This window comes from Myroides sp. TSA_177.3, from assembly GCF_052691955.1.
This window is the reverse complement of sequence record NZ_JBQZGD010000011.1, coordinates 57,672-115,342: the sequence shown is the minus strand read 5'-3', so window position 1 is coordinate 115,342 and position 57,671 is coordinate 57,672. Positions and strand designations below refer to the sequence as shown.

The window sequence follows — 57,671 nt, the reverse complement described above, 5'->3', positions numbered from 1 at the left end:
AAACAGTTTTTTACTGCTAAAATTTTAAAAAAGAATGGATTAAAATGTATTCCGTCCCATATAATCTTGTAAGATTATGGTTGCGGCAATCTCATCAATCAATGCTTTGTTTTGTCTTTGTTTTTTCTTCAACCCACTATCAATCATGGTTTGGAAGGCCATTTTAGAGGTAAAACGCTCATCTATTCGTTCCACTGGCATTGTAGGAAATGTTTTTTTAAATGTATCGATAAATGCATTTAAAATAGGCGTAACTTCCGAAGGCTCATTATTCAAGCGCTTGGGTTCACCTATAACCACTTTTTCCACCTTTTCTTTTTGAAAGTAGTCTTTTAAAAAAGACATAAGCTCTTTTGTATCGACAGTCGTTAAACCCGATGCAATAATTTGCAATTCATCGGTTACTGCGATACCCGTTCTTTTCTGACCAAAATCAATAGCTAATAAACGTCCCATTCTAGTAATTAAATGTCCCGTATGTTGATTGAATCGTTAATTTTTTATCAGCTGAAGCCTCTACTCTACCCACAATTTGTGCTCTTACGTTGAATGATTCAGCAATTGCTATAATATCTTCTGCAACAGCAGGATTTACGTATAATTCCATACGATGTCCGCAATTGAATACTTGATACATTTCTTTCCAATCTGTCTTTGATTGTTCTTGTATCAATTGAAACAAAGGTGGTACTTCAAATAAATTATCTTTGATAATATGTAACTGATCGATAAAGTGCAAGATTTTTGTTTGCGCTCCACCACTACAGTGAATCATACCGTGTACATCGTCTGCGTTATATTGATCTAAAATCGCTTTGATGATTGGCGCATAAGTTCTCGTTGGAGATAATACTAGTTTTCCAGCATCAATAGGCGAATTTGCTACTGCGTCTGTCAATTGTACTTTTCCAGAATACACTAATTCCTCTGGAACAGATGAATCATAACTTTCTGGATATTTAGCCGCTAAGGAATGATCAAATACATCATGACGAGCAGAAGTAAGTCCATTACTTCCCATTCCTCCATTGTATCCTTTCTCATACGTTGCTTGACCAAAAGACTCTAATCCAACAATAACGTCTCCTGCTTTAATATTAGCGTTGTCAATAACATCGCTGCGTTTCATTCTTGCTGTAACTGTAGAATCCACAATAATTGTGCGAACTAAATCTCCCACATCAGCTGTTTCTCCTCCAGTAGAGTGAATCGTTACACCAAATGATTTTAGCTCTTCGATTAGCTCTTCTGTTCCGTTAATGATAGCCGAAATTACTTCACCTGGAACTAAGTTTTTATTACGTCCAATTGTGCTTGACAACAAGATATTATCTGTTGCACCCACACATAATAAATCATCAATATTCATGATTAAGGCATCTTGAGCAATCCCTTTCCAAACAGAAATATCTCCTGTTTCTTTCCAGTACATATAAGCTAATGATGATTTTGTTCCTGCTCCATCGGCATGCATAATCAAACAATAATCTTCATCCCCAGTTAAGTGGTCGGGAATAATTTTACAGAATGCTTTAGGAAACAATCCTTTATCTATGTTCTTTATTGCATTGTGAACATCTTCTTTCTCAGCAGAAACTCCGCGAAGCGCGTATCTATTACTTGAACTCATAAATAGTGTGTTGTTTGTGCAAATTTAATGCGAATGTTATTGTAAAACAAAGCTTTTTACATTAACATTTTTTTACCTCTTTTTTATTTATTTTTTGAACAATTGGAAAACAAAAAAATCTACTAATTCAACTTAGTAGATTCTTTTTCTTAAATTTCTTGAAGAAGTTCAATCAATCGATCAATCTCTTCTTTTGTATTTTCATGACTAAATGACAATCTTAGGCTCGGTTTCTTCAAGTCTTCCTCGTTTAAGAACTGTGCTAAAACATGTGAAGGCTTTTGGCTTCCCGATTGACAAGCACTTCCTCTTGATACTGCAATTCCTTTCATATCCAATTGGAATAACATCATCGCAGCTTTTTCTTGTGTCATCGGCAACAACACATTGAGGATATTGTAAAACCCTGTGCTATTTCCGTTGAATTTCACTTGAGGATATACTTCTACTAGACGCTGTTGGCAGTATGATTTAATATCCGCAATGTAAGCACTTTCCTCTTCTAGTAAATCATAAGCCATTTCTAGTGCCTTTGCCATTCCTACCACTTGGTGTACACCTTCAGTTCCCGCACGTAATCCCTTTTCTTGTTCTCCACCGTGGATGGCAGGTTTCAATACGTTTTTCTTGCGGATAAAAGCAAACCCAATTCCTTTAGGTCCGTGAAATTTATGCGCGCTTGCTACGATAAAATCGATCGGCAACACACTTAAATCTAATCTTTTCTTTCCAACAGATTGTACCGTATCACAGTGAAAAAGAGCCCCATGTTCTACACATAAATGCGCTACTTTTTCCAAGTCTAATTCTGTCCCCACCTCATTGTTTACATGCATCAAACTCACTAATGTCTTGGTGTCTTCTTTCAGAAGATTCTCCAATTGAGTATAGTCAATTTCACTGTTGGGATTAATAGTTAGAAATACAACCTCAATTCCATACACCTGTGCTAAGTGCTTTACTGTATTTAAAACAGCATGGTGTTCCAATTGTGTCGTAATAATTCGTTTCACTCCTAAATCGCGTACAGCAGAAAGCAAAATCCAGTTATTTGCCTCTGTTCCACAAGAAGTAAAAATGATCTCTGAAGAACTTACATTAAATTGTTTGGCAATTGTTTTTCTTGCCCCTTCAATTAATGCTTTCGCATGCCGTCCGATTGAGTATGTCGATGAAGGGTTACCAAAATCATTTCTCAATACTTTCACCATCTCTTCAATTACTTCTGGGCGGACAGAAGTAGTTGCGGCATTATCCAGATATATTTGTTTCATTATTTAATTAGTTGAATGAGATACGTCACTTCATTTACACGAAATAACGTCTTTCTAAGTCATTTATTTTATTCGAATACAAATGTAATAAAAACAAAAAAGATAATGGTCAAAATCACTTCCATATTATTGTTCCCTTCAACATATCTTTTTACATTTAGTTCTTTTAACTGTATCTTTTCCTGCCGTAAACCCTTTTCTCTATGGACCTCATTTCTACTTTATACAACAGTTTAGAACAAGCGAATCGCTGGGACAAAACCATCACCTTAAAACGAATGGAGTACCTGACGCTTGCGCATACTATTGACACCAATATTTACTATATCGAAACAGGAAGTGTGAAAATTTCTATCCTCCTGCAGGATCAAGAACACATTATTCGATTTGGTTATCGTCATAATTTTATTGCCGCATTGGATAGTTTTATCACCAATAAACCGACCGAATTTCATATCCAAGCCTTAAAAAAACGACAATAAAAGTCATTAAAAAAGAACAGTACCTTCAATTTATTCGCAGTAATACAGCGCATCAAATTCTTTGGGATATGCTTTTAGAAGGTTTAATTTTACAACAATTGGAACGTGAAAAAGACTTACTTATTAAATCACCATTGGAGCGCTATACACGTGTTTTACAACGAAGTCCGCGTTTGTTTCAAGAAATTCCAAACAAGTATATTGCGTCTTACTTAGGCATGTCACCAGAAACCTTATCTCGATTAAAGAAATCTTGACTTGAATCAATTTTTATCTTGAAAATTAAGGTCAATTTTGTCAAAAAATAAAATGGAAACGACTAAGCTACTCTCAAACTTACTGGAACTAACGCAACAAATCAAACAAGAAGCTATTGCTTTTCAAGAGCTTCCTGACTTTCTACTTTATACTAGACCTCAACCTGCGAGTTGGAGTGTTTTGGAATGTATGGAACACCTCAATCGATATGGTTATTTTTATATCCCTGAAATCACAATCAGAATAAGCACCACCAAATACACCACTCCCTCTCCTGTATTCAAGAGCGGATATTTAGGTAATTATTTCGCTAAAAGCATGTTACCTAAAGAAAAACTCAACAAAATGAAGACATTTAAATCCATGAACCCCAGTACAAGTCATGTAGATCGTGAGGTTTTAACCGTTTTCATTCAACAACAAGACAGTCTGATTGCTCTTTTAGAACAAGCCAAAAACATCAATTTAAACCAAACTAAAACATCCATTTCCATAAGTAAATGGATCAAATTAAAACTGGGAGATACCTTGAAAGTTGTTGTTTTCCACAACCTTAGACACTTGGTGCAAATGCAAAATATTCTCAATAATCTAAAAGAATATGGGGGATGAGGTATGGGTTATGAGGTATGGGTGTATACAAGATTTGGTTCTTTTGACCCACTCTTAATCAAACAAATTATCCAGTTACTTGGCAAATTGCCATTTGCCACTACGAGATTTTACATCTCATCGCCTCACCCTCTGACTATCTTATCGTCTTTTTTTCATAATTTATCTTGCTACTTGGCAAATTGCCATTTGCCACTACGAGATTTTCATCCTCTCATCACCGATTCTCTTGTTAACTGGCAAATTGCCATTTGCCACTACGAGATTTTACATCTCATCGCCTCACCCTTTATCTCACCTCCTCACCCTCTTAACCCATAACTCTTAACCCATAACTCTTAATCAATCTCATCAATCGCAATCCCTTGTTTATGCAGTACTTTTTTCGCCAAGATACCAAAGAGTAACAAATAACCAAAACACACTGCATTTACGATATAAGATTCATGAATACCAATGATATCGGCTAATTTCCCTTGAATTGGGGGCAATATTCCACCACCTAGAATCATCATAATCAAAAACGACGAACCTTGTGCTGTATATTTTCCTAATCCCATAATAGCGATATTAAAAATAGCAGGCCAAAGTACACTGCAAGCCAATCCACCAGCTAAGAAGGCATAAATTGCTAGCATTCCACTAGAAAAGAGTCCTACAATCATAGCCAATAAACCAAACAAGCTAAATAAAATCATCGTACGCGCTGATTTATTTTTACTCCAAAAAGAAAAGACAATTTGAATCGCTACACATAAACTATAGTAATACAAATGTTCAATTTCATTCCCTGCGAAATAATTAGCGAATAAAATAACGAAATACGCTAAAAAAGGCACCGCTATCAAAGCGATTAACTCATTTCTTTTACTCAATTGAAAAACACTTACTGCACCTGCCCAGCGTCCAATCATCAAGCTTCCCCAATACATCGAGACATAAGGCGCAATTTCAACCGCCTGTAGCGATCCGAACTCTTCTAATTTGAGCAATTCGCCTAAATTACTTCCAATTCCAACCTCAACTCCTACATAAGCAAAGATTGCTAACATCCCCAAAAGCAATTGAGGGTATTGCATCGCTCCCCATCCTTCTTTATTTCTTTGGCTTGTAAAATAAGCAAAGGCTATACTTCCAACAATAATCAGCAAGGCTCCTCCTAAAAGGTAGATACGCTTGTTTTCGATTGGCGTTAAGGTTTCTTTGATTTCTTGCTTTAGATTCGTCAATTTTACTTCATTCGCAATCCTTACTTCTTCGTTTTGCTCTACTTTTAATGAACTAATTACTGTCTCTTGTTGCTTTTGCAACGCCGATACGCGTAAATACGCTTCACTTTTATATGTATTAAACACTGGGATAAAAACAGCGACTAATAAAACAGTCATACTCACCAACAACACCATCGCTTTTTTAGCGGGTTTTATCTCAGCACTACTCTTGCTATCTGGTATTTTTTTTGAAAAGAAGAACAATAAAGCAGCCAAGAGAAATAATCCTCCAACGGCCCCGTATAGCAAGGTCATACTATCCAAGCTCAAATGTTGAATTTGGTCATCTGTTAGCGTTTTAGTACTCCCATATAAAGCATAAGCCATTAACAAAGGGCCTATCGTGGTTCCAAGTGAATTAATTCCGCCACCAAGGCTCACTCGACTTGTTCCTGTTTTGGGATCACCAAGTGAAATCGCAAACGGATTGGCTGCAATCTGCTGCAGGGAGAAACCCAAGGCCACAATAAACAACCCCACCAACAACGCTGCGTATACGCTGATTTGAACAGCCCAAATCATAGCTATTGCGCCTCCTGTTGAAAACAACAACCCATACACAATTGAGCGCTTATACCCCCAATTATTCACCACATCTTTCTTCTTCCACGCACTGACTAAAAAGAGCAATAGTGCTCCAAAATAGTATGCGGTATAAAAAGAGAAATCAATCAATTGAGACTGAAACTGATCTAAATCAAAAAAAGCCTTACAAAACGGAATGAAAATACTATTCCCTGCGGCGAAAAATCCCCAGAAGAAAAAAACAGTTACTAAGGTGTATAAAGCAGGGTAATTGGTTTTGGTAGTCAATGAATTCATAGCGAATAGCTTACATTTTAAGTTATCTTTAACGTTATCAAAGATAATTAAATAACCTATATCTGCTCTTCATAGTACCTACTTAAGATAAAAAAAGTATTTTTGTATTCTCGATAACGATATATTTATTTTATGAAGAAGGTGTATACCCTGGTAGCTGCTCTAGGCTTATTTGGATTAAGTTCTTGCAACGATGGCAAGCTTACCTATAATGATATTGACTTTTCTACTGTAACCACTGTGAATCGCTGTTCTAGCATCGGTGATGGAGCGAAAGTGTTTTACAAACTAAAAAATACAGAAGCTTTTATCTTAGTTGCGGATATGGACAACATCATGCGTGATGAAAGTATTCAAACTGTAGATGTTGAAATAGACGGAACCAATAATAGTTTAGCGTATAGAAAATACAACAGCAAAGTTGAAACGGCCTCCATTTGTTCTTTTCCAGCGCCTAGTACGCCCTCTGTATTAGAAGAAATTCTAGCTTCACCAGGAGCAACATTGCGTACACAGCGCATGGTTTCAATCAAGAATAATGATAGCAATGTACTCACTGACGATCACAGTGTGAACTTAACGTATCAGTATAATTTCACCATTTTAAATGTCAATTTCATCGATGGAGATACGAATATCAAATATGATCGTATGCCATTTGGAACCAACAATTACAATTCTAATACCTTAGGATTTAAATTTTTGAACAACGACAATACATTGAAAACAATTAATCCTTGTCAAACACAATGGATTACCCTTGCTGATAAAGAAGCAATGTTAGTTGAATTGAATGCGGAAGACTTCCCTCAAGATACAAGTGAAAAAGTAATTCCTTTATCTGCTGAGCGTCCTCTAGCTTATAGACAATATGCTCGTGCTGGGATTAACTTGACAGAAGTTTGTGAAAACGACGGAGATATTCCAGGTAATACACCAGCAAATAACAATCGCTTGGTTGAAAACTGGACCGCTACAACAGGAGAAATTGTGATTAACACAAGATGGACCAATCCTGCAGAAGGAGCACCCGCTAAATTATTACATGAAATTACGTTGCGCAATGTGGTATTTGCTAAAGCACAGTACAACAACTTAACTTTTGGAAAAGCAATCCTTCCTTTTGGAAGTTTCACCCAAGAATAACCACGGCAACAACCGCTATAAAGTCCCCAATATTGGGGATTTTTTTTTGCTTTCTGCTGAAAGTGTTTCCTTTTAGCTATCTTTAAAAGACTAAACGTTTACTATGCCTATTCTCATACAACAAGATGTTGCAATTCCCTATCCCAAAAAAATGGCTCTTGCTATACAGTTTCCTTATGCAATCGTAGACATTCACAATAGTTTTGATTACTTGGAGGAAGTATGGGAAATGCTTGTACATAGACTTTCAACGGCACTAGAGGAAGCAGGAATGACCATCCTAGAAGGAAAAACGCACATTAACGACGACTATACATGTATTGCGTACCAACTTGTTCTTTTAGTCACCCCTCCGAAGGTAAACTTTGCTTTTCTCTATGCAATATTGAAACAAGAGGAATTGCCGCATCAGTTTACCATAACAACAGCCAATCCTTATAACAACCAAGAAGTCTATATTTTAATACAAACCAACTAATTCCGTTTTACCTATGATACTCAGTACAACCCATAGCAAGAATCTCCCTACACCCGAAGAACTACAAAAACGCTGTAAATCACTCGCTATTTTAGATGCTATTTTTAGTCCAACCTGGGAATACCGTTATTATTCCTATAACGCCCACTGGGATACTGAAGAAGAATTTTTCCAGATGCGAGATGGTGAAGGAGATGAAATGCTTATTCTTTTTAAGGCGTCTGGAGCAGTTATCAATGGGTTTGCACATGAATTATACGACTATGAAAGTCAATTACCCAACAAAGGTGCGTTAACCCATCAATTACCTGAGGTATATACTGGTTTTATCTATGGGGAGCCTGTAGCGTCTATTGGGACAACCTACTGCCTTTGGACAAATGATGAGCATATTTGGCAAACAGGAGAAATTGAATATGAAGAAGATGGTTCTGAGGACCAGTTATACATTTTAGATGGAAATCCCCAAACCTATATTCAATGGGCTATTGACTACCATTTTGATGGTGAGGAAGAAGCGATGACACCACTCATGCGAGAAACTATTGTAGCCCTTTATCAAGGTGTACCATTAACGAGAGCTATAGTACTTGCCCTTCAAAGTGATTTTGATGATTGGCAACAGCTCCAAGAAGATTTACACGATATCAATTACCCTCATACCTTATAAAAGAAAAAGTCCATGCTAACATGGACTTTTTCTTTTTATCTATTTATCGATTTGGATTTTGTTTGATATAAATTTGAGTAGCACCTACACCGTATTTCTGGTAATTTGCGTCTTCTGCAACAACCTCAGCATATCGGCTAAACAAAAATTCTAATTCTGCTTTCAGTACTCCCTCTCCTACTCCATGTATGAATACAATACGCGGAATTCGATTGCGGATAGCAAACTCAAGTTGTCCTCTAGCAGCATCCAATTGCAACGTAAGCATATCGTGTTTTTCCATGCGTCTATAGTCCTTGGTCAATTTTTCAATATGCAAATCAACCTCTAAGACGAACTCATCCTTACGCGATTTCTTTTCTTTGACAAACGATCGTTTTTTAGGTTCAACTTTACTTTGTAAAGCTTCTTGAATTGAACCTTTAGAACTGGCAGATTTAAAATCTACTTCTTGATCTTTTCCTATCTTCAACAACTCTGAGGGTTTGTAATTCAATACAAATCCATCCTTTGTTTCTATAGTTACTTGATCTCCTTGAATTTGGGTTATAATCCCCTCTTCATTTTCGTCTAATACTTGTACGTAATCTCCTTTACTTAACATCGTGCTTCCTATTACTTTTTTTATCTACTACAGTTATCGAATAGTCTTCCATTGCTTCCTCTGCTTCAGTAGGAGCATCAGAACGAACGATTAATGATTTTTTCGGTGCATTACTCGGTGTCTTTTGCATGAGACGAGCCATGGCTAAAAAGAATAAAGCGACTCCAATGACTTGTACCCATAATCGAGGCTGATTCGATGCTTGTTCCATTAAAGCCCAAATCATAAAACCAACCACAACAAGAGGAAGTATTATTTGCTGTATTTTCATTTCTATTCTATTTTTAAGGCGCTAAACGTTCAATTTTCCAATCCAATTGATCCGCTGTTAAGGTATAGCGAATACGATCATGTAGGCGATTCGGTCTTCCTTGCCAGAATTCAATACTCACAGGCTCTACACAAAAACCGCCCCAATGTTTTGGGCGATGAACGGTATCTTCTGTTGATGTTTGTTCTAATTCTTTTAATGTTTGCACCAAACCTTCGTAAGATTCAATAACCTCACTTTGGTTGGAAACAATAGCGCCCAAACGACTTCCCAAAGGACGACTATCGAAATAATTATCCGATTGATTGTCGCTAACTTTTTTTGCGATTCCTTTGATAATCACTTGACGCTCCATCGAAGGCCAAAAAAAAGATAGACATATATGGGGGTTCGCTGTAATTGCTTTTCCTTTTTCTGACTGATAATTGGTAAAAAATACAAAGCCATTTTCATCATATGATTTCAACAGTACCACTCTTGCTTTAGGAAACCCATCCAAGCCAATAGATGAAACAGTCATGGCATTCACTTCTTCCACCCCTCCAAAATCTTCTACTTCGCAAAACCATTGGCGAAATTGCATCATGGGATTAGGATTGACTTCCGCTTCAATCAGTACTTGTTTTTCGTATGATTTTCTATAGTTACTTAAATCGCTCATTGTGTTGGTTTATTTAGTGAAATCAAAGATAACACCATCATCGGCATTTTCTATCGTTCCCTCAAAAACTTCTGCTGCTTCTTTCTTAAAAAGGCTGATATCATCGTATCGGGTTGAATAATGCCCTAATACCAATGTTTTAGCACCTGCTAATTTCGCAATCATCGCTGCTTGTTTCGCTGTACAGTGTTTGGTACGTTCCGTATAATGGATCTCTGATTCTAAAAAAGTACTTTCATGGTATAAAACATCCACATCTTTGATAATCGGTACAATCGCTTCCGAATAGTACGTATCGGAGCAAAAAGCATAGCTTTCCGTAGGTTCCGGATCATAGGTAATATCCTCATTACGCACTAGTGTTCCATCCTCTAACATTATATCTCCTCCTTGTTTTATCTTTCGATAATAACAGTGATCAATTCCTAAATCTTCAATCGCACCAATTCTCAACTTTCGATCACCTGGTTTAGATTCAAACAAATAACCATTGGTATACACGCGGTGGTCTAAAGGAATGGTACGTACAATCACGCGATCATCCTCAAAGACTACCTCACTTTCTTTGCTTTCTAATTCATGGAAGTACAAATTATAGCCAGTAAAAGAATTACTCAATCGCAATTGCAATAAAATAATTTCTTTAATTCCTTTCGGTCCATAGACATGTAAATCACTCTGTCTATTTAAAAGAGAATAGGTTGAAATCAAACCAATTAAACCATACAGATGATCTCCGTGTAAATGTGAAATAAAAATATGGTTAATTCGTTGAAACTTAAGTTTTTTCTTTCTTAATTGGATTTGAGTACCTTCTCCAGCATCAATCAAAAACATATGTCCATTTAGCTCCAAAACTTGAGAAGTTGGATTTGTCATTGTTCTTGGTGTAGCTGCATAACAACCTAATATAGTAAGTTTCAATGGGTCAAGATTTTATAATTCGTGCTTGTAAGTTACAAAAAAGCCCAGAGCATACAAAAGAAAAAGGCTTAATTACCTTAAGCCTTTTCTATTTCTATAATTCTAAATCACGTTGAATTTCGTCCATTTCAATCAAATCGAAAGCTTCCTGTTTGGTTGGCACGACAATTAGATCTCCATCAAAGTCATTAAAATTAACTTCTGAGAGCACAATGACGAACGATTTATTTGCGTTTTCCATGTGTTCAATTGCTAATTCTTCCATGGCCTCTAGCGTTTCTTCCGTGATTGTTTCTTGTGAACCTGACAAATCAAGCACGAGATTAAACGTGTGAAACAAAGCCTTGTATTGGTCTGTTATCTTCTGCACTAATCCCGTTATCGTATCGCTTCCAATCTGGATTACTTTGGTGTGTCCTTTCTCCGTAACTTTCATTTTTCTTTTTGTTTTATAGTACTAAAGTAGCTATTTAATTTTGGATGCCAAAAGATAAATCACCGCCATGCGGATGGCTACTCCATTTTCTACTTGATCCAAAATAACAGATTGTTGAGAATCAGCAACATCAGATGTAATCTCAACCCCTCTATTGATTGGCCCTGGGTGCATTACTACAATTTCTTTATCTAAAGAATCTAAAATTTCCTTCGTCAAACCGTATTGTTGAGCATATTCTCTTGTATTAGGGAAATAGCTAAAATCCAAACGCTCATTTTGCACGCGTAGCATATTCGCTACATCACACCACTCTAGCGCTTTTCTCAAATTAGGTTCTACTTTTACCCCTAGACTCTCAATATATTTTGGAATTAATGTTTTAGGTCCACAAACGCGTACTTCTGCTCCTTGCATTTGCAAAGCAAAAATATTGGATAAAGCCACACGTGAATGCAATATATCCCCTACAATCACCACTTTTTTACCCGCTACATCGCCTAATCTTTCGCGAATAGAATAGCTATCCAAAAGTGCTTGCGTTGGGTGTTCGTGTGCTCCATCACCAGCATTTACAATACTCGCTTTCACATTTTTAGACAAAAAATAAGCGGCTCCTGGATTGCTATGACGCATAACTACCATGTCCACTTTCATTGCTAAAATATTATTTACGGTATCAATCAATGTTTCTCCTTTTTTAACGGAAGATTGGGCAGAGGAAAAACTGATAACATCAGCTGATAATCGCTTTTGAGCCAATTCAAAAGACAATTTTGTTCGCGTACTGTTTTCAAAAAAGATATTGGCAATAGTAATATCTCGTAGTGAAGGTACTTTTTTGATGGGTCTATTGATTACTTCTTTAAAATGATCTGCTGTTTCAAAAATCAAATCAATATCCGCTTTATTAATATATTTTATTCCTAATAGGTGATTTACACTTAATTCTTTCATTACTTCAACTAGATTTTCCGTTTAATTATTGTCAAATTCTTCCAAATAGATGCAGTCGCTTGTACCATCTTCAGACCAATGCACGCGTACCGCTTCTTGGTCAAAAGCATCTACCTGTCTTCCTCTATAATCTGGTTGAATAGGCAAATGACGACTAAATCTTCTGTCTATTAGCACCAATAATTCAATTTCTGCAGGTCGTCCAAACGATTGAATAGCAGTCAAAGCTGCGCGAATGCTACGTCCTGTATATAAAACATCATCAATAAAAACTACTTTCTTATCTTCAACAAGAAAGTCAATTTCAGTTCGATTTGCTTCAAGTGGCTTTTGATTTCTCCTAAAATCATCGCGGAAAAACGTAATATCCAAATATCCTAAAGGAACATCTGTAATATTGTATTCTGTTTCCAAAATGGCTTTGATTCGCTTCGCTAAATATTTACCACGGGGTTGAATACCAATCAGTAATGTATTGGAAAAATCCAAGTGATTTTCCACCAACTGACAGGCCAAACGATGAAGAATAATATCAATCTCTTTTGAAGTAAGTAATACTTTTGGATTCATATAAAAAAGAGTTGTGTTTGGGGAGTAAAATTACAATTAATTATGCTTCTCACCCAATTTATCATCAATAAATTAAAAGATAAAATCCAAGGGTTCTTCAAGTCTTCGTTCTGGCTTTCCTTTCGTCTAAAATGTTAGATTGCTGTTAAGTATTATTTTATCTTCTATCGAAACAGTTAATTCACTATCTTTAAGAACCTAAAAACACACCGCTGCTATGAATAAAATCTACCTAACCTTATTGGTCTTGCTCGCCTTTGTCCCTCAGGCACAAGCTCAAATTCCACAGGATTCTATCCTCAATACGACTTGGATTTTAACGCAAGCAACCAATATATTACCCATTCAGCGACAAACCACTTTGCAAATCAATACCATTAAATACGAGATTAAGGGATTTGCAGGATGTAATAATTATACCTTACCGATCAAACAGATCAAGGAAAGAAGAAACTATACCCAAATTACAACAGATGCAATCATAACCAATGATAATAGTTGTACCAAAAATGTCAATGAATTTGAAAAGGCCTTTTTACAAGCCTTAAGTAATCAACGACTTCGAGTAGAAACGGATCAAGCGGTATTAACGATTGTAAATGAGAACAAACAAACGTTTACCTTTTCAGTACAACCTCAAAACCCTTTGCTCAATTACATTGAAAAGCATGCGTGGAAATTAATTCAACTCAAGGGAAACAGCGATCGCGTGTATCATCCTTATTTGACTTTTGACTTTCACAGCAATACCGTTTCTGGTTTTACAGGTTGTAGCTATTTTACAGGTAAAATTGCCATCAGCAATGCCTTAAATAAAATCCAGTTTTTCGATTTAGAGGTCAAAAAGAGAACGTGTATGTCTACCAATCGCAAGACGGTCGAAAAAGATTTTATTCAGCTGCTAGAAGGGGAAACCTTCTCTTTTGATGTAGCCGAACAAACCCTTAATTTATATCAAGATAATGCCCTACTCTTGATGTTTGGTTTTATTCCCAAGCACTTGATTTCGGAATAAGCAGACGCATTTTCGCATTTTAAAAAGACAAGGTGACAAATATTTATCGTAAATTGTAAGCCGTAAAAAAACACAAAATAGTTTTATGAAAGCTTTAATTTTTAATGGTTCTTTGGATGAAGAATCTTTTAGAACGTCACGACGTATTGCCCAATTCTATGCTGACGAATTCATAAAGGCTAACCTAGAGGTAGAACAAGTACACTTATCTGATTATCAGATCCCTATATTCCAAGCAAAACACATGGAAACCCCTCCTCAAGATGTTACCCGATTTATTGATGCCTTTCGCGCTGCGGATGTCATGATTTGGTTAACTCCTTTATATCACGGAGGTATGACGGGAGTAATGAAAAACGCGCTAGATTGGTTGGAACTCACTTCTCGCGATACACCGGCGTATTTGACCAATAAGATTATTGGTTTTACGTGTTGGTCCGCAGGGAATCAAGCCATGCAGGGAATTCAGGCCTTAGATAATGTTGCCAAAGCATTAAGAGCCTGGTCTTTACCTTATAGTATTCCAATTAGCAATATGGATTTATACATTAATAATGAAATTGCTGATGTATATCAGAAAAAAATGAGTATGTTAGCGCAACTTTTAATCGAGAGTAAAACTCGATAAAAAGCACAAGGTTGGGGATGTAGCTCAGTTGGCTAGAGTGCTTGACTGGCAGTCAAGAGGTCGTGGGTTCGAGCCCCATCTTCTCCACTTTTAAATAAAAAGCTACCTTTAGGGTGGCTTTTTTTGTTTTTATACCTCAGTTATTCAATACATTACCTTTATTAGCGTAATTTACTCCCCTTATTCTTTATGGTTTAAAAGGTTGCAAAATAGGTTGCATATTTTGTGTGGAGGTTGCATGTTTTCAAAAACATAGTTTACACCATACTAATTAACAAATATTTTATTCTCCCTAACATTTGATTATTTTTGATATTTCTTAATCAAAAGAAGAATCTTTTTAATTACTCTATTAATCATATAATTATGAACTTCGAAAATGAATTTTCTACAGTAAACTTAATACTTAACTCTCAGCACAACACTAGAGGTATTGATGCTTTTATTCTCTCTCATATAAAAATTGAAAAACAGATAAGAAGAATATTTACTTTTTTGATTTATCAGCATCCTGTTTTCACAAACAAAGATATCCCTCAACTAAGAGAAACACTCGCGAGCAATACAAAAATGTATTTTGAAAATTTTATCATAGGCATTAATCAGATATATCAAAAGTCTATTGAAGAAATGTATGGAGACCATTATACTGAAGATCTGATTGAAATTAGAAAAATAATAAGAATAAGAAATAAAATTTATCATGGTCAAATTACATCAAGTGGATTATCAAGGTCAAGTTTAATTGAAAAAATAAACTTTTTAAAAAAATGGGGAATTAAATTTGAAGAAATTTTCGACAATGAAATAGGTTATTCTGGTTTCAGTAACTCTTTCAAAAAATCAGATAAACAATTAAATTTAATTAATTTAGATAAGTTTTCTAATATAGAAAACTACAAAATTTTTCTATCTGAAATTAACAGATAAAATATTAATACGCAATTTTATATCCTAAGCTTTTAGACTCAAAAAAATGCAAGAATTAAAATATAGTGCACTCTTACTATTAAAAATAATAGCAGTACTTCTAATTACAACTATTATCCCATTAATATTTTTATTTTATCCCATATTGGCATTAATAGTACCAGTATATTTTTTGATAGTACTAATAACACTTAAAATATGTAAAAATAAAATTATTCAATTTGTCTTTCAAATATTATATTTTCCTTTTAGTTTAGTTTCGAAAATTTTAAACAATACATTTCCTTTAATTTTAATAATGATGAATGTGATTTTGTACATTGGTTTACCTCTTATAATAGTTGCGAATTCATCACTCTTTTTAAAACTTTTAAAAACTCCTATTAATTTTGAATTAAAACTATACCTATCATTTTTAACATCCTATGTATTCTACATCACCTTTAATAAAGTAATATTAAAATTTATAGAAAAAAACAGTCCCGCTAGATACAAAACATCACAAAAACTAAAACCATACAATATTAAAGAGATTTCTGAGTACCTTTTATCGAAAGAGAATATGAGATTTTTAATCTATACATTTAATTTCTTTGCTATTATTTTCATTAATATATATAAATTTCAAGAGTTATCTTTTTATGACACAATATTACTTTTAGAAAGACCTATTATACAATCTCTTGTAACATTTATAGCCTTTGATAGAGCTATTATTTTACTTAAAGATTTAAAGTTTAAGCCTTCAGAATTTTATAAAAAAATTGAAATAGGAATTCAAAATAAAAAAGATAGTTTAAAATAAATTATCTATATAAAAATAAAAACTACCTCATCAGGTAGTTTTTTTATACCCTAAACCCAACAAACTATGAAACTACATAAATTAAATCTACTGTTTATTATTTCTAGGAGTAGAATAAATAAACAAGGCTTAGCTCCTATTACCTGTAGGTTAACCTATAAAGAACAAAGAAAGCAATTTGCTACAGGTTTATTCCTTAAACCAGAACATTGGCAAAATACCCAGCAAAAAGCACATCCTCCCAATGAAGAAAACAATTTTATCAATACACAGCTAAGCCTGATTCAGAACAAAATGAATCAGGCTTTTTTATTTCTACAATTGCAACAAAGCAAATTTAATGTTGAAGCTATCTACAAACAATATTTAGGAGAAACACAGAATAAAGACAAATCTCTATTAGAAGCTTTTCATTACCACAACAGTAAAATGGAGAAATTAGTAGGGATTGAAATAGTAGAAAATACTTTAAATTAATACAATAAACCCTCTTTTTTTTGACAACTTCACTTATTAATCTAAAACATCAATTTGAATATGTTAATAAAATGTTTATGTTTGCCCAAATTTTTTAACAATGAAGAATTTCTTACTCACCTTCCTATTTCTATTTCCTTTATTGATTTCAGCAAAACCATACAAAGGCACTGTTTATTATAAAAACGACAATAGAGCTGTTCATCTCGAAATTGAGATGCCCTTAAAAGTAAATGCGAAAAAACTAAAAGTTAGAATTGATGGTCAAAAACAGAGCCTCGATGCTAGTACCTTAGCCTACATGGATATTTACATCAATGACGGTCAAAAAAAAATTTCCTTTAAGCGCGGAAAAGTCTCTCATTTTAAAAAAAATGGTGAAATCCGCAAAAGACAAAATGTAGATGTTTGGTCTATGATAACAGATGTTAACGAAAACATTATTGTTTCTGCTGCAGGGCTAATGTATGATGTCAAAAAGAAAAAAGGGGAAGAGTACATATTGATTATTTTCGACCCTTTATCACAAGGTTTTTACTTAAGCAAGCACAATTCTGATATACTCGTGAATACAGATCCTTATTTGGATGAATCTTTTGAATCTAAAATAGGTGGAGCTAAAGAACTATTATTTCCTGAATGTGAAAACATCATGGAACTTTTTGCAGAAGCTCAAAAATCAGAAAAAAAATCCAATCGACTCCATGTGTTACTTGAGACGTATAAAACTTGCTTAACAAACCAATAAACCAATATGAAATTAAAATTACACCTTACCTTTCTTTTCTTATTCCTTTCTTGCTATACAGCAAATGCGCAATTTTATGGCAATGATTTGTATTGCTACGATTGTGATTTCGGAATTGAAGTTGGAGGTACACTTTCCAATATTAATGGATTAGATGCTAGTGAAAAAGCAGGACTCTTCATTGGGTTGTACAATTCGTATGATTTTAATGATCACTGGGCTATTCGATTTGGGTTGGGCTATGCCAATCTTGGTGCTAGAATAAAAGAATACAATACCAATGTCGTTTTGCACACAGCACTTATCGAACCAATTAGTGTGCATTATATGTTTAAACAAAAGTTTAAAACTTTTCTTGGAGCAAATCTAGGGATGACATTTTTTGGAAAAAACCCATATAATGAAGAGGAGCCAGGTATGATGCTTATGCCTGAGGGCATCAAGTTTTTCGACGTCAGTCTTTTTGCTGGTGGTGGATACAAATTAACTGACAATCTCGATCTTAACCTCAGATACAATCTGGGTATGACGAATATCAACAACATGGAAGATTCTGATGCGAAATGGAAAAACAATTGGATGTCACTGAGCGTTGCTTATACATTTAGATAAATTACGCATTACTTTGTACTTTTTAAGCAGCCTCAATACTTGGGCTGCTTTTTTTATTTACCTCCCCCTATTCTTAGGTTCTGTCATGCGGTGGTCTACAATTAATTCAATATATTTGAAATCATCCGCAAGTATCTGATTCCATGAAAAACAAGTTGTCGCTGACCTTTATCCTTTTACTTGTCGCTCCTTTTATATGGGCGCAAAAATTCAATACCACCAAAGCAGATGAATACATCCAGCGTATTACTGCTCATCAAAGAGGCATTGGTTCAGTAGCGATCTATAAGAACAATAAGGTTATTTACACCCGAGATTTTGGCCATGAGTTAGTTGGAGAGGATAAACAAACCCCACATCTATACCGCATTGGCTCCATTACGAAGATGTTTACTGCGGTTTTAATCTATCAGTTGGTTGATGAAGGAAAGCTTAACTTAGATGATCGGGTTGCTTCCTACTTTCCAGCACTCAATATCCCTAATTTGTTTACAATTAAAATCAGCGATTTACTCAGCCACACGAGTGGATTAGACGATTATACCTGTAAAGATGACGATTTCTATTGGTTGAAAGAAGTACAAACCCAAGAGGATATCACGGACAACATTATTCAGCAAGGAACACCTCATTATGGGGCAAAAAAGAAGAATTTTTTCTTTTCCAATACAGGATACTATTTACTTGCGCGTATTGTAGAACAGAAACGCAACCTCAGCTATGATGAAGCAGTAAAAAAACACATCATTCAAAAGATTCATTTAAAAAACACCTATACGTCCAGCGATATTGTACCTTACGAAGTGCAATCCTACCAACTCTTTGATCAGTGGGAAACCATGAAAGAAATGAGTTTTGAAAACACCAATGGGGTCAATGATTTAATTGCTTCTATTGACGATTTAGCGCGATTTAATCAAGCCTTGTTTAGCCATAAATTAATTTCTAAAAATAGTTTAGCGAACATGAAACCGGTTCCTTATAAGGAAAAATACGGAAGAGGCATGATGTATTACCTCTATAAGAAGAAGAATTTTATTGGGCACACTGGCGGTACTTTCGGGTCTTTTTCTTTGCTTTACTACAATGAAGCAGAAAAGTTAACCTTTGTCTATGCTATTAATGGAGCTGCTTTTTCTCATTATCAATTATTTGATGCCTTGCTGGCCATTCTCTATAATAAAAAATACACGTTACCACAGTTTGAAACGATTCCTGTTACGGATGAACAATTACAACCTTATGTAGGAACATACCGTCAACCTCAATTGGATTTGACGATTGAATTTGTCATCGAAAAAAATAAATTATTCTTAAAGCCATCGGGTTGTAATCGCTATGCGCTACTAGATGCGGTGGGAGAAAATACTTTTCGATCACCAGAGGGAACCGTTACGTACAGTTTCAATCCAACCAATAAGCAAGTGGTTGTGCAACAGTTAAAAGCAAACTTTGTATTGAATAAAATAGAAACGGAATAGCGCAAGCTATTCCGTTTCTATTTTTTATCGCTGGAGAATAATAAACTCCGAACGTCTATTTTGTTGATTTTCTTCGTCTGTACAAGTTTTACATGGCACTTTTGGCTCGCTACTCCCCATGCCCTTTGTTTCTACTCGTTGAGCATCAATGCCTTTGTCATATAAATACTGGGCTGTTGCATCAGCTCTAGCCTGTGATAGCTTTTTGTTGTACTTTTCTTTCCCCACTTGGTCGGTATGCGCAACAATGAGAATACGCATCGTTTGATGCTCTTGCATGAAGGCTACTAAACGATCCAATTCGTGCGCCCCTACTGCTGTAATTGTCGCCTGATCAAACCCAAAAGGAATGTCATTCAACACGATTTTATTGTCTTGAATTTGAGGTTGTACTTGTTTTCTCAAGAAAATCGGTTTCAAATCTGTCTCTTCTTTTTTACTCTTTCCTTCCTCTTCTTTATAAAAGTATTCCTCTTTTTCTACTTTTATCACATACGCTTTATCACAAGGTACCTCAATGGTAAATCGCCCTTGAGCATCCGTTTGTACTTCCGCCAGAACTTGACGAGAAATATCGACAAAAGTCAGCTGAACCCCTGCTAAAACGTCTTTTGTTTCTCCATCTTGAACGACACCACTTACTTGAGTGCCACAAATAGGCTTTACGCGATAAATATCTTGCCTACCAATGCGATTCGTTGAAAGGAAACCATATTCGCGCTGACTATTGTATACCCAATTAAAATCATCCTTCGGGGTATTGATTCCCTCACCTAAATTTTGAGGTTTCGCTTGTGGGTCATTTAAATCTAAGGCGTAAATATCCAATCCTCCATAGCCTCCCCAACGGTCTGATGTAAAATAAAGGGTATTATCTCCGCTAATAAAAGGATAGTCCTCGTTATATCCGGTATTGATGCGATCACCAAGGTGTTCTGGTTCTCCAAAAGTCTTTCCACCTTCTTCAATGGGCACTCTCCAAAGATCTAATCCACCAATACTACCCGGTTGATTAGAAGCAAAATAAAGGTAATCTCCTTTGGGGGTAATAAATGGATTAACATAGGTAAAACCTTCTTGTACAAAAGGCAACACCTTAATTTTCCTCCATTTCTTCCCTTTTCGCTCTGCCCAAAATAGGCTCATCATCCCCTGGCGTTGTTTCACTGCTTTGTTTTTTCTAAACTTGCGGTGACGATAACTTTCCGAAGTAAAATAAATCAACTTATTTGATGGGTGCATAACTGCTTGTCCGTCCATAAAACGACGATTGATACGCCCGCGTACTAAACTATGTTCATAGACCGGTTCATCTTTGGATTTAATCATCGCTTGATAAATACCCGTATTGGGAAAAGAAGTTCCCTTTTCTCGTACCTCAAATAATCGACGAACCCACTTTTGTTTGTATTTCGTTCGATTTGACACAAATAAAAGGGTATCTGTTGTAGACCAAGAGACACTGTGATCGGCATAAAACGAATCATTAATGCCTGATTCTTCAACAAAGTAAGTAGAAGGATTCGCCCCAGCCGTGGGGTATTCCTTAGCATGTTGTAAAAAATAATGGGCGCGGGCATCCTCAGGAGCTCCTTTTGCAAACTTTCGCATCGCTGCTTCTGCTACTTCATATCGTCCATTTTGCGTCAAATTATAGGCCAAACGATAATAAAACTCTACATTCAAAGCTGGGTCTTGTTCCAATGCTTTCGCATAGTATTGTGCGGCTTGAACAGAAAGTCCTAACTCGTCATAACACAACGCCAACTGTTGATAGATGTAGTTTGGCGTATGGCGTCCTCTCAATAAACGCGTATACTCATCCTTCGCTTGAACATAAGTTGTTCGAGCAAAATACTTATCTGCTTTTTTTAAACTGGGTTTTCGTTTTCCTTGTGCTGTTACTGCTAAAATCAAAAACAAAAACACGATTGCTTTTCTCATCTTAAAATCCTTTCACCTTGATTCAATACTACTAACGTCAAAGGATCCCTTGAGATTGCGAGGTTTTCTGCAGTTTAATAGCGAATTAACACGATAGACTTCCCTCATTTTGAATAAAGCAACAATTGTCCCGTTTTCTTATAATTCCTTTAATTTTTTGAACAAACTCAATTCAATTCTTTTCCTTCGTTGGTCTCTCTTTTTATTTCAGCAAAGAAAAAAGCGTTTTACGTTTAAAATAAAAATTTCCTACGTTCATCAAGCAAATAAAAATACCAAATGCAGAAGAGCATCAAACGCTTCCTATTTTAAAACGTTAAAAACTTAGTATTTACAAAATCTATTTGTAATTTTAATACATCGTAAATCAGATTTACCATCAAGTGAATCTCTCAGCAACTGAATAGAATGAAAAAATATGTTTTGGCTTTTGCATTCCTTGCACTTAGCCCATCAATTGTAAAAGCTAACGAATACCTAAAACAAACATCAACCATGAAAGAAACTGCAAAAAACCAGCAAACGATTTACCAATTCAAGGTAAAAGATTTGTATGGAAATGATTTTGACTTTGCCTCATTAAAAGGAAAAAAAATAATGATTGTCAACACGGCTTCTGAATGTGGCTTAACCCCTCAGTATGAGCAATTGCAAAGCTTATATGAAGAATTTGGAGGAGACAATTTTGTCATTATTGGGTTTCCAGCGAATAACTTTGGCAACCAAGAGCCTGGATCTAATGCGGAAATTGCAACCTTTTGTAAAGCGAATTTTGGTGTGACTTTTCCTATGATGGAAAAAATATCAGTAAAAGGAGAAGATATGGCACCCATCTATCAATTCTTAACAGAGAAAAAACAAAATGGATTTGCTGACAGTACAGTGGAATGGAATTTTCAAAAGTACTTACTAGATGAAAAAGGTCATGTAGTACAAGTAATCAATCCAAGAATCCTGCCTAATGATGCTGAAATCAAGGAATGGATTAAAAAGAAATAAGCTAGAATAAGGAAGCCATAGTAATTTTATTCGTAATTTTATCTTTTTGAAATTACTATGGTTTACCCTACTATACCGCTTGCGCAAAGCATTATTGAACTTTGTAAAGCAAAAAAACTAACAAACGTTGTTATATCGCCAGGATCTCGTAATGCACCCTTGACTATTGGGTTTACCAATGATCCTTTTTTCACTTGTTATAGTATTGCAGATGAACGCTGTGCAGCCTTTTTCGGTATGGGACTTGCACAACAAACGCATATACCTACAATTCTAGTGTGTACTTCCGGTTCTGCTTTATTAAACTATTATCCCGCAGTGGCTGAAGCCTTTTACAGTCAAATTCCCTTGATTGTTTTATCTGCAGATAGACCCCTACATAAAATTGATATTGGAGATGGACAGACAATACGTCAACAAAACGTGTATCAAAACCATATATTATATAGCGCTAATTTAACAGAGGACGCTAATTCAACTAATGATCAGCTGATTAATACAGCGATTAATACAGCGATTAGTAAACAAGGGCCTGTGCATATCAATGCTCCCTTTGAGGAACCTCTGTATCAAACAACGGAGCAACGAAGCGTGAATCCTATCGTTGAAGAGCCTATTCTTTCTACTTTACCAACTGTTGATTACGATTACTATGCAAACCAATGGAACAAAGCAACTAAAAAGCTGATTCTAGTGGGTAGTCTTGCTCCTCATACGCTAACGGACGATGTCATTGCAAAACTAACTGCAGATGGATCTACCCTATTTTTAGCAGAGACCATTAGCAATATTCAAGCACCTGGTGTAATTAATGCCATTGATCGTTTGGTTATTCCGATGGATGATGAAGCCTTGCAAAACTTACAACCTGATATTCTATTGACGTTTGGTGGCATGGTGGTCAGCAAAAAAATCAAGCAATTCTTACGTCAATATGCTCCTAAGCAACATTGGCATGTGGATACGCTACGTCATTACGATACCTATGACTGCCTGACAGATCGCATCTATACAGATGCCCAATCTTTTCTGACTCAGTTGACAGCAAATACGCAGCCTATTTCCTCTACTTATAGTAGCTGGGCCAATGCTATTATGGTAACGCGTAACACTCAACATAAGCAACACCTACACGATGCTATTTTCTCTGATTTTACCGCTCTTGATTACATCGTGAGTCAATTGCCTAAAAACAGTCAAATACAAGTGAGTAACAGTGCGGTTATACGCTATGTACAACTATTGCCAGTCGATTCGAGTATAGAGGTATTTTGCAATAGAGGAACGAGTGGTATAGATGGTTGTACTTCAACTGCCCTTGGAGCTGCTATCGGATCTGGAAAATCAACAGTACTCTTAACAGGAGATATTAGCTTCTTTTATGACAGCAATGCCTTGTGGAATGCTTACGTGCCCAAAGACTTTAAAATCGTCCTAATCAACAACGGAGGAGGTGGAATTTTTAGAACGCTTCCAGGACATCAAGAAAATGAAGTATTCAATACGTATTTTGAAACTACGCATCAACATACCGCTCAACATCTAGCAGCCATGTATGATTGGGCTTATTTTCAAGCGGATACAACTGAAGCTTTGTTAACACAAACCCAAGCCTTTTTCAATACGTCAGATCAACCTGCTATTCTCGAGGTAAACACCCCTACCTTCCTCAATGATGAAGTATTTAAAAAATATTATCGCAATATGTAATTTTTTTTACACTATCTCTTTTATTTTTAGTAACTTGTAGGGAACAAAAAAAAATAAAATTATGAGTAAAAGAGCTGAACTAATTGAAAAATACGCGGCAGACTTAAAAGACAAATGCGGTGTAAAACCTAACATGGAATTATTAGAAAAAGTGACGATCGGTTGTGGACCTTCGATTTACAATCAAGATTCCTCTACTGTGGCAAGTTCATCAGAGAAAGAAATGGCTACTGTTCGCACTAATTTTCTAATCAAAAAATTAGGATTAAAAGACGATGCTAAATTAGATGAAGGATTGAAAAAAGTAGTTGATCAATACGGTGCATCTAATAAACACAAATATAGAGCAGTATTATATTATCTATTAACGGTTCACTTTAAAAAAGAATCAGTGTATTTAAAATAAGAAAAAAATAAAAAAAGAGCAATGGTATCCATCGCTCTTTTTTGTTGTTTGTTGTTCCTATCGAGCTAAAACGCTTGTTTTAGATTTGATACACTAGTTTTCCTTTCGTAAAAACAGCTGTTCTTTGAGGAGTACGCGCTACTGCCTCTGCCGAACAAGATGCTTCAACCAAAATAAAGCTTGCTTCATCACCTACTAAAGGCCATACTTGCTTCCCTTCTTCATTCAAAGGCAAAAGCTGGTCTTTGGTTGCAATACGCAACGCTCTTGACAGCGACAATTCATCTCGCCATCCATATAATTCTGCCGTTAACTTGGCTTTTTCTAACATATCACAAGATCCAAAAGGAGACCAATGATCAATAATACTATCTGTTCCTGTCATTAGGGGAACATGATGCTTGTAAAAAGTAGGAATAGGCATATTCAATTTACCAATGGGAACCGTTGAAATAACTCCGATTCCAGCTTCTGCCAACTGAATACTTATCGCTTCTGTTTCCTTTGCATCTAGTTGTCCTAAAGCAAATCCATGGCTAATAAATGTCTTTCCTTGGAGTGCCTTATTCTCCTTTACTGTAGCAATCATATATTCAATAGCGGGTAACCCCGTAGCACGTCCTTCATGCAAATGAATATCGACTCCTATATTGTGATCCAAAGCAATTTGAAACATAATATCAAGTGATTTCTTCATATCTCCATCTACGGAAGTCGGGTCCAATCCACCAATATAATCTACTCCCATTTGCGCTGCTTCACGAAGCAACCCTTCTGAATCTGAATATAGAATTCCATGTTGTGGAAAAGCGACAATTTCAGCTTGAATATCCTCTTTTTTATTCGCTAAAGCTTTTTGTAGATTTTCTAAACTCTTCAATCCGCTAGTTGGTTCAATATTCGTCTGGCAACGGGCAAAGTACGTCCCTTTACTGTTCATCAACTCAATTGCTTTTTCTGCTTTTTCCGTTGAGTGAATCAATAATTCTGGTAAAATACGACGCTCTAAATCAATCATATCTTTTACCGTTTTACCGCGCAATGGCTCTGCATGCCAAGGTTCGCCATAAAACGTCTTGTCAATGTGAATGTGCATGTCTCTCAAACCAGGCAGTACCAATTTTCCAGCGGCATCAAAAACAGGAAGCGTATACGCTTTTCCTTGTGCGGCTTCAATCGATGCAATTTTACCTTCTTGAATATGTAAGTCGTATAATCCTGTTTGTGTTGCTTTTACTTGTCCGTGGTCATTGTAAATAAAACCTTCCTCTAAGCGTGCATTAATCAACACAAAGGTTGGATTTGCTGCTATCAGAGGCTTTACCTTCTTATCTTTCTCTTCTGCCCAAGCTGTTCCGGCTAGAAATAATCCTCCAGCTCCAGCTGTCGTTAAGTGAAGAAATTCTTTTCTATTCATCTTTTATCTATTAATGAGCTCCTGCTGCTTCTAATAATTGAACCATTGCCGTAAATTTTCTTGCTTTTGCATGATGCAACGGTGTTTTCCCATCGTGATCCGGAATATTTACATCCACTCCACCCTCAATCAACGCCTTGACAATATCCACATGTACTGTTCCGCCATTACTCAATACAATGGCTTCCATTAGTGCAGTCCAGCCTAAGCGATTCACGTGATCAATAGGGAAATTTGGCGTATTCACTAATAACTTCACCACTTCCAGATGTCCTTTCTCTGCAGCAGGAATTAAAGCTGTTCCGTTGTAGCGATTAAATATTGTGAAATCAGCGCCATGAGCTAACGATTTTTGAACTAATTCTAAGTTTCCTTCTGCTCCTGCATAGAGAAAAGGGCTATTTAAATTAGTGTCTTGGGTATTGACATTTGCTCCTTGATCAATAAGATACAAGGCTATAGGATTGTATTTTTTATAGGTAGCTACCATCAACGGTGTTTCTCCTTTGCTATTTTTAGCTTCAAGGTTTACACTATTTGCTGCTAAAATTTCTTTTACTTTCGTTAGGTTATTGGCAGCAACGGCTTGAAACAATTCTTTTTCTATTGTAGTATTCATGGTATACGTTATTTCATTTGTGTTTGAATCGGAACAGCTAGCCATCAAATTCGTTGATAATCCAGCGGTACAAATTAGCAACAAAGAACGCATTATATGCCTCGTCATAAGCTATATAGATTTAAATTAGTAACACTACAAAGATAGAGTTACCCTATAAAATAGCTGTTGTGTTTTTACAATGCTTTATTGTAAATATTATAACTCTCCCGAAATTGACCTGGGGTTTTATGTTTCCATTTTTTGAAGTAATGATTGAAATACCCTGTATCGTGAAACCCCAAATCATAGGCAATTTCCTTAATCGATAAATCCGTCGTAATCAGTAAACGCTCAGCTTCTAGAATCACGCGTTGTTGAATACTATGACTAGCAGAAATCCCTAATATCTTCTTTACCCGTATATTTAGATAGTTGGGCGTGATATGTAGTTTTTCTGCATAAAAAGCCACCTGATTCTGTGTCTTAAAATGCGTTTCTAATAAAACCTTAAACTCTTGTACCTTATTGTCTTTTACTTGTGCTTCTAAGGCTGTATAAGTATGAAGATACTGACGTTGAATCGTTTTTAACAACAAAAAAAACTGTAGAATACTTATTTCCTGTCCAATAGCATCTTCCTCCGTCAATACTTGATGTAGTTTTTTTAATTCTTGTTGTATCGCTTCATAAGCATCAGCAGTCAAGTTTAATACTGGAGGAACATCGAGTTGAAAAAAAGGCAAGGCACTAAGGCGATCTAACAGATGAAGCGTATTTGTTGAGAACATCAACTGATACCCAACCGTATCTTCCGACAATTTCCAATAATGTACTTGCTGTGGGCGAAGAAAGTGAATCTGAAAAGGTTGTACTTCTAAACGCGTAAAATCAATTTCGTGAATTCCAGTTCCCTGTTCCACAAAAAAGACAAGATAAAAATCGTGCTTATGTGGTAATACTAAATCATTACGCCCTCTTTCTGTATGTTCAAACAAGGTAATGTCCCAAGTCTCTTCTCCGATTATTTTAGATCGACTCCAAGTCTCTATGGTCTTTGTTTCTTTCATCAGATTACACCTTTACTTTTAGTCTCCTTTTAGTTAAGTAATAACAAGATAAGAAAAAAAAACTCGCTTCTTTGCAGAAGCGAGTTTTATCTAGCTATTTGAATTATATTTTTTCTTTTAGCGCTACTGCTTGATCATACAGTTCTTCGTACATCGGAAGAATTTCACTGATTTGGAAGCGTTTTGCTGTTTGACGAGCACCTTCTTTGAAACGACATAAAGTATCTTCATCTTTTAAGATGGCTAAAGCATTTTTAACCATATCATCGACATCCTTTACATTACTTAAATAACCAGATACTCCGTGTTCATTTACTTCTGGTAAACCTCCTGTATTACTAGAAATTACAGGAACTCCAACAGCCATAGCCTCTAAAGCAGCTAATCCAAAACTTTCCGTTTCTGATGGCAGTAAAAACAAATCAGAATACCCTAGAATTTGATTTACTTCATTACTATTTCCAAAGAAAATAATCTTGTCGTAAATACCCAATTCCATCGCTAAGCGTTCTGCTTTTTCCTTTTCAGGCCCATCCCCTACCAACATCAATTTTGCAGGGACTACTTGTTGAATACCATAAAAGATTTTCACCACATCACCGATGCGTTTTACCTTTCTAAAATTACTGATATGCGTGATGATGAACTCCCCTTTTTCTGCCATAGCACTACGCTTACAAGGCGTTTCTGAGCAATCAACCTCTTTTACTTCTATGAAGTTAGGGATAACACAAATCTCTTTTTTACTTTGAAACAGTTCATATGTTGATTGTTTCAAAGATTCTGAAACCGAAGTAACAAAGTCAGATTTATTGATACTAAACGTTACTGCGCTTTTGTAATTGGGATGATTTCCAACTAAGGTAATATCAGTTCCGTGTAACGTAGTAATCATCGGTAAGTCGATTCCCTCCTCTTTGAGCATTTGCTTTGCCATATACCCTGCATAAGCATGTGGGATAGCGTAATGTACGTGTAAAACATCAATATTGAATAGTTTCACGATATCCACTAATTTACTAGACAAAGCCAATTCGTATGGCTGATAGTGAAATAGAGGATATTCAGGTACATTCACTTCGTGATAGTAAATCTTAGGATTTAATAAAGCTAAACGAACGGGTTGACTATAGGTAATAAAATGTACTTCGTGATCTCTTTTTGCTAGTTCCAAACCTAGCTCTGTAGCTACAACCCCACTTCCACCGAAAGTTGGGTAGCATACGATTGCGATTTTCATATATGAATTATTTGGTGCTTAAAGATACTTCGAATTATTTATACTCAATATAAACTTTGTCCTCAGATTTAAGCAACTCCGTTAATTTAACACAAACTTTGTATTCAATTAATGCATAATAGACTCATAAATAACTTGTTGTATATTTTCTCGAACGTTCTCTTTTGACAAGCGATTGACGTTAGAATCAGGATAAGTACGATTAGAAAGGAAAACATAAACTAAGTCATTTTCAGGATCTGCCCAAGTCATTGTTCCTGTAAATCCAGTGTGTCCAAAGCTTGTTAAGGATGCACAACCACAAGTAGGTCCTGGTTTTCCTTGTTGTTGGGGTTTATCAAATCCAATACCTCTTCTATTTCCTTTTGCACAATATACACAAGCATTAAATGCTTCAAATGTCGCTTTAGAGAAAAAGCGTTCTTCTCCATATTCTCCTTCATTCAAATACAGCTGCATCATTTTTGCTACATCTAACGCTGTACCGAAAAGTCCTGCATGACCTGCTACTCCTCCTTGCATTGCAGCCCCCATATCGTGTACATAACCTTGTACCGTAGTATAGCGATAATAATTATCCTCTTCTGTTGGAGGAATCTCATTGATATCAAATTTTCTCAATGGTAAATAAGTAAGACGATTCGCTCCGATACGCGTATAAAACTTAGCTTGAACCAATTGATCTAAAGGTTGGTGATACGCTGATTCAATGTATTCTTTTAATGAAATAAACCCTAAATCACTGTATTTATACTCTATTTTCTTTGCTAGCTTCGTTTGCGCAATTTCTTCTAACATCACCTGGGTATATCCTTTTCTCAAGAATAGATTCTCGCTCACTTGTGTCGGAAATTCAGGAGAATACTGTAAACGATACAAGGTCATATCTGGGTGTTTGGTACTGTCTAATGTACTTTTATAAAAAGGCAACCAAGCAGGCAACCCCGATTGATGGGTCAATAAATCCTTTAACGTGATATCCTTTTTATCCGTCTTCTTAAATACAGGCACCAAGTCCCCTAATTTCGATTGCATATTGATTTTTTGATCATTGTACGCCTTTACTACCATCGGTAAAGTAGCTAAAATCTTAGTCAATGAAGCTAAATCATATAAATCTGTGTTTTTAACGGGAAAATCCGTTTTATACGTATGGTACCCAAAAGACTTGTTGTACACCACTTTTCCATGACGAGCCACAAGTATTTGTGCACCAGGCATCCATTGATTAGCAATAGCATGATTAGCAATACTATCTATCTTCGTCAATACGTTTGGGTCTAGTCCTTCATTATGAGGAGTAGAAAAACCCAAGCGGTGTATCGGTTTTGTTTTAATTCCTGTACCTACATCGTATTTACTTGTAATTGTGACAGGTAATTCCCCCTTAGCACCAATAGATCCAAAGAGTACCTGGGCAGCTGCTTCTTCAGCAAACGTATTATTTTGATACCCTACAACAAGAGCTTCTAAATCTTTGATTTCTGCTTCAATTCCCGATAAAGCATATGGTTTTGCAAAAGAAACTAAGATTGTTCGATTGTTCTTTGCAATAGTACCAATAAGTGCTTTTTCTTCCTCAGAGAAGTTGTGATTTCTCCATGGGTTATCTACTTTGTGATACCCTACAACAACCAATGAATATGCACTAAGACGAGCGATGTCTGAGCTTTCTACCACATCCACAGTAGCAAAGTTGCGCATCATATCTAAGAAAGGCGCACTGTCATCATCCCCTAATCGAACATAAGCGATTTTCTCTTGCTCTAATTTGCGAACCGGTAATACTTTATTATTGTTTTTTACTAGCGTAATTGCCTCTTGATATAATTTTGTGTTTAAATCGTCATATTCAGCCGCATTCAAATCTTCAACTAACTGATTTGTATTGATAAGTAAAGGTTTATTCAATCCTACGCGATATTTATATTCCAATATCTTTTTTACAGAATAAGCCAAACGGCTTTCTGTAATGGTACCAATCGCATAAGCTTCTTTCAATTTCACCACTGCTTTTGCTACATCTTCTGAAAACAACAACAAGTCATTTCCAGCCATAAAAGCAGCTAAATCAACTTCACCCGGAGTCAAATAAGAAGAAACGCCTTTCATATTTAAGGCATCTGTAAAAATAAGTCCTTCAAACCCTAATTCCTCACGCAATAATCGAGTTACAACATTATAAGAAAGAGAACTAGGAATTGCATTATCAGGTTCATAAGCAGGCAAATTCAAATGCGCGACCATCACACTAGATAAATCGTTTTTAATTAATTTTTTATACGGATATAGCTCTACACGGTGCAAGCGCTCTTTATCCAAATCAATCAAAGGTAATTTATAATGCGAGTCACTTGAGGTATCCCCATGACCAGGAAAATGTTTTGCTGTAGCGAATAGTCCTTCATTTTGGTATCCACGCATAAAAGCAAGCGCTCTATCCGTTACAATCTCTCTTGTTTCGCCGTACGCTCTTACCCCAATAATAGGGTTAAGCGGATCAATATTCACGTCGACAACAGGACCAAAATTAAAGTGTATCCCTAAGCGTTTTGATTGCTTTGCCATAGCCTGACCTACTTGCTCAATCAAATCCAAATCTTGTACAGCCCCTAAAGTCATATTATAAGGAAATCGATAGGTAGAATCTAGGCGCATACGCAGTCCCCACTCCCCATCTATCCCCACTAACATAGGTAATTTGCTTTGTTTTTGTAAACGATTAGCAATAGCAGCTTGTCGTTGTGGCCCTCCTTGAAAAAAGATTAAACCACCGACATAATTCGTATTAACTAATGCTTCTAATTCTTGTACGTGCTTTTCATTTTTATTGGAATACGCGGCAACCATAAACAGTTGGCCAATTCTTTGTTCTAATGACATCGAATTGTAAACACTATCTACCCATTGGCGTTGTTGAAGTTCATTAGGTTGTGAATTAGTTTTAGATTGCCCATAAGACAAAAAGGGCAATAATAGCAGTGTTAACAATACTTTTCTCATATATTTTCTTAGCTTTTTTTAAAACAGAGATGTTGAAGTCAAACAGTATAAATCTCTATACTTGCAAACTTAGCAAATCTACTTTACTTAAAAAAGAATATTTACGAACTTTATTTTAAGATAACCTTGCAATTTTATCAATTTTATAAAAAATCATCAATTAAAAAGCGTAAAAAAAGAGAAATAGTAAAGATATCTAATAAATAATCTAATTACTTAAAAAATTCAATGCAATTTATCTGCCCATAGGCACTACCAATCTTTTTTATTCAAAATCGTAAACAGTGTTAATTTTTATACTTTGAGGAATATCCATAAAAAAAATCGCCAAAAATTGACGATTTCTTTTTCTTATTTTATACTATATCGGGTGCCTTTTATCTGAAAAAGCGGCTATGCCAACTTTCTTCTGCGGGTACTTCCCAATATTCGCGATATTCTCCTAAATCATTCACTAGATTATTGAATACAATCGTATTGGCAGAAACAGCTTTTGTTTTTACCATTTGCTTAAATTCCATCACGGTTTTAAACGCAATGAATTCCCCTGTTTTATAGGTAACATTCATTTTATCCAACAAATCTACGTTGTATTTTTGTTCGATATCTTGAATTACGCGTACAGATGCATCAATAGAGCAACCTGATGCAGGGTGAATATCTTGGTCTACAGCTAAGATAATAAAGCGATTGTATTTAATCTCGTATGAAGCAGTAAGTGGTGTAGCGTGCGCTACCCATTCTTCCGTAAATTGACTAAGTACAGCATCTATATCTTGTACTTCTTCATCGGTAAACTTTCTATTTGACTGATAAATCCAAACTCTTGAATGATCAGGCATTTCTTCAAATGGTTTAAACATAATTATAAATCTTCCGCATTTGCAATTAATTCGGCAACGTCAAGTACTTTAACTTCACCTTCTTTTTCCTTGAACTTCACACCATCCGTAAGCATGGTATTACAGAATGGACATCCTGCAGCAATAATTTCTGCATTAGTATTCAATGCTTCTTCTGTTCTTTCTACGTGTACTTCCTTGTTTCCGTGTTCTGGCTCTTTGAACAATTGCGCTCCACCAGCACCACAACAAAAACCATTCAATCTTGAACGTTTCATTTCAACAAGTTCTGCATCTAGCTTTTCGATCAACTGACGAGGTGCTTCAAAAACGCTATTTGCACGCCCTAAATAACAAGGATCGTGAAACGTAATGCGTTTTCCTTTGAAACTTCCGCCTTCAATTGTCAATTTTCCGTCATCTAAAAGAGATTTTAAGAATTGTGTATGGTGTACCACTTCGTATTTCCCTCCTAAATCAGGATATTCATTTTTCAATGTATTAAAACAGTGAGGACAAGCTGTTACAATTTTCTTTACCTCATAGCCGTCTAATACTTGAATATTCATCATGGCTTGCATCTGAAAGGCGAATTCATTTCCTGCGCGTTTTGCAGGATCACCTGTACATCCTTCTTCTGTACCTAATACAGCGAATGATACATTGGCTTTATTCAACAGTTTTACAAATGCTTTTGTTATCTTTTTTGCTCTATCGTCAAAACTACCTGAACAACCTACCCAAAATAAAACATCCGGTTGTTCTCCTTTTGCCATCATTTCGGCCATTGTAGGCACTACTAAATTTTCTGACATAATTTATTGGTGTCTATTTAAAATCAACAGCTGTTGTCAATTTATCTTGTTAGTTAATTAGTTTTCGTCCCTCCAGTTTAAGCGATCCATTTGGTTATACTGCCATGGCGCTCCGTTATTTTCAATATTCTGCATCATATTGTTTAATTCAATTGGTGCAGCACTTTGTTCCATTACTAAGAATCTTCTCATATCCATAATAATTGACAAAGGACTAATATCGATTGGACATTCTTCCACACATGCATTACACGTATTACATGCCCATAATTCTTCTGGCGTAATATAATCGTTTAATAGTGTTTTACCGTCATCTACAAACTTTCCGTTGTTTGCATCTAATATTTTGCTTACGTCTTCGATACGATCACGTGTTGACATCATGATCTTACGAGGAGAAAGTTTCTTTCCTGTTGTATTTTGTGGACATAAAGAAGTACATCTACCACACTCAGTACAAGAATAAGCATTCATCAATTGTACCCAGTTCAAATCCATCACATCTTGAGCACCAAATTTTTCTGGTTCCCCTACTGGTTCAGCAGGTGCTGCAAAAGGATCTGCATTGGGATCCATCATTAGAGCTACTTCTTTCTTTACAGATTCTAAGTTGTCAAACTCTCCTTGTGGTTCTAAGTTTGCATAGTACGTATTAGGGAAAGCTAAGAAAATGTGTAAGTGTTTAGAGTAATACAAGTAGTTCATAAAGAACATCACCCCAATAATATGTGCCCACCAGCAAAAACGCTCAATAAAAGCTACTGTTGCAAAATCCATTCCGTTAAATACAGGTGAAATTAAACTTGAAATAGGGAAAGATCCTACAGCGGTATAATGCGAGTAATTATTTAATTGTAAGTAATGATCTGCTGCATTCATTACCAAGAAGAACACCATTAAGATGGTTTCAATGTAGATAATGTTATTTGCATCGCGTTTTGCCCATCCTTCCAATTCAGGTTGATTTAAACGCTTTAATTTTAGAATATTTCTTCTAATCCAGAAAACAGCAACTCCAAAAATAACAAGGAATGCCAGTACTTCAAAGCAAGCGATTAATACATCATAGACAACGCCTAAAAAGCTGAATGCGCGGTGTGTACCAAATAATCCATCAACAATAATTTCTAACATTTCAATGTTGATGATTACGAATCCTACATACACAAAGATGTGTAAAATAGCAGGAATAGGGCGTTTAACCATTTTCGATTGCCCTAAAGCAACGCGAATCATGTTGCGCCATCTGTCTTTAGGTCTATCGGTACGGTCAATCTTTCGACCTAACTTAATGTTGCGAATTAATTTCTTTACATTTCGAATAAAGAAGCCAAATCCCGCGATAAGTAATACTAAAAATAATGCTTGGCCTAAATACTGCATAGTTGTAATAAATTGTTTCTGTAAAGTTGTTAGTTTTTTTGGTTAGATTGGTTCTAAATTTCTGTTATTCCTTTTTTTCTTCCTTTTCTTGGTAAGGTGTCGCCTTTTTACCAAATAAAGAGAAGTGAACATAACGTTTTGGATTTTCTTTTAAATCGCGCATTAATTGCTCTAATTCTTTCGAAGCTCCTGTTAGATTTTTATATAGTTCTTCGTCCTTTAATAGCTTACCTACCGAACCATTTCCATTTTCAATATCCGCTAAAATTTTATCAATATTAGCAGAAGCACTCTGTAAGTTAGCAAAAGTTCCATTAATATCCAATTCACTTAACTCTTGAGAAAGCCCGACAAAGTTTTTACTCATGACATTTAAGTTTGTCATGGTTCCTTTTAATTGAGGCTCGATTCCGTTCATTAGTTTATTAGCTCCAGCTAACGTTCCTTTTAACTCTGTAACGCTTGTTTTTAAATCCGCTTGCATTTGCTCATCCAATACACCATTAATGGCTACTAACATGGAATTTGCATTTGCTAATACTTCATCAAGTTTTACTTTTAAAGGTTCTAATTCGCCAACTAATTTCTCTGTAATATCAAATTGAACATCTCCTTTTAAGTATTGTCCAGATTCAGCATAATCTGTATCTCCAAATTTTGGATCGATGGAAATTCCTTTTCCTCCTAATAATCCAGGAGAATAAATTGTTGCCACACTTGATTTTGCAATATCAATAGGATGCGTCATCATTAACTCAACAACCAGCTTACCTGTTTGTGCGTTGATATTAATGCGAGATACCTTTCCTACGACTAAACCGTTAATTGTTACACTAGAAGACGTTGTAAGTCCTTCAACATTATCGTATTCAACATAATATTTAGTACTATTATCAAAAAGGTTTCTTCCATCTAAAAAAGAATATCCCCAAATAAATAAAGCAATTGCTCCTAATACTAAAACAGCTGTTTTAATTTCTCTAGATATTTTCAAAACTCTATATTTTTATATATAACACGCAAAATTAAACTTTTATTTTTTAAAAAGTAGTGTTTATTTCAATGCCTCTTCCACAGAAATACTCTTACCGTCTTTATAAGCAACAATAAAAGAAGAGCTATGTCCTTTTGCCTTAGCTTCTTCTAATCGCTTTTTAGCTTCGTTATAATCGGATGTTTGACCGTAAAAATACTTATTCACCTTTCCTCCTTTTTCCATCGTTACATTGCTAAGACCATTGAAATTCTTTGCTTTCAATTCTAAAACACGTGAACTAGCTGCAATCTGTACTTTAAAAATCACTCCTTTTACTGTTGCTTTTTCTGCTGTACTTTCTTTGCTTTTTTCTGTCTTCGTCGTTGTTGCCTTTGCTGTTGTTGTAGTCGTAGTTTCTGATGATGGACTGATACTTACTGTAGCATCTCCTCCATAGTATGCATTTTTATACTCAATAATCCCTTTAGCAATAGATTCTGCTAATTCTTTCTGTCCTTTTTTAGACGTTAAGTAAGCCCCTTCATCTTTATTCGACACAAAACCTAACTCAATTAAGATACTAGGCATGAATGCTCCATGTAAAACCCAGAAAGGCCCTTGTTTAACCCCTCTATTTTTTCGTTTTAAATCATACGTAAACCCATCCTGCACTCTACTTGCTAAATCAATACTTTGATGCACATAATCTTCCTGAATCAACGTCAATCCAATAATAGACTCTGGAGCTTTAGGATCAAAACCTGCATATTTCGTTTTATAGTCGTCCTCCATCATAATTACGGAGTTCTCTTTTTTAGCTACATCTAAGTTGGATTTATTCTTACTTAAACCCATTACATAGGTTTCTGTTCCGTAGGCTGCATTTCCATCTACTCCATTACAGTGAATCGATACAAAAACATTTCCTCCTTTATCATTAGCGATAACAGAACGCTGTTTTACCTCAACGAAAACATCTTTATCACGGGTGTAAATCACCTCAATATCTTTATTCTTTTCTAGAATCTTTCCTGTTTCTAAAGCAACGGCTAACACAATGTCTTTCTCGACATTACTTAAATGATTGGTCCCTGAATCTTTTCCTCCATGGCCTGGATCTAATACTACTTTAAATTTTTTATTTTGCCCCAATGTAGCAACTGTAATACATAGGAAAGAAAAAACTATCAGCAATTTAGCAACTCTATTGTTCATAAAAAAGTCGTTTAGAATTCGTTTAATATAAATTAAATTACATTTTTCAGAAAAAATATATGTAAGTTTGACACGTTAAAAACAACGGGTTTGATTTTACAAAAATAGCACATATTCATAGATTTGCGTACTAATATTTTCAATATCGTCATAGTTTTGTTCGTTTTAGGGGTATTTTCATTCCCTAGAGTTAAAGCTCAAGAGTTCAACAAAACAACTACTTCACTGAAAGTCAACAACAAAGACTCTAAACTATTACCAGGTTTAGACACGGACACTATTGTCCCAACCCAAGATTCTTTACCTTCCATTAAGAATACGACGGATAGTATTAAACCACCTGCCAAGGGGTATTTAGAAGATATTGTCTATCGCAAAGCAAAAGATTACAATAAGCTAGACCAAAAGAAAAAGCAGATTACGTTATACAACCAAGCGGAAATAAAATACCAGGATTTTGAATTAACTGCAGGGATTATTGTATTCAATTACGAACAGAATCAGATTTACGCAGGTCGTATCAAAGATAGTTTAGGTAATTTAAGCCAAGCTCCTGTTTTCAAACAAGGAGGACAAATAGTTGAGCCAGACTCTATTGTGTACAACACGAAGTCACAACGTGCTTTGGTATGGCAGTCTAGAACTTCTCAAGGAGAGTTCAACATCAAATCTGGAATGACGAAGAAAGAAAATGACTCAGTGTATTTCATGGAGGATGTAATTTTCACTACAGCCAAAGATTTAGATGATCCTGAATATTACTTCAAAACAAAAAAGGTTAAGCTAGTTCCGAATAAGAAGGTAGTCGTTGGACCTACGAATATGGTTATTGCTGATGTACCTACTCCATTGGGATTGCCTTTTGCTTTCTTCCCTATGTCGGAAAAAGCAGAATCAGGTTTTATTATTCCAAGTGTGGGGGAAACGAACCAACAAGGATACTATTTGCAAAATGGAGGATACTACTTTGCATTAAGTGATCGAGCAGATTTAACGATGCAAGGGGATTATTACACCAATGGTAGCTGGGCCTTGCGATCGAGTAGCAACTATGCCAAGCGCTATAAATACAATGGACGTGTATTAGTTCGTTATGAAAATAACATATTCAGTGAACGAGGACTTCCTGATTACCAAAAAAGCACCATCTACAACGTACAGTGGAACCATTCACAAGATGCTAAATCAAATCCTGGTTCGCGTTTCTCTGCTTCGGTTAACATGGGTAGTGGCCAATATTTTAGACAGTCAAATAACTCTTACAACGTGGGTGCCTCGTTAAACAATACGATGAACTCTTCCATCAGTTATTCTAAGACTTTTGAAAGTACACCACAAGTTAATATGTCGCTTTCTGCCACACATTCACAATCAACCAATACAGGTCGAGTGAATATGTCCTTACCAACACTTCAAGCGAGTGTAGATCGTATGTTCCCTTTTGCTCCAAAAAATGGATCGAAAAAAGGGTTAATCAAAAACTTAAACCTTTCTTATAACTTAAGAGGAGAAAACCGAGTGGATATCCATGAAGATAACTTCTTCAAACAACCAATGTTTGACAGTTTGAATTCTGGTTTTCAACACACTATTCCGATTACGACAAACTTTAAGCTTTTCAAATACTTCTCTGTTTCTGCAGGAGGTACCTACAATGAAACTTGGGTTTTCAATACCATAAAGAAACAATACAATCCTGAGACAAACCGTGTAGAAGACATTCGTGTCAATGGGTTTGATCGCTTTAGTACCTATAATTTTAGCTCTAACATTGGAACAACCATTTACGGTACATTTAACTTTAGTAAGGACAGTAAAATTCAAGCTATTCGCCACGTCATGCGTCCAAGCGTAGGATATTCTTATACTCCTAGTTTTGACCAATATTACGATACCTATAGCATAGATGCAACAGGAACGACAATGCAGGAGTATACGCGGTTCCAAGGAGGGCTATTTTCCGCTCCAGGTAGAATGAACTCCAATATGTTGAATATGTCGTTGAGTAATACCTTTGAAGCTAAGATACGCGACGACGAGGAAAAAGACGGATTCAGAAAGTTAATGCTATTAAATAGCTTAAACCTTTCCACCAGCTACAACATGTCTGCAGACTCCCTTAAATGGGCCCCTATGCGTGTTTCTACAGGAACGACTCTTTTTGATAATAAAATGCAGATTAACGTAGGGGCAACTTTAGACCCTTATGCCTTAAATAATAACAATCAACGTATTGATGTTTTCAACATCAACAACGGAGGAAGTTTATTCCGCCTAACGAGTGCAAACGTAACGGTGAACTGGTCATTGAACAGTAATGATCCTTTATTCGGCAACAGAGAGAATCCCAACCAAAACTCAATTGACAATGGTGGACGTGGTGATGATTTATTTGGTCAAGCAGGAAATCTAGGAGATAATCGTCAAAGTATGTTTGACAACAAAAAAGAAGACCGTCCTTTTGAAGGGTTTTACAACGCTAAGATTCCGTGGGACTTAACCTTTGCCTATTCCCTAACCTACAATAACTCATCCCGTCAAAATGAGATTTCCAATAACTCAGTGATGATGTCTGGAAATATAGAACTTACTCCGCGCTGGAAGGTCGGGTTTTCTTCAGGTTATGACTTTGTACAAAAAGGAGTTACCTTTACTCAATTCCGCTTTGAACGAGATTTATTGAGCTGGCGTATGGACTTCACTTGGGTTCCGATTGGAACGTATACGAGTTGGGGCTTCTTCATCGGAATTAAATCATCGATGTTAAGTGATATCAAGTGGGAAAAACGAAAAGCACCGGATAAACGCTATTTTTAATTCAATATAAGCATGAAAAAAACAATCATAAATTCTGATCAAGCACCTAAACCTATTGGTCCTTATAATCATTCTGTATTAGTAGGTGATTTACTTTTCATCTCTGGTCAAATTCCATTTAACCAAGCCACTGAAACATTAGTTACAACTGGTATTGAAGATGAAGCGAAACAAGTAATGGCGAATTTAAAAGCTATTCTAACAGCAGCAGGCATGACGTTTGAAAACGTAGTTAAAGCAACAATTTTCTTAACTGATATGAATGATTTTGCTAAAGTAAATGAAATATATGGTAGCTTTTTTCAAGCAGAAACTGCACCAGCAAGAGAATGCATTCAAGTCGTAAAATTACCACGTAACGTAAACGTTGAAATTTCAATGATTGCTACAAAATAACAAAAGAGGGTGTCCTGATTGGGACACCCTCTTTTGGTTTACAGTTAACTGTTAACTATTCTATCGCATGCAAAAGCAACTGAGCACTAGCTTCATTCGTTGCTAAAGGAACATTGTGTACGTCACAAACGCGAAGCAACATATTGATATCCGGTTCATGTGCATGTTTCCCAAGAGGATCTTTAAAGAACAAGACCATATTAGTCTTCCCTTCTGCAACACGAGCTGCAATTTGAGCATCCCCACCTAATGGTCCAGATAGCATACGCAATACTTCAAACCCTTCTTTTTGTGCAATTCCACCTGTTGTTCCAGTGGCAATTAACTCAATGCCTTCTCTTGATAAAATGGCGCGGTTTTTCTGAATAAACGCCAGCATTTCATCTTTTTTACCATCATGGGCAATTATTGCTATTTCCATATTTTGTTATTTGTGATAATCGATTAATCCATCCAGTGGTTTTTGAATGATTTTTCCAATTGTAATTCCATGCTTATGCAAAACTGCTTTAAACTCATCTTGTAGAAAATAAGCCACTGATCCTACAAAATGTACGGGTACACTACTCGATTCTGGATGGCTTTTAATGTAGTGTTCTACAAAAAAGACCACCTGTTCTTCAATCATCGCTTGAAAAAAAGGATGATCCTTGTGTTCAATTAAAAAAGGAAGAAAAGAAGCTAAATACGCATTTGGGTTTTCTTTTTTATAGAAGTTATACTTCACCACATCTGCATCTAAATCGTACTTCTGTGTAAACTTCTTCGCTAATTCAACTGGCATATAGTTTAAAAACAACGCTTTAATCATCAATCGTCCTAAAGCACTTCCACTGCAATCATCCATAGCCATATAGCCTAACGATTCCACTTTTTGATGAATAACTGTTCCATCGTAATAAGAGACATTAGAGCCCGTTCCATTGATGCAAACAATTCCTTTTTCACTCTTCCCAACTGTTGCATAAACGGCTGCATAAGTATCTTCATGCACGTTAATTGATTGACAGTTGATAAAATACGAGGTAAAAAAATCGCGAACGGTTGTTTTACTTCGATTCGAGCCACAACCCGATCCATAGAAGTACAATTCCGTTACTTTATCCTTGTTTTTGGCAATATCAGGAACTGTATTTACCCGAGTATGGAACTCCTCTAATGTAATAACTTCGGGATTAAGCCCGAGGCTTGTCACCGAAGTTATCACTTTATTATCTTGATCAAAAAAGATCCAATCTGCTTTTGTAGAACCGCTATCGACGATTATTTTCATTTGCTTTGTTATATTACTTTACTGTAGTTAACAATACAGCCATATCTACCATTTTAGCAGCATAACCATATTCATTATCGTACCAAGCAACGAATTTATAAAAAGTTTCATTCAAAGCAATACCTGCTTTAGCATCTATAATACACGTATGTGGATCTGAAACGAAATCTTGAGAAACTACATCATCTTCAACAAATGCCATAATTCCTTTTAATTCATTTTCACTTGCTTGTTTCAACACCGCCATTACATTTTCATAGGTTGTTGATTTCGCTAGTTTTACAGTTAAATCCACTACTGAAACGTCAGCTGTTGGTACACGCATCGACATTCCTGTAATTTTCCCTTTTAGCTCAGGAATAACTTTTCCTACTGCTTTTGCTGCTCCTGTAGAAGCTGGAATAATATTTACTAAAGCAGAACGTCCTCCTCTAAAATCTTTTTTAGAAGGTCCATCTACAGTGTATTGTGTTGCTGTTGCTGCGTGAATCGTTGTCATCAACCCTTCTACAATACCAAATGAATCATTCAATACTTTAGCTAAAGGTGCCAAACAGTTTGTTGTACAAGAAGCATTCGAAACAATTGTATCTGTTGGTTTTAATTGCTTTTCATTTACTCCCATCACATACATTGGAGCATCTGGCGACGGAGAAGAAATTAGCACTTTTTTTGCACCTGCATCAATATGCTGCTGTGCACCTGCTAAATCTTTAAATACCCCTGTACAATCTGCTACAACATCTACTTTTACCTCATCCCATTTCAGCAACAATGGATCGCGTTCAGCTGTAACGCGGATTTCTTTTCCGTTGACAATTAAATGCCCATCCACAACTTCCACAGTTCCATCAAAACGACCATGTACAGAATCGTATTTGATTAAATAAGCTAGTTGTTCAACAGCCATTAAATCATTAACTGCAACAATCTCGATGTCGTTTCTCTTTACCGCTTCTCTTAGCATTAAACGTCCGATACGTCCAAAACCATTGATACCTACTCTTGTTTTCATATTTGCTTTTTTATTTAATTCTATACTTAAATTGTAATTATATCTGATACTCGTAATAGTTCCGCATCTACTGCTGTATGTCCTTTTACGATATTTTCTAAAGGAGTTAATGCAACTTGATCATTGATTAATCCAACCATAAAATTCTTTCCTCCTTCTAATAGCGTTTCAACCGCCTTTACACTCAATCGACTTGCTAAAACACGATCAAAACACGAAGGAGCTCCACCTCTTTGCATGTGTCCTAAAACGGATACACGAACCTCATATTCCGGTAGGTGTTCTTCCACATATTCTCCTAGTTCAAAAACGTTTTTCCCTAGTTTTTCACCTTCCGCAACAATAACGATACTCGATGATTTTCCAGATAATTTGCTTTTCTTCAACGATTCTAATAAACGTTCTAAGCCTAAATTTTCTTCTGGAATGATAATTTCCTCTGCTCCTGCTCCGATTCCAGCATTCAACGCAATATGTCCGGCATCACGTCCCATAACCTCAACAAAAAAGAGTCTCTTATGTGAACTTGCGGTATCTCTGATTTTATCTACGGCATCTACCACCGTATTCAAGGCTGTATCGAAACCAATTGTATGGCTTGTACCATTGATATCATTATCAATAGTACCTGGAATTCCCATCACTGGGATATCAAATTCTTTACTCAATAGCATTGCACCAGTAAAACTACCATCACCACCAATAACAATCAAGGCATCGATTTGAGCGTTTTTCAGATTTTCATAGGCGGTTTTTCTTCCTTCCTCTGTTCTAAATGCAGCACTGCGCGCTGTTTTTAAAATGGTTCCTCCTTTGTTAATGATATAGTTGACATCACGAGGACCTAATACTTCAAAATCTCCTTCTACTAATCCTTGAAATCCTCTAAATACCCCTACACACATTACATCGTGGTAAGAACATGTACGAACAATCGCTCTGATTGCTGCGTTCATTCCAGGAGCATCTCCCCCAGAAGTTAAAACCCCTATCTTTCTTATAAGGTTACTCATAATTACTTTCTTTTTAGTAAATTTAAGGAATACCCTAGATTAAATCAATCCATAATTGCGATTTATTTGGGTAATTGTTATTATATTTTTGTTAAAACACACAATTTATTTACAATCCGTTGACTTCATGTATACCTACTCCTTTGCAACTGATTCTCCCTGATCGGTCAAGCGTGATTTTTCACTATAACCTTTACCAAATTAACCAAAAAAAAGAAATAGAACTAGGACATATTTCCTTTTGCCTTTACTATTAATTACTATAGGTTTCTCTTCCTTAAATAGAATTAGTATAAATTACACCCCCGCTTTTAAAAACAATCACAACAAACTGTAATTCAATAATTTAAACCAAAATAAAACTTCCATTAGAAAAGACTAAAAAAATGCGGTGAAAAGAAATTAAAGCTATTTTTGTGGCATGAAAAGAAAGAGAACAGAAAGAATCGTATTCGAAAACGTAGAAGTCCTTGATGCAGGTGCAAAAGGCGTTTCGGTAGCTAAAGCTCCTGACGGGAAAGTTATTTTTATTCCCAATGTTGTTCCAGGAGATGTTGTTGATATCCAAACCGTTAAAAAACGCAAAGCGTATTATGAAGGGTTGGCTATAAAAATTCACAGCTATTCTAAAAACCGTATTGAACCCGTGTGTCAACATTTCGGTGCTTGCGGAGGCTGTAAGTGGCAAAATATGTCTTATGAGCAACAGTTGTTTTACAAAAATCAAGAAGTTCAAAATAACCTTAAACGCATTGGTAAAATTGAACTACCTGAATTTGAGCCTATTTTGGGTTCTGAAAAAACGCTGTTTTACAGAAATAAAATGGAGTTTTCTTTCTCTAATGCTCGTTGGTTAACACCAGAAGAAATTGCTAGTGGAGACGAGATTGGCAAAGAAAATGCCTTGGGCTTTCACATCCCTAAAATGTGGGATAAAATTTTAGACATTCAAAAATGTCATTTACAACAAGATCCGTCTAATGCGATTCGCAATGAGATTCGAACATTTGCTAATGCAAATAACCTATCTTTCTTTAACCCAAGAGAACAAGAAGGCTTATTGCGTACCTTAATGATTCGCACAAGCTCAATTGGAGAAATCATGGTTATGATTCAATTTTTCTATGATAATCAAGAAGAAAGAGAATTGCTTATGGATCATTTAGCTGTAACTTTCCCAGAAATTACTTCATTACAATATGTGGTAAATGGCAAGGCTAATGATACCATCTATGACCAAGACGTTGTTTTATACAAAGGACGTGATTACATCTTAGAGGAGATGGAAGGTTTGAAATTCAGTATCAATGCTAAATCGTTCTATCAAACCAATTCCGATCAGGCGTATGAATTGTATAAGATTACACGCGATTATGCTGAGTTAACAGGAAATGAACTCGTATTCGATTTATATACAGGAACAGGAACAATTGCGCAATTCGTTTCAAAAAAAGCGAAAAAAGTTGTGGGTGTTGAGGCTGTACCAGAAGCAATTGCAGATGCTAAAATCAATGCAGAACGCAACGGAATAACCAACTGTGATTTCTTTGTGGGAGACATGAAAAATGTATTCAATGATGAGTTCATCGCTACACATGGCCATCCAGACGTAATCATTACCGATCCACCGCGAGATGGAATGCACAAAGATGTGGTAGATATGCTTTTAAAAGTAGCGCCTAAACGCATTGTGTATGTAAGTTGTAATTCAGCGACTCAAGCAAGAGATTTAGCTTTATTAGACGCCAAATACAAAGTAACAAAAGTTCGTCCTGTAGATATGTTTCCACAGACGCATCACGTAGAAAATGTAGTGCAATTGGAATTAAGATAATTGCAAACAATTATTATAAAAAAAATCCAGCACCTAGGTGCTGGATTTTTTTATTTATGATACTTCTACTTCTATTTTTAGAAATTTGGTTTTAGCGTATACTTTTTGTAGAAAGCATCAATACGCTCTACTACTTCGTCTGCTGTATCAACCAATTGGATCAAATTCATGTCTTCTGGAGAAATAGTTGAATATTTAGCCAATAGTACATTTTTAACCCACTCTAACATACCTCCCCAAAAATCTGTTCCCACTAAAATAATTGGAAACTTAGCGATTTTCTTCGTTTGGATTAAAGTAATTGCTTCAAACAATTCATCTAATGTTCCAAATCCTCCAGGCATTACAACAAACCCTTGAGAATACTTGACAAACATAACTTTACGCACGAAGAAATAGTCAAACTGAATATTTTTATCGCTGTCAATATAAGGGTTAAAGTGTTGTTCAAAAGGTAATTCAATATTCAATCCCACTGAAACACCTTGTCCTAAGTGTGCTCCTTTATTACCAGCTTCCATAATACCAGGTCCTCCCCCAGTAATAACACCATAGCCAGCTTTACTAACTTTGAATGCAATTTCTTCTGCTAATTTATAGTATGGATCTTCTTTTTTTGTTCTAGCTGAACCAAAGATAGAAATACATGGACCGATACGTCCCATTTTCTCATATCCATTAACAAACTCAGACATGATTTTAAAAATCCCCCACGAATCATTCGTTTTTATTTCTGTCCAAGACTTTTGCTTGAATTTTTCTTGGATTTTCTCCTCTTCATTGCCTACAATTTCTTTCATAACTCAATCATTTTTTAAGTTCGTTTTTTAAAAAGTGAGCCGTATAGCTCTTCTTTACTTTACTTATTTGTTCTGGTGTTCCCTTCGCCAATACTTCTCCTCCATTCGCTCCACCTTCATATCCAATATCAATAATATAATCTGCTAACTTAATTACATCTAGATTGTGCTCAATAATCAACACTGTGTTTCCTTTTTCTACCAACGTATTGATTACTTCCATCAAGACGCGAATATCTTCAAAGTGCAATCCTGTAGTAGGCTCATCTAAGATATAAAATGTATTACCTGTATCTTTTTTAGAGAGCTCTGTCGCTAATTTGATACGTTGTGCTTCTCCTCCTGACAAAGTTGTACTTTGTTGCCCAAGCGTAATATAGCCCAATCCCACATCATTAATCGTTTTCAATTTGCGGTAAATTTTTGGAATATTTTCAAAAAACTCCGTTGCATCCGCTACCGTCATTTCCAATACATCTGAAATCGACTTCCCTTTGTAGCGAATTTCCAATGTTTCTCGATTAAATCGCTTTCCTTGACAAGTTTCACATTCTACATATACATCTGGTAAAAAGCCCATTTCTATGGTGCGAACTCCTGATCCTTCACAAGTATCACAACGTCCACCACTCACATTGAAACTAAATCGACCTGGTTTATACCCTCGTATCGAAGCTTCTGTTGTTTGCGCAAACAGATTTCGAATATCAGAAAACACTTCAGTATACGTCGCTGGATTTGATCGCGGTGTTCGTCCAATCGGACTTTGATCGATGCCAATTACTTTGTCAATGTGTTCTAAACCGCTAATTTTTTTATACGGTTGAGGCTTAGCCACTGCATTGAAAAAGTGATTATTTAAAATCGGATATAATGTTCCGTTAATCAAGGTTGATTTCCCTGATCCTGAAACACCTGTAACACAAGTTAAGGTTCCTAGTGGAATCTCAATGGTAACATTTTTTAAATTATTTCCAGTTGCTCCTTCTAACTTGATAGACTTTCCATTGCCTTTTCTTCGTTCAGTAGGAACCGCAATCTCTAATTCACCATTCAAATACTGTGCCGTAAGGGTGTGTTCTTTCAACAATTCCTGAGGCGTACCTGTACTGATGATTTGCCCTCCTCTTTTTCCTGCATAAGGCCCGATGTCAATCACGTAATCCGCACGTTCAATCATATCCTTATCATGCTCCACCACAAGGACAGAGTTTCCAATATCACGCAAAGACTCCAGCGATTTGATTAAGCGTTCATTATCCCTTTGATGCAAACCAATACTTGGTTCATCTAAGATATAAAGTACACCTACCAACTGTGAACCAATTTGCGTAGCTAAGCGAATACGCTGTGCTTCACCTCCCGATAGCGTTCTTGAACTACGATTTAACGATAAGTAAGTCAATCCAACATCTTTCAAGAACGACAATCGCGTATTGATTTCTTTTAAGATTTCCTCGGCAATACTTCTTTGTTTGTCCGAAAGTTTATCGGATATATCAGCGAACCAAGCAATCAAATGTTCAATATCCATTTGGATTAATTCGCCTATATTCTTTTCTGCAATTCTAAAATACAATGCTTCTTTTCTCAAGCGTGTTCCATTACATGATGGACAATCAATTTCATCCATGTATTCTTTTGCCCAACGCTTGATTGATGCTGTTTCACTTTCTTCAAACTGATTTTTAATGAAATTATTAATTCCCTCAAAATCAATTTTATAATTCTTAGAAATACCAGCTACTTTGTGTTCTACTGTAAAGCTATCCTGTCCACCGTTGAGAATCACCTCCATGGCTTCTTTGGGAATATCCTGAATTGCATCTGCTAATTTAAAATTATAGCGTTGTGCAATGATTTCCAATTGCTTGAAAATCCAAGTGCTCTTCTCCGGTCCAAGTGGAGCTAAACCACCTTTTTTAATTGAAATAGCTGCATCAGGAATCACTTTGTGGTAATTGATTTCATGTACAGTTCCTAATCCATTACACACTTCACAAGCTCCTTTCGGAGAGTTGAATGAAAAATTATTGGGTTCAGGTTTAGCATAAGAAATCCCTGACGTTGGACACATCAAGTGACGGCTAAAAAAGCGGACTTCTTGGGTTTCTTGATCCAGGATTACAATGGTATCATCACCGTGATACATGGCGGTCTGGATACTTTCTGCCAAGCGTTGTGCCGTTTGTTCCTTATCATCAATGGGCAAGCGATCAATTACAATTTCAATATCATGGGTTTTGTAACGATCCGCCTTCATTCCATATTCTAAATCTTTGATTTCTCCATCAAGGCGCACTTTCAAAAACCCTTGTTTGGCAATTTGCTCAAACAATTCGCGATAGTGTCCTTTTCTTGAGCGTACAACAGGAGCAAGAATATTAATTTTTTTACCTGCATAATCTTGGAGAATCAATTCTTGAATTTGACTATCCGTATAGCTCACCATTTTCTCGCCTGTATTATAACTATAGGCTTCTGCTGCTCTAGCATAAAGCAAACGCAAAAAGTCATAAATTTCCGTAATCGTTCCTACGGTTGATCTCGGACTGCGATTGGTGGTTTTTTGTTCAATGGCAATTACAGGTGACAATCCATCAATTTTATCTACATCTGGTCGTTCTAAACCGCCTAAAAACTGTCTGGCATAGGCGGAAAACGTCTCGATATACCGACGTTGACCTTCTGCATATATTGTATCGAAAGCCAAGGATGACTTACCAGAGCCCGACAATCCAGTAATCACAACGAGTTTCTCTCGTGGAATACGGATATCTATATTTTTTAGATTGTGAACTCTAGCCCCTAAAACTTCAATAAAATCTTCTACTTTAGACATAATTTTGTGCAAAAAAACAAAGATACATATTAATCTCATTTTATGTAATCTGCTGTTCTATTGTTTTGATGTGATTTAGCATTATTTAACAGCTTTATTCTTCTTCCTTTTTAATTTGCCTCAATTCCCTCTCCTACTTTTAAAAATCGTATTTTTATCTCGCAAAAGAAGATTCTCATGAAAGGAGCCATTTTATATGAACTAGGTCAAGTACCTAAATTTGGAGAAATAGTAGAGCCTGTTGTACAACAAGAAGGCCAACACCTACTACGCGTTACAGCCGCTGCAGTAAAAAATTTAGACAAAGCGCGAGTAAGTGGTAAACACTATGCGAGCTATGTAGATTTACCCGCAGTTGTAGGCAATGATGGGGTTGGTTACTTAGAAGATGGAACAAAAGTATATGGACAAGGAATTACGGGTATGATTGCTGAAAAAGCGATTATTTCTGGGAACTATACCCCTGTTCCTCAAAACTTAGACGATGCGAAAGCAGCAGCTTTACCTAATGCCATTTTAGGTTCTGCAATGCCTTTAATTATTCGCGCTAGATTACAAGAAGGTCAAAATGTATTGTTCAACGGAGCTACTGGAGTAACAGGACAAGTTGGGGTACAAATTGCCAAACACTATGGGGCAAAAGAAATCATTGTTACCGGTCGAAATCAAGCGGTATTAGAGCAATTAAAAGCCTATGGTGCAACACAAACTCTTGTTTTACCGGATAATGAAGAAAAACTAACTGCTCAAATACAAGCCATTCACCAACAGACTCCTATTGATGTAGTGATTGATTACCTATGGGGTAAACCCTTCCAAGCTATTTTAAATGCCTTCAAAGGCAACGACATCCATCATTTGGCGTCAACGGTTAAGATTGTAACAGCTGGAGATATGGCTGGAAAAGAGATTCAACTAACTTCTGCAATTCTACGCAGCACAGATATTCAATTGATGGGATCTGGTTTTGGTAGTTTAACCAAAGAAGAACTCATTGTCTTCAACAAAGTTATTTTACCGGAGATGTTTTTATTAGCAGCACAAGGAAAATTGCATATTCAGACGGAAGTACATCCTTTAGAGGCAATTGAACAAGTATGGAACAAACCGATGGATCCTGGAACTCGATTAGTCATCACCATCTAGGCTTATTGCACTTGCTCTTGTTTTTTGATGTTACTTTTTCATTCAAACTCATTACTTTTGCTTGCTAATTCAACAACACAATGAAAACCTTTTTAGAAAATTACTTTCAGTTAAGTAAACACAATACCAGCATCAAAAAAGAAATGATGGCTGGGGTGATTACATTCTTAACGATGTCTTATATTTTGGTTGTTAATCCCAATATTCTTGCGGATGCAGGAATGGATAAGCAAGCCGTATTCATGGCAACAGCACTTGCTACGGTATGTGCAACACTATTGATGGGATTCATGGCAAAATTGCCTATCGCACAAGCTCCAGGTATGGGACTGAATAGCTTTTTTGCCTACACAGTAGTACTGACAATGGGCTATAGCTGGGAATTTGCTCTAACAGGGGTATTTCTAGCGGGGTTAATCTTTCTTGTACTGACGATTTTCAATATCCGAGAACTTATTGTCAACAATATACCGAAAGTGCTAAAAGAAGCCATTCCTGTTGGAATTGGGCTTTTTATTACCTTAATTGGTTTAAAAAGTGCAGGTATTGTGGTTAGTAATCCCAATACATTAGTAACCTTGGGCGATTTTAGCCAACACAGTGTTTGGATTGCTTTAGCCGGACTTTTGGTCACAGGGATTTTGTTGATCAAAAATGTCAATGGTTCAATTCTCATTGGAATTGTAGTGGCGACTTTTTTCGGTGTACTCTTAGGCGATGTTCATTTTCCAACAAGTTTAATTACAGCCCCACCGTCAATGGAGCCTACTTTTGGAAAAGCAATATCCTTCTTATTTTCACCCGAATCAGCTTCTAGTGTGTTCTCGATTGATATGGTTATTGTGGTTTTTACCTTTTTATTTGTCAACCTATTCGATACAATTGGGACGTTGATTGGCGTTGTTTCCAAAACAGGAATCGCGGATAAAAACGGCAATTTTCCACAAATGAAAAAAGCATTGCTAACAGATGCTATAGGAACGACTTTTGGTGCAGTTTTAGGAACTAGTTCGGTTACTTCATATGTTGAAAGTGCATCGGGAGTTGCCTCAGGTGGACGAACAGGATTAACTGCCGTTAGTGTGGCTTGTATGTTTGCTTTGTCTATTTTCCTTGCACCTTTGTTTTTAATTATTCCTGCGGCTGCAACAGCACCCGCTTTAGTTATTGTGGGGCTATTTATGATTAGCTCAGTAGTCAATATTGATTTTTCTGACTTTTCAGAAGCGCTACCTGCATTTATCACCATTGTTTTTATGCCCTTCACCTATAGTATTGCGGAAGGAATTGTATTTGGAATGTTGAGTTTTACCCTTTTTAAAGTAGGAACTCGACAACACAAGGATGTGAGTCCGACACTGTATGTCTTATCCGTCCTATTCTTACTCAAAATAATCTTAGATGCTCTATAAAAAACAAGCCCTACAACAAAAATTGTAGGGCTTGTTTTTTTATTTTAGATAAAGAAATTTACTTTATTTTTTCTGCTACTAATTGCGCTAAGTTTGATTTTTTATCTGTTTCTGAAAGGTTATCATATACCATTTTTAGTTGAGATATATCTTCTTTACTTGTAAAATACAAATAGTAAAGAGCAGTTAGAGACGTTTGATGTTGACTTAAGTAATTCGAAATAAAAAGCTGTTCATCTTCTTGTAGCTTTTTAAATCCCAGTAAGATTTGTTGCATTTTAGCCTCATCCTTTTGTTGCATGGCTTCCATGTAAACTTGTTGCTGCTGTCCTTGATAGGTAAGGATATTGTACTTATACAAGCTCAAATTTCGTTCAAATTCACTTAATGTTTCATTGTTAAGCGTTCCTTTTAATGCAAAAGAAGTGAAGTTATCTTGATCGATGGTAACCTGCGTTTTTCCGTTTTCAATAAACAAAGGAATTCTTCCTTTTTGATCGCGAAAAGTTAAAAAGCCTAAAGTAGGTTGTTCTATTTTACCAACAAACTTAAACCCTTCATTTTGCACTACAATAGAATCCAACTTGATTAATTCATTTGCATCAGTTTCCGCCACTTTGTTTAAGTAAATCATCTCTCCATCAGGTACATGAGCCAAAGTCCCTTCTATTTCAAATTGTGTATTCGAATTACAAGCAGTAAATACTACGGCTATTCCAAGCAGTAGTAATTGTAAATGTTTTTTCATAGCATTTCATTTAATACACAAAATTAACCTTATTTAACTAGAATTACAAAGACAAAAAGGCTATAAACAACATTATCCACCCTGCAACTAATGCTAATCCTCCTATAGGCGTAATAGGTCCTAGTATTTTTATTTTTTTCCCAAAGGTTGCACTTAATACAAGTCCATAAATACTAAAGGAAAATAGAATCACTCCAATGATAATAAGATTCGTTGCATAATAAGTGTATTCGCGTTGAGGCAGTATACCAATAACCAAAAGTAAAATAGCATGATACATTTGATATCTCACTCCTGTTTCATAGCTTTCCAATCGCTCGGTATCCATGTGTTTTTTTAACGCATGTGCGCCAAAAGCACCAAATATAATAGCTAAAGCACCAAAAATACTTCCTGCATATAGTGCTGTTGTATTTGTAATATCCATTGTATTTAATTTTCTTTCGTTTAATTCAAAGTCAGCTGTCCTAAAATTTCTTCGGACATAAAAGGTCCACCCGGATAACGTGCAGTATAATCTAAATTCAACCAGATTTGCCCGCGTTCATCGACGTGATAATGTACTTCTTTCCCTTTACTCTCTTCCACAAAAAGCACCTCTTTAATCAAGAAGATAACTTTTTCTAAATGTGCTTTATTTTCAATCAGCATCTCTGGGTACATATGCTCTTTGGTGTGTATCAAGCGCGGTGTTCCTCCAATAGAACGCACCAAGGCAGCCATTAGGATGGAATAGTCATCACAATCTCCTGAAAAGTGAATCAACGATTCTGAAGCAGTTGCAATATATTCTCGTCCTTTGGGGTCATTGACATAATTCCAACGCGTACGCACTTCTTTAAAAATGGCTAAACACTGGATGATTTGTCTATATTCTCCATATCCTTGTACTTTAGAGAAATTCTTTGTTGTAGCTAATAAAGCAAAGTTTCGAACTTTGGGATTATCATACTCAATCGCCTTAATCACTTTAGATTTATTGGGAAAAGGCAGAAGTTTAGATATAATTAAATCCTGTGGATTTTGCGTACTTGCCATGGCATAAATCATCACGCGATAATCATCAAAAATGGATTCCAGATCATAATCTTCATGTGAAGTACCGATGAAAAAGATTCCCAAATAGGCCAAGATACAGATAAACAAGATGGATTTCAGTTTATACAGAATAAACTGAAAAACCGCTAATATTACGATACAAAGCAAAATACGATCCAAATGATATGGCCATTCTGGATCGATTATATTTTGATGCACAATAATAAAGATAGGAACCGTTAAGAGTACATTCAATATAAAAATTATGATATAGTCCCATGGAGAAGGAATTCTCAGGTACTCATACCATTTCTTTTTCTTTTTAATAATTTGTACTTCTTGATTGTCCATCTGTAAATCAGAAAAAATTACATTTTAATATCTTCGTATTGCTTGGGTGTATCGATCAACTGTAGATCGACTAATTGCTGTTGTATCTTATTGTAATTTACTTTAGATAATTGCCTTTGCGACCAACGTGTTAAAGACAACCAATCCTGAATATCCTCTACTTTTTGATTGTAGCGTTCTGCTAATGTTCGATCAATACTCGGAATAAGTTTAAATTCTGAGGTTGTAGCATTGATGACTTCTAATAAATTATCTACTAAAGCACGGTTCTGTTGAACAAACGCACGACGACCAACCAAAACAAAAGAAGGCCATGGTGTTGGACATTCTCCAATTCGTCTGAATACGTTTTGATCTACCAAAGGCTGTGTCATAAAGCGCTCCCACATAAAATAATCAGCTTCTTTATTTTGCAACGCAACAACGGCTTTATCTAACGTATCGACAATGACAAACGTTAGCTTCTCTAAATCCCAATTCATCTGTTTGGCATGTACAATAGCCATTAAATGAGAGCCTGATCCCAATCGGCTAATAGCGATTCGTTTGTGCTCTAAATCGGCAATAGATTGAAAAGGTGAATCAGCAGCTACATGAATTCCCCATAATAACGGAGAAGCTACATATTCTTGTATAATTGAAGTTTCATTACCAGCTGAAATATCTTTGATAATTCCCTCCGATAAAATGATAGCTAAATCGGTTTCCTCTTGACGCAACATCTGGCACATTTTACCTGTACCTTCTGGAATGTCTGTCCATTGTAAATCAATTCCAATTGCATTAAACTCTCCATTTTCTAGGCATAAATGCCAAGGTAAATTAAAGTGTTCTGGTACTCCAACAATTCTAACTTCTTTCATTTTTATACGTCCTATACATTTTACTGCTAAGATAATAAAAAGTACGGCTTAAAGATTGGGAAATCGCGTAGAAGAAAAAAAAATCTCTACAACTAGTGTAGAGATTTTAATGGCTATGGTTTCATAGAACCTGTTTGTTTTAGACGTGTATGAAATTTGAACGCTTCTTCCAAAATATGAGGAGTATGTCCTCCTAATTCTTTCGCTCGTTCAAAGTAATCTCTTAATTCTTCTTTGTAGTCTGGATGCACGCAATTTTCAATAATTACCTCAGCACGCTCACGAGGAGATAACCCGCGTAAATCCGCTAAACCTTGATCCGTAACTAAAATATCTACATCGTGTTCCGTATGATCCACATGGGATACCATCGGCAACACGTGTGAAATCTTGTTTTCTTTTGATGCTGCTTGTGTTACGAAAATACTCAAATATGCATTTCGCGCAAAATCTCCAGATCCACCAATACCGTTCATCATTTTACTTCCACTGATATGCGTAGAGTTTACGTTTCCGTAAATATCAAATTCAATTGCTGTATTGATTGCGATAATCCCTAACCTTCTGATTACCTCAGGGGCATTACTGATGTTCTGAGGACGCAATACTAATTTATCTTTATATTGATCGAAGTTGTTGATGATTTTTTCATAGCAGGCTTCTGTCACTGTAATTGACGACCCTGAGGCAAAAATCATTTTTCCTGAATCAATCAAATCAAACGTACTATCTTGCAATACTTCTGAATACATCGTTAGGTCTTTAAATGGACCATCAATAAATCCTGTCAATACTGCATTAGCTACTTTACCAATACCAGCCTGCAAAGGCAACAAAGCTTCTGTTAGATTTCCTTTTTTCACCTCAGCTTCAAAGAAGTTCAATAAATGAGTTGAAATCGCAGTTGTTTTCACATCTGGTTCAGGTAAAATTGCAGGTGTATCTTCAATGCTTGAGAACACTACTGCCACGACACGATCCGGATCTAAACGGATAAAAGATTCTCCAATGCGATCTTTTACTGTATGAATTGGAATCATTTCTCTTCGCGGTTGCTTAATTGGCACGCTATTATCGTGAATACCTTCAACACTTAACGGAATAGCCGTATTGATTTCAATGATAATCTTTTTAGCTACGCTGGCAAAATAAGCAGAGTTTCCAATCGATGTTGTTGGGATTATAAAACCTTCTTCATTAATATAAGTAGCTTCAATAATCGCAATTTCGACTTGTGGAATATGTTTTTCTTGTAATTGTTCAATTGTTTCGCTTAAATGTTGGTCAATATACTTCACCTGACCGCTATTAATTGCATGCCTTAAATCAGAATCAGCCTGAAAGGGCATTCTTCGGATTAAAGCGTTGTTTTTCGCCAAATCGGCATCTGTTGTTTGCCCTAAAGAAGCCCCTGTAATTAAGGTAATAGCTACTTTTTCATTGGCTGCTCTTTGAGCAAAAGCAGGTAAAACAGATTTACTATCTCCTGCTTTGGTAAATCCACTAGCTCCTACAATGGCTTTATCGTGAATTAATAAGGCTGCTTTTTCTGCAGTTAGGATTCGATCTCTATACGGACCGAACTTGATTCTGTCAAAATTAGAATCTTCTGTTGTCATTTCTCAATCGTTTTGTTAGCTGCTTAAAAATAGAACTTTTTATTAATATTTAATACGTTTTTAAACACTTCGTACGATTTATATGATTATACATTTCAATTAATATAAAAGATTAGCTATATATTTCATATTTTAAGATATTAAAATGATAATCGTAATTTAACCTTAGTATTCTTCCCAAAAACCAAAAAAGTATGTTTTTATCATTCCTTCATCTCTATTTTTCGACCTATTTTCCTTTCTAATCTTTAAAAAAAACCGCGTAAAAACAACACATTCCAAAGTGTTTTAACACTATTTCAATTTCACTCTTTTTTAGTCCTAATCTCAAGGTATTCCCATAAAAAAAAGCAACAGCTTTCGGCCGTTGCTTTTTCTATTTGTTCAAATTTCCTCCTACAGAAGGAATTATTTGTCTATTTTAATAGCTCTTCTACTTTTTGGTATAATTCTTCACCATATAAATTGATAGCTAAAATCTCTCCTTTTTCATTGATTAAATAGTTTGCAGGAATAGCTTGTACACCATACTCAGCAGCAATTTCATCATTCCAGAATTGTAAGTTAGAAACTTGTCCCCAAACTAAACCATCTTTTTCGATTGCTTGCAACCATTTATCTTTGTCTTTATCTAAAGATACTCCGATGATATCTAATCCTTTAGCTTTAAATCCGTTGTATAATTTAACTACGTTTGGATTCTCAACACGACAAGGTCCACACCATGAAGCCCAGAAATCAATTAAAACTAATTTTTTCCCTTTTTTGAATTCTTCTAATGATAATTCTTTATCATCTGGAGTTTTACTTGTAAAGTTTGGAGCGATATCACCTACTTTCAATCCTGCAGTTTCTTCTTCTGATAAGTTCATCATTTTAAGCATCGAATCAATTTTCTTTCCAACTTTTGATTCTTTTAATTCTGCAGAGAATTTATCGAATTCTTTCACAAAATCAGTTTCTCCATCTTGAGAAGACATCATTTGTTGAGAAAGTAACAACAATCCGAAAGCATTATTTGCATTGTCTTGTTGGTGTTTTTTATACACCTCATTGATACTGTCAATGTATCCTTTGTATTCATTTTGAAGAGCCTCAAATTTAGCGCGATCAGCCTCTTCATT

54 protein-coding genes, 1 tRNA gene and 1 pseudogene (1 of these 56 only partly in view) are annotated in these 57,671 nt (G+C 35.8%); 22 read left to right on the top strand and 34 right to left on the bottom strand.

What is annotated here, in order from left to right; translation table 11 throughout:
• Positions 1-39: 39 nt before the first annotated feature.
• The 3 genes from ruvX to ACUTSE_RS11895 form a co-directional block, all read right to left on the bottom strand.
• Complete coding sequence (ruvX, locus tag ACUTSE_RS11905; RefSeq protein ID WP_002991189.1) at positions 40-456, bottom strand: Holliday junction resolvase RuvX; 417 nt, start codon at positions 454-456, stop codon at positions 40-42.
• Position 457: 1 nt separating this feature from the next.
• Positions 458-1,630, bottom strand: a complete 1,173-nt coding sequence (locus ACUTSE_RS11900; RefSeq protein ID WP_445640376.1) for an AIR synthase related protein — start codon at positions 1,628-1,630, stop codon at positions 458-460.
• Between the two features lie 149 nt (positions 1,631-1,779).
• Positions 1,780-2,904 carry a cysteine desulfurase family protein gene (locus ACUTSE_RS11895; RefSeq protein WP_445640375.1) on the bottom strand — a complete coding sequence of 375 codons (1,125 nt, stop codon included), beginning with the start codon at positions 2,902-2,904 and terminating at the stop codon, positions 1,780-1,782.
• Positions 2,905-3,107: 203 nt separating this feature from the next.
• On the opposite strand from ACUTSE_RS11895, the pseudogene ACUTSE_RS11890 reads away from it, so the two are divergent.
• Positions 3,108-3,643: pseudogene (locus ACUTSE_RS11890) on the top strand (Crp/Fnr family transcriptional regulator).
• Between the two features lie 52 nt (positions 3,644-3,695).
• Positions 3,696-4,256 carry a DinB family protein gene (locus ACUTSE_RS11885; protein WP_445640374.1) on the top strand — a complete coding sequence of 187 codons (561 nt, stop codon included), beginning with the start codon at positions 3,696-3,698 and terminating at the stop codon, positions 4,254-4,256.
• A 338-nt stretch (positions 4,257-4,594) separates the two neighbouring features.
• Here ACUTSE_RS11885 and ACUTSE_RS11880 read toward each other — a convergent pair whose 3' ends face one another.
• Entirely contained in the window at positions 4,595-6,349 is a 1,755-nt protein-coding gene (locus tag ACUTSE_RS11880) for an MFS transporter (protein WP_445640373.1), read from the bottom strand.
• Positions 6,350-6,481: 132 nt separating this feature from the next.
• Between ACUTSE_RS11880 and ACUTSE_RS11875 the strand changes: the two genes are divergently transcribed.
• From ACUTSE_RS11875 to ACUTSE_RS11865, 3 genes are all read left to right on the top strand, one after another.
• Positions 6,482-7,495, top strand: coding sequence for a hypothetical protein (locus tag ACUTSE_RS11875; protein ID WP_445640372.1), 1,014 nt, complete (start codon positions 6,482-6,484; stop codon positions 7,493-7,495).
• A 103-nt stretch (positions 7,496-7,598) separates the two neighbouring features.
• Complete coding sequence (locus ACUTSE_RS11870) at positions 7,599-7,973, top strand: hypothetical protein (protein WP_445640371.1); 375 nt, start codon at positions 7,599-7,601, stop codon at positions 7,971-7,973.
• A gap of 13 nt (positions 7,974-7,986) precedes the next feature.
• The gene (locus ACUTSE_RS11865; RefSeq protein ID WP_445640370.1) at positions 7,987-8,643 is read left to right on the top strand and encodes a hypothetical protein; all 657 of its coding nucleotides are present in this window, start codon (positions 7,987-7,989) and stop codon (positions 8,641-8,643) included.
• 43 nt (positions 8,644-8,686) lie between these two features.
• On the opposite strand, the gene ACUTSE_RS11860 is transcribed toward ACUTSE_RS11865, so the two are convergent.
• The 7 genes from ACUTSE_RS11860 to pyrR all read right to left on the bottom strand — a co-directional run bounded on the left by ACUTSE_RS11860 (position 8,687) and on the right by pyrR (position 13,066).
• The gene (locus ACUTSE_RS11860; RefSeq protein WP_002991173.1) at positions 8,687-9,247 is read right to left on the bottom strand and encodes a hypothetical protein; all 561 of its coding nucleotides are present in this window, start codon (positions 9,245-9,247) and stop codon (positions 8,687-8,689) included.
• The gene (locus tag ACUTSE_RS11855; RefSeq protein ID WP_445640369.1) at positions 9,237-9,518 is read right to left on the bottom strand and encodes a hypothetical protein; all 282 of its coding nucleotides are present in this window, start codon (positions 9,516-9,518) and stop codon (positions 9,237-9,239) included. Before ACUTSE_RS11855 ends, ACUTSE_RS11860 begins: the two co-directional genes overlap by 11 nt.
• A 13-nt stretch (positions 9,519-9,531) precedes the next feature.
• Positions 9,532-10,179, bottom strand: a complete 648-nt coding sequence (pdxH, locus tag ACUTSE_RS11850) for a pyridoxamine 5'-phosphate oxidase (protein ID WP_445640368.1) — start codon at positions 10,177-10,179, stop codon at positions 9,532-9,534.
• Positions 10,180-10,188: 9 nt separating this feature from the next.
• On the bottom strand, positions 10,189-11,103 hold the full coding sequence (locus ACUTSE_RS11845; RefSeq protein ID WP_445640367.1) for a ribonuclease Z: 915 nt from the start codon (positions 11,101-11,103) through the stop codon (positions 10,189-10,191).
• A gap of 94 nt (positions 11,104-11,197) precedes the next feature.
• Positions 11,198-11,539, bottom strand: a complete 342-nt coding sequence (locus ACUTSE_RS11840) for a ribonuclease Z (RefSeq protein ID WP_445640366.1) — start codon at positions 11,537-11,539, stop codon at positions 11,198-11,200.
• A gap of 30 nt (positions 11,540-11,569) precedes the next feature.
• Entirely contained in the window at positions 11,570-12,496 is a 927-nt protein-coding gene (locus ACUTSE_RS11835; protein WP_002991164.1) for an aspartate carbamoyltransferase catalytic subunit, read from the bottom strand.
• A 21-nt stretch (positions 12,497-12,517) separates the two neighbouring features.
• Positions 12,518-13,066, bottom strand: coding sequence for a bifunctional pyr operon transcriptional regulator/uracil phosphoribosyltransferase PyrR (pyrR, locus tag ACUTSE_RS11830; RefSeq protein WP_115089742.1), 549 nt, complete (start codon positions 13,064-13,066; stop codon positions 12,518-12,520).
• Positions 13,067-13,283: 217 nt separating this feature from the next.
• Between pyrR and ACUTSE_RS11825 the strand changes: the two genes are divergently transcribed.
• The 9 genes from ACUTSE_RS11825 (at position 13,284) to ACUTSE_RS11785 (ending at position 19,762) form a co-directional block, all read left to right on the top strand.
• Positions 13,284-14,081 carry an META domain-containing protein gene (locus ACUTSE_RS11825; RefSeq protein WP_445640365.1) on the top strand — a complete coding sequence of 266 codons (798 nt, stop codon included), beginning with the start codon at positions 13,284-13,286 and terminating at the stop codon, positions 14,079-14,081.
• Positions 14,082-14,166: 85 nt separating this feature from the next.
• A complete protein-coding gene (locus ACUTSE_RS11820) occupies positions 14,167-14,709 on the top strand; it encodes an NADPH-dependent FMN reductase (RefSeq protein ID WP_002991157.1) in 543 nt (180 codons plus the stop codon).
• A 13-nt stretch (positions 14,710-14,722) separates the two neighbouring features.
• A tRNA-Ala gene (locus tag ACUTSE_RS11815) sits at positions 14,723-14,796 on the top strand.
• Positions 14,797-15,075: 279 nt separating this feature from the next.
• Entirely contained in the window at positions 15,076-15,639 is a 564-nt protein-coding gene (locus ACUTSE_RS11810) for a hypothetical protein (protein ID WP_445640364.1), read from the top strand.
• A gap of 46 nt (positions 15,640-15,685) precedes the next feature.
• Complete coding sequence (locus ACUTSE_RS11805; RefSeq protein WP_445640363.1) at positions 15,686-16,444, top strand: hypothetical protein; 759 nt, start codon at positions 15,686-15,688, stop codon at positions 16,442-16,444.
• Between the two features lie 66 nt (positions 16,445-16,510).
• On the top strand, positions 16,511-16,921 hold the full coding sequence (locus ACUTSE_RS11800) for an Arm DNA-binding domain-containing protein (protein ID WP_445640362.1): 411 nt from the start codon (positions 16,511-16,513) through the stop codon (positions 16,919-16,921).
• A 100-nt stretch (positions 16,922-17,021) separates the two neighbouring features.
• A complete protein-coding gene (locus tag ACUTSE_RS11795) occupies positions 17,022-17,669 on the top strand; it encodes a hypothetical protein (RefSeq protein WP_445640361.1) in 648 nt (215 codons plus the stop codon).
• A 6-nt stretch (positions 17,670-17,675) separates the two neighbouring features.
• The gene (locus tag ACUTSE_RS11790) at positions 17,676-18,281 is read left to right on the top strand and encodes an outer membrane beta-barrel protein (RefSeq protein ID WP_445640360.1); all 606 of its coding nucleotides are present in this window, start codon (positions 17,676-17,678) and stop codon (positions 18,279-18,281) included.
• A gap of 143 nt (positions 18,282-18,424) precedes the next feature.
• Positions 18,425-19,762 (top strand): serine hydrolase domain-containing protein, encoded by a 1,338-nt coding sequence (locus tag ACUTSE_RS11785; protein ID WP_445640359.1) that lies wholly within the window; start codon positions 18,425-18,427, stop codon positions 19,760-19,762.
• A 24-nt stretch (positions 19,763-19,786) separates the two neighbouring features.
• On the opposite strand, the gene ACUTSE_RS11780 is transcribed toward ACUTSE_RS11785, so the two are convergent.
• The gene (locus tag ACUTSE_RS11780) at positions 19,787-21,706 is read right to left on the bottom strand and encodes an OmpA family protein (protein ID WP_445640358.1); all 1,920 of its coding nucleotides are present in this window, start codon (positions 21,704-21,706) and stop codon (positions 19,787-19,789) included.
• Positions 21,707-22,114: 408 nt separating this feature from the next.
• Between ACUTSE_RS11780 and ACUTSE_RS11775 the strand changes: the two genes are divergently transcribed.
• The 3 genes from ACUTSE_RS11775 (at position 22,115) to ACUTSE_RS11765 (ending at position 24,821) form a co-directional block, all read left to right on the top strand.
• Positions 22,115-22,705 carry a glutathione peroxidase gene (locus ACUTSE_RS11775; protein WP_002991140.1) on the top strand — a complete coding sequence of 197 codons (591 nt, stop codon included), beginning with the start codon at positions 22,115-22,117 and terminating at the stop codon, positions 22,703-22,705.
• Between the two features lie 57 nt (positions 22,706-22,762).
• Complete coding sequence (gene menD / locus ACUTSE_RS11770; protein WP_445640357.1) at positions 22,763-24,415, top strand: 2-succinyl-5-enolpyruvyl-6-hydroxy-3-cyclohexene-1-carboxylic-acid synthase; 1,653 nt, start codon at positions 22,763-22,765, stop codon at positions 24,413-24,415.
• A 61-nt stretch (positions 24,416-24,476) separates the two neighbouring features.
• Entirely contained in the window at positions 24,477-24,821 is a 345-nt protein-coding gene (locus ACUTSE_RS11765; protein ID WP_002991138.1) for a DUF2853 family protein, read from the top strand.
• A gap of 79 nt (positions 24,822-24,900) precedes the next feature.
• Here the strand turns inward: ACUTSE_RS11765 and ACUTSE_RS11760 are convergent, their stop codons facing one another.
• The 10 genes from ACUTSE_RS11760 to ACUTSE_RS11715 form a co-directional block, all read right to left on the bottom strand.
• Positions 24,901-26,238, bottom strand: a complete 1,338-nt coding sequence (locus ACUTSE_RS11760; RefSeq protein WP_445640356.1) for an amidohydrolase — start codon at positions 26,236-26,238, stop codon at positions 24,901-24,903.
• 10 nt (positions 26,239-26,248) lie between these two features.
• Complete coding sequence (locus ACUTSE_RS11755) at positions 26,249-26,965, bottom strand: ankyrin repeat domain-containing protein (protein ID WP_445640355.1); 717 nt, start codon at positions 26,963-26,965, stop codon at positions 26,249-26,251.
• A 68-nt stretch (positions 26,966-27,033) separates the two neighbouring features.
• Entirely contained in the window at positions 27,034-27,906 is an 873-nt protein-coding gene (locus ACUTSE_RS11750) for an AraC family transcriptional regulator (RefSeq protein WP_445640354.1), read from the bottom strand.
• A 103-nt stretch (positions 27,907-28,009) separates the two neighbouring features.
• The gene (gene bshA, locus ACUTSE_RS11745; RefSeq protein WP_002991134.1) at positions 28,010-29,146 is read right to left on the bottom strand and encodes an N-acetyl-alpha-D-glucosaminyl L-malate synthase BshA; all 1,137 of its coding nucleotides are present in this window, start codon (positions 29,144-29,146) and stop codon (positions 28,010-28,012) included.
• Positions 29,147-29,254: 108 nt separating this feature from the next.
• A complete protein-coding gene (locus ACUTSE_RS11740) occupies positions 29,255-32,149 on the bottom strand; it encodes a glycoside hydrolase family 3 N-terminal domain-containing protein (protein WP_445640353.1) in 2,895 nt (964 codons plus the stop codon).
• 377 nt (positions 32,150-32,526) lie between these two features.
• Positions 32,527-33,012, bottom strand: a complete 486-nt coding sequence (locus ACUTSE_RS11735) for a hypothetical protein (RefSeq protein WP_002991132.1) — start codon at positions 33,010-33,012, stop codon at positions 32,527-32,529.
• A 2-nt stretch (positions 33,013-33,014) separates the two neighbouring features.
• Positions 33,015-33,806, bottom strand: a complete 792-nt coding sequence (locus ACUTSE_RS11730; RefSeq protein ID WP_060873194.1) for a (Fe-S)-binding protein — start codon at positions 33,804-33,806, stop codon at positions 33,015-33,017.
• A 57-nt stretch (positions 33,807-33,863) separates the two neighbouring features.
• On the bottom strand, positions 33,864-35,189 hold the full coding sequence (locus ACUTSE_RS11725) for a 4Fe-4S dicluster domain-containing protein (RefSeq protein WP_445640352.1): 1,326 nt from the start codon (positions 35,187-35,189) through the stop codon (positions 33,864-33,866).
• Positions 35,190-35,253: 64 nt separating this feature from the next.
• Positions 35,254-36,183, bottom strand: a complete 930-nt coding sequence (locus tag ACUTSE_RS11720) for an MlaD family protein (protein WP_002991125.1) — start codon at positions 36,181-36,183, stop codon at positions 35,254-35,256.
• Between the two features lie 60 nt (positions 36,184-36,243).
• On the bottom strand, positions 36,244-37,380 hold the full coding sequence (locus ACUTSE_RS11715) for an N-acetylmuramoyl-L-alanine amidase (RefSeq protein ID WP_445640351.1): 1,137 nt from the start codon (positions 37,378-37,380) through the stop codon (positions 36,244-36,246).
• A gap of 123 nt (positions 37,381-37,503) precedes the next feature.
• Between ACUTSE_RS11715 and ACUTSE_RS11710 the strand changes: the two genes are divergently transcribed.
• Positions 37,504-40,197 carry a putative LPS assembly protein LptD gene (locus ACUTSE_RS11710; RefSeq protein WP_445640350.1) on the top strand — a complete coding sequence of 898 codons (2,694 nt, stop codon included), beginning with the start codon at positions 37,504-37,506 and terminating at the stop codon, positions 40,195-40,197.
• A gap of 12 nt (positions 40,198-40,209) precedes the next feature.
• A complete protein-coding gene (locus ACUTSE_RS11705; RefSeq protein ID WP_115089724.1) occupies positions 40,210-40,593 on the top strand; it encodes a RidA family protein in 384 nt (127 codons plus the stop codon).
• A gap of 55 nt (positions 40,594-40,648) precedes the next feature.
• Here ACUTSE_RS11705 and ACUTSE_RS11700 read toward each other — a convergent pair whose 3' ends face one another.
• Genes ACUTSE_RS11700 through pfkA form a run of 4 tightly spaced genes read right to left on the bottom strand, consistent with a single transcriptional unit; the run spans position 40,649 to position 43,894 of the window.
• Complete coding sequence (locus ACUTSE_RS11700; RefSeq protein WP_002991118.1) at positions 40,649-41,014, bottom strand: methylglyoxal synthase; 366 nt, start codon at positions 41,012-41,014, stop codon at positions 40,649-40,651.
• A 6-nt stretch (positions 41,015-41,020) separates the two neighbouring features.
• Positions 41,021-41,866 (bottom strand): BadF/BadG/BcrA/BcrD ATPase family protein, encoded by an 846-nt coding sequence (locus tag ACUTSE_RS11695; RefSeq protein WP_445640349.1) that lies wholly within the window; start codon positions 41,864-41,866, stop codon positions 41,021-41,023.
• Positions 41,867-41,879: 13 nt separating this feature from the next.
• A complete protein-coding gene (gap, locus tag ACUTSE_RS11690; protein ID WP_445640348.1) occupies positions 41,880-42,881 on the bottom strand; it encodes a type I glyceraldehyde-3-phosphate dehydrogenase in 1,002 nt (333 codons plus the stop codon).
• A 26-nt stretch (positions 42,882-42,907) separates the two neighbouring features.
• The gene (pfkA, locus tag ACUTSE_RS11685) at positions 42,908-43,894 is read right to left on the bottom strand and encodes a 6-phosphofructokinase (RefSeq protein WP_115089721.1); all 987 of its coding nucleotides are present in this window, start codon (positions 43,892-43,894) and stop codon (positions 42,908-42,910) included.
• A gap of 421 nt (positions 43,895-44,315) precedes the next feature.
• On the opposite strand from pfkA, the gene rlmD reads away from it, so the two are divergent.
• Positions 44,316-45,728: a 23S rRNA (uracil(1939)-C(5))-methyltransferase RlmD gene (gene rlmD / locus ACUTSE_RS11680; protein ID WP_445640347.1), complete on the top strand. Its 1,413-nt coding sequence runs from the start codon at positions 44,316-44,318 to the stop codon at positions 45,726-45,728.
• A 77-nt stretch (positions 45,729-45,805) separates the two neighbouring features.
• Here rlmD and ACUTSE_RS11675 read toward each other — a convergent pair whose 3' ends face one another.
• Positions 45,806-46,528, bottom strand: a complete 723-nt coding sequence (locus ACUTSE_RS11675) for an LOG family protein (protein WP_002991103.1) — start codon at positions 46,526-46,528, stop codon at positions 45,806-45,808.
• Positions 46,529-46,535: 7 nt separating this feature from the next.
• On the bottom strand, positions 46,536-49,370 hold the full coding sequence (gene uvrA, locus ACUTSE_RS11670) for an excinuclease ABC subunit UvrA (RefSeq protein WP_445640346.1): 2,835 nt from the start codon (positions 49,368-49,370) through the stop codon (positions 46,536-46,538).
• Between the two features lie 177 nt (positions 49,371-49,547).
• On the opposite strand from uvrA, the gene ACUTSE_RS11665 reads away from it, so the two are divergent.
• Together ACUTSE_RS11665 and ACUTSE_RS11660 are read left to right on the top strand one after the other, a co-directional pair.
• Positions 49,548-50,516 carry a quinone oxidoreductase family protein gene (locus ACUTSE_RS11665; protein WP_445640345.1) on the top strand — a complete coding sequence of 323 codons (969 nt, stop codon included), beginning with the start codon at positions 49,548-49,550 and terminating at the stop codon, positions 50,514-50,516.
• An 80-nt stretch (positions 50,517-50,596) separates the two neighbouring features.
• The gene (locus ACUTSE_RS11660; RefSeq protein ID WP_445640344.1) at positions 50,597-51,928 is read left to right on the top strand and encodes an NCS2 family permease; all 1,332 of its coding nucleotides are present in this window, start codon (positions 50,597-50,599) and stop codon (positions 51,926-51,928) included.
• A gap of 58 nt (positions 51,929-51,986) precedes the next feature.
• Here the strand turns inward: ACUTSE_RS11660 and ACUTSE_RS11655 are convergent, their stop codons facing one another.
• The 6 genes from ACUTSE_RS11655 to ACUTSE_RS11630 all read right to left on the bottom strand — a co-directional run.
• Positions 51,987-52,676 (bottom strand): DUF4369 domain-containing protein, encoded by a 690-nt coding sequence (locus ACUTSE_RS11655; RefSeq protein WP_445640343.1) that lies wholly within the window; start codon positions 52,674-52,676, stop codon positions 51,987-51,989.
• A 43-nt stretch (positions 52,677-52,719) separates the two neighbouring features.
• Positions 52,720-53,103 (bottom strand): DUF423 domain-containing protein, encoded by a 384-nt coding sequence (locus ACUTSE_RS11650; RefSeq protein WP_002991086.1) that lies wholly within the window; start codon positions 53,101-53,103, stop codon positions 52,720-52,722.
• Between the two features lie 20 nt (positions 53,104-53,123).
• Entirely contained in the window at positions 53,124-54,065 is a 942-nt protein-coding gene (locus ACUTSE_RS11645) for a transglutaminase domain-containing protein (protein WP_445640342.1), read from the bottom strand.
• A gap of 17 nt (positions 54,066-54,082) precedes the next feature.
• Positions 54,083-54,928, bottom strand: a complete 846-nt coding sequence (locus tag ACUTSE_RS11640; protein ID WP_445640341.1) for a substrate-binding domain-containing protein — start codon at positions 54,926-54,928, stop codon at positions 54,083-54,085.
• A 113-nt stretch (positions 54,929-55,041) separates the two neighbouring features.
• Entirely contained in the window at positions 55,042-56,547 is a 1,506-nt protein-coding gene (locus ACUTSE_RS11635; RefSeq protein ID WP_445640340.1) for a succinate CoA transferase, read from the bottom strand.
• Positions 56,548-56,963: 416 nt separating this feature from the next.
• Positions 56,964-57,671, bottom strand: partial view of a redoxin domain-containing protein gene (locus ACUTSE_RS11630; RefSeq protein WP_445640339.1) — the 3' portion only. It continues 441 nt past the right edge of the window; only the last 708 of its 1,149 coding nucleotides appear in the window; its start codon lies off the right edge, out of view; the stop codon is at positions 56,964-56,966.

Excerpts from the sequence above, each read along its gene's own strand:
- ruvX (WP_002991189.1), bottom strand. The coding sequence starts at position 456 with ATGGGACGTTTATTAGCTATTGATTTTGGTCAGAAAAGAACGGGTATC.
- ACUTSE_RS11900 (WP_445640376.1), bottom strand. The coding sequence starts at position 1,630 with ATGAGTTCAAGTAATAGATACGCGCTTCGCGGAGTTTCTGCTGAGAAA.
- ACUTSE_RS11895 (WP_445640375.1), bottom strand. The coding sequence starts at position 2,904 with ATGAAACAAATATATCTGGATAATGCCGCAACTACTTCTGTCCGCCCA.
- ACUTSE_RS11885 (WP_445640374.1), top strand. The coding sequence starts at position 3,696 with ATGGAAACGACTAAGCTACTCTCAAACTTACTGGAACTAACGCAACAA.
- ACUTSE_RS11880 (WP_445640373.1), bottom strand. The coding sequence starts at position 6,349 with ATGAATTCATTGACTACCAAAACCAATTACCCTGCTTTATACACCTTA.
- ACUTSE_RS11875 (WP_445640372.1), top strand. The coding sequence starts at position 6,482 with ATGAAGAAGGTGTATACCCTGGTAGCTGCTCTAGGCTTATTTGGATTA.
- ACUTSE_RS11870 (WP_445640371.1), top strand. The coding sequence starts at position 7,599 with ATGCCTATTCTCATACAACAAGATGTTGCAATTCCCTATCCCAAAAAA.
- ACUTSE_RS11865 (WP_445640370.1), top strand. The coding sequence starts at position 7,987 with ATGATACTCAGTACAACCCATAGCAAGAATCTCCCTACACCCGAAGAA.
- ACUTSE_RS11860 (WP_002991173.1), bottom strand. The coding sequence starts at position 9,247 with ATGTTAAGTAAAGGAGATTACGTACAAGTATTAGACGAAAATGAAGAG.
- ACUTSE_RS11855 (WP_445640369.1), bottom strand. The coding sequence starts at position 9,518 with ATGAAAATACAGCAAATAATACTTCCTCTTGTTGTGGTTGGTTTTATG.
- pdxH (WP_445640368.1), bottom strand. The coding sequence starts at position 10,179 with ATGAGCGATTTAAGTAACTATAGAAAATCATACGAAAAACAAGTACTG.
- ACUTSE_RS11840 (WP_445640366.1), bottom strand. The coding sequence starts at position 11,539 with ATGAAAGTTACGGAGAAAGGACACACCAAAGTAATCCAGATTGGAAGC.
- ACUTSE_RS11835 (WP_002991164.1), bottom strand. The coding sequence starts at position 12,496 with ATGAAAGAATTAAGTGTAAATCACCTATTAGGAATAAAATATATTAAT.
- pyrR (WP_115089742.1), bottom strand. The coding sequence starts at position 13,066 with ATGAATCCAAAAGTATTACTTACTTCAAAAGAGATTGATATTATTCTT.
- ACUTSE_RS11825 (WP_445640365.1), top strand. The coding sequence starts at position 13,284 with ATGAATAAAATCTACCTAACCTTATTGGTCTTGCTCGCCTTTGTCCCT.
- ACUTSE_RS11820 (WP_002991157.1), top strand. The coding sequence starts at position 14,167 with ATGAAAGCTTTAATTTTTAATGGTTCTTTGGATGAAGAATCTTTTAGA.
- ACUTSE_RS11810 (WP_445640364.1), top strand. The coding sequence starts at position 15,076 with ATGAACTTCGAAAATGAATTTTCTACAGTAAACTTAATACTTAACTCT.
- ACUTSE_RS11805 (WP_445640363.1), top strand. The coding sequence starts at position 15,686 with ATGCAAGAATTAAAATATAGTGCACTCTTACTATTAAAAATAATAGCA.
- ACUTSE_RS11800 (WP_445640362.1), top strand. The coding sequence starts at position 16,511 with ATGAAACTACATAAATTAAATCTACTGTTTATTATTTCTAGGAGTAGA.
- ACUTSE_RS11795 (WP_445640361.1), top strand. The coding sequence starts at position 17,022 with ATGAAGAATTTCTTACTCACCTTCCTATTTCTATTTCCTTTATTGATT.
- ACUTSE_RS11790 (WP_445640360.1), top strand. The coding sequence starts at position 17,676 with ATGAAATTAAAATTACACCTTACCTTTCTTTTCTTATTCCTTTCTTGC.
- ACUTSE_RS11785 (WP_445640359.1), top strand. The coding sequence starts at position 18,425 with ATGAAAAACAAGTTGTCGCTGACCTTTATCCTTTTACTTGTCGCTCCT.
- ACUTSE_RS11780 (WP_445640358.1), bottom strand. The coding sequence starts at position 21,706 with ATGAGAAAAGCAATCGTGTTTTTGTTTTTGATTTTAGCAGTAACAGCA.
- ACUTSE_RS11775 (WP_002991140.1), top strand. The coding sequence starts at position 22,115 with ATGAAAAAATATGTTTTGGCTTTTGCATTCCTTGCACTTAGCCCATCA.
- menD (WP_445640357.1), top strand. The coding sequence starts at position 22,763 with ATGGTTTACCCTACTATACCGCTTGCGCAAAGCATTATTGAACTTTGT.
- ACUTSE_RS11765 (WP_002991138.1), top strand. The coding sequence starts at position 24,477 with ATGAGTAAAAGAGCTGAACTAATTGAAAAATACGCGGCAGACTTAAAA.
- ACUTSE_RS11760 (WP_445640356.1), bottom strand. The coding sequence starts at position 26,238 with ATGAATAGAAAAGAATTTCTTCACTTAACGACAGCTGGAGCTGGAGGA.
- ACUTSE_RS11755 (WP_445640355.1), bottom strand. The coding sequence starts at position 26,965 with ATGACGAGGCATATAATGCGTTCTTTGTTGCTAATTTGTACCGCTGGA.
- ACUTSE_RS11750 (WP_445640354.1), bottom strand. The coding sequence starts at position 27,906 with ATGAAAGAAACAAAGACCATAGAGACTTGGAGTCGATCTAAAATAATC.
- bshA (WP_002991134.1), bottom strand. The coding sequence starts at position 29,146 with ATGAAAATCGCAATCGTATGCTACCCAACTTTCGGTGGAAGTGGGGTT.
- ACUTSE_RS11740 (WP_445640353.1), bottom strand. The coding sequence starts at position 32,149 with ATGAGAAAAGTATTGTTAACACTGCTATTATTGCCCTTTTTGTCTTAT.
- ACUTSE_RS11735 (WP_002991132.1), bottom strand. The coding sequence starts at position 33,012 with ATGTTTAAACCATTTGAAGAAATGCCTGATCATTCAAGAGTTTGGATT.
- ACUTSE_RS11730 (WP_060873194.1), bottom strand. The coding sequence starts at position 33,806 with ATGTCAGAAAATTTAGTAGTGCCTACAATGGCCGAAATGATGGCAAAA.
- ACUTSE_RS11725 (WP_445640352.1), bottom strand. The coding sequence starts at position 35,189 with ATGCAGTATTTAGGCCAAGCATTATTTTTAGTATTACTTATCGCGGGA.
- ACUTSE_RS11715 (WP_445640351.1), bottom strand. The coding sequence starts at position 37,380 with ATGAACAATAGAGTTGCTAAATTGCTGATAGTTTTTTCTTTCCTATGT.
- ACUTSE_RS11705 (WP_115089724.1), top strand. The coding sequence starts at position 40,210 with ATGAAAAAAACAATCATAAATTCTGATCAAGCACCTAAACCTATTGGT.
- ACUTSE_RS11700 (WP_002991118.1), bottom strand. The coding sequence starts at position 41,014 with ATGGAAATAGCAATAATTGCCCATGATGGTAAAAAAGATGAAATGCTG.
- ACUTSE_RS11695 (WP_445640349.1), bottom strand. The coding sequence starts at position 41,866 with ATGAAAATAATCGTCGATAGCGGTTCTACAAAAGCAGATTGGATCTTT.
- gap (WP_445640348.1), bottom strand. The coding sequence starts at position 42,881 with ATGAAAACAAGAGTAGGTATCAATGGTTTTGGACGTATCGGACGTTTA.
- pfkA (WP_115089721.1), bottom strand. The coding sequence starts at position 43,894 with ATGAGTAACCTTATAAGAAAGATAGGGGTTTTAACTTCTGGGGGAGAT.
- rlmD (WP_445640347.1), top strand. The coding sequence starts at position 44,316 with ATGAAAAGAAAGAGAACAGAAAGAATCGTATTCGAAAACGTAGAAGTC.
- ACUTSE_RS11675 (WP_002991103.1), bottom strand. The coding sequence starts at position 46,528 with ATGAAAGAAATTGTAGGCAATGAAGAGGAGAAAATCCAAGAAAAATTC.
- uvrA (WP_445640346.1), bottom strand. The coding sequence starts at position 49,370 with ATGTCTAAAGTAGAAGATTTTATTGAAGTTTTAGGGGCTAGAGTTCAC.
- ACUTSE_RS11665 (WP_445640345.1), top strand. The coding sequence starts at position 49,548 with ATGAAAGGAGCCATTTTATATGAACTAGGTCAAGTACCTAAATTTGGA.
- ACUTSE_RS11660 (WP_445640344.1), top strand. The coding sequence starts at position 50,597 with ATGAAAACCTTTTTAGAAAATTACTTTCAGTTAAGTAAACACAATACC.
- ACUTSE_RS11655 (WP_445640343.1), bottom strand. The coding sequence starts at position 52,676 with ATGAAAAAACATTTACAATTACTACTGCTTGGAATAGCCGTAGTATTT.
- ACUTSE_RS11650 (WP_002991086.1), bottom strand. The coding sequence starts at position 53,103 with ATGGATATTACAAATACAACAGCACTATATGCAGGAAGTATTTTTGGT.
- ACUTSE_RS11645 (WP_445640342.1), bottom strand. The coding sequence starts at position 54,065 with ATGGACAATCAAGAAGTACAAATTATTAAAAAGAAAAAGAAATGGTAT.
- ACUTSE_RS11640 (WP_445640341.1), bottom strand. The coding sequence starts at position 54,928 with ATGAAAGAAGTTAGAATTGTTGGAGTACCAGAACACTTTAATTTACCT.
- ACUTSE_RS11635 (WP_445640340.1), bottom strand. The coding sequence starts at position 56,547 with ATGACAACAGAAGATTCTAATTTTGACAGAATCAAGTTCGGTCCGTAT.